The following is a 56,813-nucleotide window of genomic DNA, read 5'->3' as shown; positions in this document are numbered from 1 at the left end:
GCCCGGGACTTCCTCGACCAGCGGCCATTCGGCCGCTACCGGCTGACCGCCGACGCCCAGCGACGGCTCGTCTCGGCCGAATGGAAGGAGAACATCCGGGAGCTGGACAACACCCTGCGCCAGGCCGCCAACCTGGTGGCCCACGAGGCGGACGAACACGGCGTGTGCGTCATCGACACCCCGGCCCTGTTTCCGCACCTGGCCGGGAATCCGCGCCCGGCGCAGGACCGGCTCGGCCCGTCGTGCCCGCCCGGTGCGGACCGGGCGTCCCTGGCCGAGGGACTCTACGGGCGCATCCGGGCCGCCCGCGAAAGACAGCGGGAAACGCCGCACTACCGGGAGCTCGCCAAGCGGTACGGATTCGCGGTGGTGATCGAACTCGTCGGGCTGGCCATGCGCCGGACCCAGGGGCGCGCCAACGCCGCGGGCTCCCTCCTCGGGTTCTACGCCCCGGACGACAAGCGCGGGGCCATCGCCTTCACCCAGTGGCTGCGCGACAACGGCACTTCCGCCAGCGCCTTGCGGCGCACCCTGCCCCTGCCGCCGGACTACCGGGAATGACGGGCGGGCCATCCGGAGCGGAGAACCGACCTGCATGCGCATAGACAACAACTCGATCACCCGGCGCCCGGAATGGCCCGATCATCTCTTTTTCCGAAGGGGAGGCGGGGAATACCGAATCACGCCGTGGGAACAGGGCCTTGTCCTGGAACGGCGCGAACCCGTGGCCGTCGGCCCCGTCCAGCTCCGGCTGCCCGGCCTGCCCCCGGCCGGGGCGGCCGGGCCCGCAAACGCCGCCATGGCCTGGCGGCCGCCGGAGGCCGTCCCCGACCTCACGCTGGTGTCGCCGCGCCACTTCAGCGACTGCTACAAGTCGGACTATTTCCTGCGGGCCATACCCCGGCCGTACCGGGCCGCGGTGGAGCCGTTCACCTACATGCAGTATTCGGTGCTCCGGCTGCTCCGCCTCAGCCCCTACGGGTTGCAGGCGCTCCGGACGGCCCCGGTCCTCACCTGGCTGCTGGCGGTCCATATGGGGCGGGGAAACCTCGCGCCCGAAGCCGCTGCCGAGCTGCTGGGGCAAAGACAGAACCGGATCGTCGCGGCCGTTTTCGGCGAGGACTCGGGGGTGACGAAGAACCTGATCCGCAAGATCACGGGCTGCCGCTTCACGCCGCACGACCACGAGGTGCTCACCGTCTTCCTCGGCAGCGCCCGGCTCGCCAGGGCGCTGCGGCATTGCGCCGCCTGCCCCCTGCCCGGCCTCGGGCCGTTCCTCCGCCACCCCGAGGCCGTGGAGCTCAACGCCGTCCGCGCCCTGTTCGGCCGATCCCCCTTCCGCGTCGGCCTGGCGCAGAAAACGGCCGCAACCTACCGGGACGCCATGCGCTTCGGCGCGGCCCTCGGCCTTGCCGACCCGTACGCCAGGCTGAAGCGGGCCCCGGACCTCGAAACCCTGGGCGCACTGCACGACCGGTGGTCCCGCCGACTGGAGGAAAAACTGGAGAACGAACGCGTTCCCAACGTCCGCTTCCCGCCGCCGGTCATCCCCGGTGACGCCGCGATCCGGTACATCGACAATTACCGGGACCTGAAACGGGAGGGCGAGGAACTCAGCCACTGCGTGGTGCATTACGCCGAGGACGTCCTGGCCGGGACCAGCTGGATATACCGGGTCATGAAGCCGGAACGGGGCACGCTGGAACTGAAACGGACGGGCCGGACCGCCTACGTCAACCAGTTCTTCCTGGCCTGCAACGCCCTGCCCTCCCCGGAGTCGCAGCGCAAGATCGACGAATGGGTGCGAAAAGGAAACGGCCCGGCGAAGCGCGGATGAGACGCGACACCGTCCCGGACCGTGCCTTGTCGCCGTATCGTTTCAAAAATCACTGCCCATTTTCGCGCATCCGTAGTAAGGAATTGAGCATTGGGTGGAAATCCTCTAGAATCCCCCCGGTTTTATTGATCGAACGTGTACAACCCTGATTTCAAGGAGATCGATATGAGCATCATCACCGGCGTCTGGGCGCGAGAGATTCTGGACTCGCGCGGCAATCCCACCGTGGAGTGCGAAGTGGTTCTGGAATCCGGCGACATCGGCCGGGCGGCCGTGCCTTCGGGCGCATCCACGGGTTCGCGCGAGGCGTTGGAGCTGCGCGACAAGGAGGAGCGTTACGGCGGCAAGGGCGTGCTGCAGGCCGTGGAGAACGTGCGCGGCGAGATCGCGGGCGCGATCATCGGCATGGACGCGGTGCGCCAGGTGACGCTGGACAATACGCTGATCGACCTCGACGGCACCGAGAACAAGGACCGTCTGGGCGCCAACGCCATTCTGGGCGTGTCCATGGCGGCGGCCAGGGCGGCGGCCAGCTTCATGGGCATGCCGCTGTACCAGTATCTGGGCGGGATTAACGCCAAGCTGTTGCCGGTGCCCCTGATGAACATCATCAACGGCGGCCAGCACGCGCCGAACAACCTGGACATCCAGGAGTTCATGATCATGCCCGTGGGCGCGGACACCTTTGCCGAGGCGCTGCGCATGGGCGCGGAAATCTTCCATCACCTGAAGGCCATCCTGGCCAAGGACAAGCACGTCACCTCCGTGGGCGACGAGGGCGGCTTCGCGCCGAACCTGGCCTCCCATGCCGAGGCGTTCCAGTACATCATCCGCGCCTGCGAGGACGCGGGCTACGAGCCCGGCCGCGACGTGGGCCTGGCCATCGACGCGGCGGCGAGCGAGTTCTACAAGGACGGCAAGTACGTGCTGGCGGGCGAGGACAAGATCCTGACCGCCGCCGAGCTGATCGACTTCTACGACGACCTGGTCTCGCGCTTCCCGCTGATCTCCATCGAGGACGGCCTGGCCGAGAGCGACTGGGACGGCTGGGAGGTGCTGACGGACAAGCTCGGCGACCGCATCCAGCTGGTGGGCGACGACATCTTCGTGACCAACCCGGACATCCTGGCCGAGGGCATCGACCGGGGCATCTGCAACTCCATCCTGATCAAGCTGAACCAGATCGGCACGGTCACGGAGACCCTGGACACCATCGAGCTGGCCAAGACGGCCGGGTACACCAACGTGGTGTCCCACCGTTCGGGCGAGACCGGCGACACCTTCATCGCGGACTTGGCCGTGGCCGTGAACGCGGGGCAGATCAAGACCGGCTCCCTGTGCCGTTCCGACCGGCTGGAGAAGTACAACCAGCTCCTGCGCATCGAGGAGGAGCTGGACGAGGACGGCGTCTACTACGGCCCCATCCTGGCGGGCAGTTTCTTCGACGAATAGATACGTTTCAACGGGCCGTCCTCGGGGCGGCCCTTCTCTTTTCCAAGGAGGCCTTTCATGAAGAAAGCGACGTTCGGTCTGGCCCTGTTGTTCGTGCTCTGCGCCCTGCCCGCCCTGGCGGCGGGGGAGGTCCCGGACCTCAAGGGGTCCTGGGTGGCCAAGTCGGTCAACGTGGCCGGGGTCAAGGCCGGGCTGTACGAGAATCCGGACGCGGCCAGCACCCTGGTCATCGAGGACCAGCACGGCCGGGTCTTCACCGGGTACAAGAAGTGGACCCGCAAGGGCGAGACGTTCACGGAGAAGTTCGCGGGCGGCATCTCCTCCGACAACGAGATCTACATCGCCGAGGAGAAGGACGGCCAGCTCCACGGCGACTACGACGCCAAGGCCGGGGCGCTGCTGCTCTTCTACGTGGAGAGCGGCCCCGACGCCAAGGTGCTCGAAGGCGTCTACGTCCGGACCCCCTAGGGCCGAACTTGACGGGACGGGCCCCTTCGTGAGAAGGGGCCCTTTCTTCGGTGCTCAAAAACAGATACAGGAGAGGGCTTCATGATTCTTTTGGACGGCAAGGAGACGGCCGCGACCATTCGCGCCGAGATCAGGGAAGAGGTGGACAAGCTCGAGGCCCGCTACGGCCGCAGGCCCGGACTGGCCGTGGTGCTGGTGGGCGAGGACCCGGCCAGCCAGGTCTACGTGCGCAACAAGGAGCGCGCCTGCGAGGACTGCGGCATCCGCTCCATCCCCCACCGGCTCGAGACGGCCAGCCAGCTCGAACTGGAAGGGCTCATCCACGAACTCAACCGCGACGTGACCGTGGACGGCATCCTGGTCCAGCTGCCCCTGCCCAAGGGCCTCGACTCCCAGAAGATCCTCGACCTGATCGACCCGAACAAGGACGTGGACGGCTTCCACCCGGTCAACGTGGGCAAGATGTCGCTGGGCCTGCCCGGCTTCAAGCCGTGCACCCCGGCGGGCGTCATCAACCTGCTCAAGCGTTACGGCCTGGACCCGGCCTGCAAGAAGGCGGTGGTCATCGGCCGGTCCAACATCGTGGGCAAGCCCCTGGCCATGATGCTCTCCCAGAGCGGCCCCTGCGCCAACGCCACGGTGACCCTGTGCCACTCCCGCACCCCGGACCTCAAGGCCGAGTGCCTCGAGGCGGACTACATCTTCGCGGCCATCGGCAAGCCCAAGTTCGTCACCGCGGACATGGTCAAGGAAGGCGCGGTGGTGGTCGACGTGGGCATCAACCGCACGGACGAGGGGCTGGCAGGCGACTGCGACTTCGAGGGCCTCAAGGACAAGGTCCACGCCATCACCCCGGTTCCCGGCGGCGTCGGCCCCATGACCATCGCGCAGCTCATGGTCAACACGCTCCAAGCCTTCAAGATGCACGTGGGCGCGTAGCACGGCTTGCGATGGCGGCGCATCCGCACATTTTTCGGGCTTCGCGCAATCCGTCAACGTAGATCGGCTACGCCTCCGGTTGCGCTGCGCCCGAGAACATGCACGGCTGCACCACTCTCCCAAGCCTGACATTGGCGGGTAGCCTTATAAAGAAAAGGGTCGGAATATTCCGACCCTTTTTCATGTCCGGCGGACGGGCGTGGGGCGTGAAAAAGCCGACTCGTGGAGGGAGTCGGCTTGGGTAATGGTCCGGCCGGGTGGGGCCTAGACCGTTACGCTCGTCAGTTGGGGGGAGGAGTCGCCCGGCGCGGCCTGGTAGGCTTCGAGGGCCTGGCCCACGCTCGCCTTGGCCGGGTTGAACTGTTCCTCGAGCTGGCTGGTCAGGTCCTGGAGCTGGGCGATGTTGTCCAGCTCGTTCCGGAGCTGGTCAAGGATGTCGCCGAACTCGTCCAGGGGATCGGCGCCATCGGCATCGGCGGCCTGAGCCAGGAGCGCCGCGCTGTTGTCCTGGGTGGCCGAACTCTCGGCAGACCCGGCCACGTAGAAAATTTCGTTCTGGCCGTTGTCGAAGAAGGCGTTCAGGGCGGTGTTGATGCCCGCGTTGAACTCGGCGATGGCCGCGTCGCCCGCATTGGTGCCGAAGTTGCGGTCGATGAACTTGAGGACGTTGAGCAGCCCGTTGCCCAGGGTGTCCTCGTTCACGCCCGAGGAGGTGGCCTGGATGATCATGCCCGCGGCCGCGGCGGCCGTGTCGTTGCCGAACCGCTCGCGCAGCCAGTCCATGGTCGAGGCCAGCTCGTCGCGCAGCCCGTCGGTGTCCCTGGTCTCGCCGTTCTCGTCCGTGACCTCGCCCATGCGGCGGATGATCTCGTTGGCGAAGGTCTCGCCCAGGGACTGGTCGTCGGCCTGCTTCTTGACCTGGCCCGGCGCATTGGCCAGGGCCGTGACCGCCGGGGTCAGCCCGTCCTTGGCCGGGTTGATCACCGCCAGCTGCCCGAGCCGACGGCCCGGCATGTCGTCCAGCAGCGAGGACGCGGACCCTAGGTCGTCGCCCTGGTCCTGCCGCGTCTTGAGCTTGTGCATGAACCCGTAGTTCATCTGTGCGCCGGAGATAATCATGCCCTCTTTATCGGCACCCTTCTCTTTTTCTTTATACCTCTTAACAATCTCCCTCACCCCCGCTCAAAACACCCCTCATCCGCCCCCGCACGCCCCTGCCGAAGGCACCCAAAAAGTTTAGAAAGGGAGAGGGGATGGGGGGGCCGGACGCACCACACGAAAAACCCCGGTGCGGCGGGGCCGGACCGGGGTTTTCCTGTGTGTGCTGTCGCCTTTTAGTACAGGCGGTGTTCTTCGACGTAATCGAGAACGAAGTCTTCGGCCTCTTCGACGGTGGAGACGTCGTCGCGGACCTGGGCCTCAAGGAGCTGGTCGCGGATCTTGCCGATGGCCGGGCCGGGCTTGAGCTTGGCCAGCTCCATGATCCGGTTGCCGTCGAGCAGCGGTTCGAGCTCGAGGTCCGGGATGTCGGCCCGTTCGGCCATCTTGAGGTTGTGGTTGAACTCGCGCCAGGAGCCGTTGCGCGCCTTGATGTCGGCGCGGACCATCTCCATGATGCGCGGGTACTCGTCCAGGGAGCGCAGGCGGCGGATGCCCTTGTCCGTGAGCATGAAGTGCGGGCGCATGTGGTTCTGCACGAGATCGCAGATCAGGTCGATGTCCTGTTCCTCGAAACGCAGCCGTTTCAGGACCTTGCGGGTCACTTTCGCGCCCACGCGGTGGTGCTGGAGGAAGTTCCAGCGGCCGTCGTAGTACTCGGCGGTGTAGAGCTTGCCGATGTCGTGGAACAGGCAGGCCACGGCCCCGAACCAGTCGTAGGGCAGCTCCTCGGGGTAGGCCTTCATGACGTCCAGGGTGTGCGCCAGGACGGTCTCCTCCACGTTCTCCTCGGGGTTCCGGATCTGGGAGACGCGCGACAGGGCCGCGATCTCGGGGATCAGCCCGTGCAGGAGCATGGAGTCGAAGAGCAGGCTGAAAAACTTGTGCATGGCCTCGGCCTCGACCTTGCGCCACTCGTCCAGGAAGTCGGCCATGGGCACGTAGTCGAGCACGCGGCGGGAGCAGCGCACGATGGCTGCCCAGGAGTTGGCCTCGATCTCCTTGTCGAAGTTGGCGGCGAAGCGCATGGCCCGGTAGGCCAGGGAGTAGTCCTTTTTCAGGGCCTGGTCCGGGATGCCCTTGAAGCGGATCTGGCCCTCGGCGAAGTCCGCGAAGTCGGCGTAGGTCTCCTTGGCCCGGGGAATGAGCGGGCAGACGGCGGACAGCGGGATGTCGCCGCGCCGCTCCAGCCGCTTCATCAGGCGCGGGGTCATGGTCGAGACCACTTCGTCGGTGTAGGCGGCCTCGTCCGTGGCCGCGGGATAGAAGAAGTAGGTCACGCCCCCTTCGGCCAGGGTGCCGAGGGTGCCCTTGTCGCTGGACTCCTCCATGGTGGGGAAATATTTCTTCAACTCGTCGAACGGGGCCTCGGTGCAGATATCCAGTTCCTGCTCGCTGCCCGTCTCGTCCAGGGTGAGCGCCTGGAGCCGGACGTTGATGATGTAGGCGTCAAACCCGTTGCGCATGATGGTTTTGCAAAAGCCGACAGCATCTTTGAAAGGCTGGCTCATATCTCTCCTCTCTGGGCCGCCCGCACGGTTTCGGGACGGACGGCCTGGCATTGAATCGTTGCAAGGTCGCGCCGCGGGGACAGGCTGCGCCCCCGTCGCGGTTCCCGGACCATGGTCGGCCGGGAGGAATCCCTGCTATACAATCTTTTTCCCCGCAATGAAATGGGTTTTTACCCGCCCTTTCAGCGTGGAACCCATCAGCGGCGTGTTTTTTCCCTTGGAATGCAGGGTTTCGGGCGCGACCACCCATTCCTCGGCCTCGTCGAACAGGAAAAAGTCCGCCGGGTCGCCGGGCGCGAAGGTGTTCACCGGCAGGTGGAAGATGCCGCACGGGGCCGTGGTCCAGGCGCGCAGGAAGGTCTCGCGCGAGAGCACGCCGTCGCGCACCAGCCCCCAGGTCACGGACAGGGCCGTGTCCAGGCCGCTGATGCCGCACGGGGCCACGTCGAACTCGGTCTCCTTCTCGTGGCCCGCGTGGGGCGCGTGGTCCGTGGCCAGGCAGTCGATGGTCCCGTCGTTCAGGGCCTCGATCACGGCCAGCCGGTCGTCCTCGGGCCGCAGGGGCGGGTTGACCTTGGCCGCGGTGTCGTACTCCGTGCCCTCGGCCTCCAGCACGCCCTCGGTCATGGTCAGGTAGTGCGGCGCGGTCTCGGCCGTGATCTTGACCCCGCGCGCCTTGGCGAAGCGGATCAGGTCCACGGACTTGCGGCAGGAGATGTGCGCCAGGTGGATGGGCAGGTCCAGGTACTCGGACAGCAGGATGTCGCGGGCCACCTGCATGGCCTCGGCCACGTCCGGCTGGCCGGGCAGCCCGAGGCGGCTCGACACCTCGCCCTCGTTGATGCCCGCGCCCACGCCCAGGTACGGGTCCTCGCAGTGGTCGATGACCACGCGGTCCCAGTCCGAGGCGTACTCCACGGCCAGGCGGAAAATCTTGGTGGACTCCACGGGCACGCCGTCGTTGGAAAAGGCCGCGCAGCCCGCCTGGGCCAGCTCGGCCATGGGCGCCAGCTCCCGGCCCTCCAACCCCTTGGTCAGCGCGCCGATGGGGAACAGTCTCGGCCCCTTGGGCCAGGACCGGCGGGCCTTCTCCAGCATCAGCTCGGTGACCGGGCCGTTGTCGTTGACCGGCTTGGTGTTGGCCATGCACATGACGTTCGAGAACCCGCCCCAGGCCGCGGCCCGCAGCCCGGACTCCACGTCCTCCTTGTACTCGTACCCCGGCTCGCGCAGATGCACGTGCACGTCCGTCAGCGACGGCAGCAGCGTCAGCCCGTAGGCCTCCTCCACCTTGGCGTCGCCCGCGTCCAGCGACTTGGCCGAGGCAACCACCTCGGCAATTTTGCCGCGGGACACGAAGACGTCCACGTCCTTCCCGTCCAGCTTGGCGCGCCTGAGTATCAAATCGATCTTGGCCATGATATGCCTCCTGTATGCCTCCGGCACCCCTGCCGGGGGCCCCTCCGGGGGCTTAAGAACCTTTTGAAAAAGGTTCTTAAGAATCTCCAAAACTTTTTAGTGCCGCTTCGCGGGGGGTGTCGTCCGCGAGGGGGTGGCTTCCGAAAAAAACACTTCGCCGAAGGCGACAACGGGTTTGCAAAGGGCTCGCCCTTTGCCCGCCGGAGGCGAAGTCATCCGACATCGCCGCCGCAGGCGGCTTCCTTCCCGCCTTCCCTACTCCTCTCCCTTCCTGGTCATGTACAGGAACAGCAGGGCCATGCGCACGACCACGCCGCTGGCGACCTGGTCGAGGATGAGGGAGCCAGCCGAGTCGGCCAGTTCGGAGTTGATCTCCACGCCCCGGTTGAGCGGGCCGGGGTGGAGGATGCGCACGTCCGGGTTGGCCAGCTCCACCTGTTTCATGCCCATGCCGAAGGTCCGGGAGTATTCGCGCAGGTCGGGCAGCAGCCCGTCCTTCTGGCGTTCCAGCTGGAGGCGCAGGCACATGACCGCGTCCACGCCTTTGACCGCCTCGTTCAGGTCGGAGAAGACCGTGACCGGCCAGGTCTTGAGGGCCGGGGGCAGCAGGGTGCGCGGCCCGCACAGCCGGACCTTGGCCCCGAGCATGGTCAGCAGGATGACGTTGGACCGGGCCACGCGGCTGTGGGCGATGTCCCCGAGGATGAGGATGGTCTTGCCGGCCACGCCGCCCCACTCCTGGTACAGGGTGAAGGAGTCGAGCAACGCCTGGGTGGGGTGCGCGTGCCGCCCGTCGCCCGCGTTGATGACCGAGCAGTCCAGCCGGTCGGCCAGGAACCGGGCCGCGCCCGAGCACCAGTGCCGGATGACGATGGCGTCCGGGGCCATGGCCTGGAGGGTCAGGGCGGTGTCCTTGAGGGATTCGCCCTTGGTCAGGCTGCTTGAACTCTTGGCCAGGGAGAAGGTGTCGGCGGACAGCCGTTTCCCGGCCACGTCGAAGCTGGTCTTGGTGCGCGTGCTCGGCTCGGCGAAGAAGAGCACCACGCTGCGCCCTTTCAGGGTCGGCACCTTCTTGACCGGCCGTTCCTGCAACTCCTGGAACCGCCCCGCCGTCTCGAAGATCGCCATGACCTCCGGCTGGGAGAGCTGGGACACGTCCAGCAGGTCCTTGTGTAACCATTTCATAGTCGTTTCTGCCTCCGGCATCCTAGAATAGCGCGTGTAGGGACTCGGGGACCAGGGCGAAGGATGCGACCTTGCCCGGTTCCAGCGTGCCGAGGGTGTTGCCCGCGCCCAGGATGCGCGCCGGGTTGCGGGTCACCATGGCGAGCACGTCGTCAAGCGACAGCCCGCCGTTGAAATGTTCCTTGAGGTACCGGGCCTCGTTCCACAGGTCGAGGTCGGTGTTCGAGGCCAGGGAGTCCGTGCCCAGGCACAGCGGCGTGCCCGAGGCGAACCATTTCTCCCACGGGGCGCGGCCCACGCCGATGAACTCGTTGGAGCGCGGACACAGGCAGACCGTGGCCCCGAAGGCGCGCACCGTGGCGATGTCATCACTCGTGACCTTGACGCAGTGCACGGCCAGGGTGGTCTCGTCGAGCAGGCCGAGATCGGCGGCCTGCTGCACCGGGCGTTTTTTCGGGGGCTCGAAGTCGAGCAGCCGCCCGCGCGCCTGGAGCAGGTCCAGAAACGGGCTGGGCTCGCCCGCCATGATGGCCACCTCGTCGTCGTGCTCGGCCAGGTGCAGGGAGAAGGGCAGCCCCTTGGCGCGGGTCTCGGCCTTGGCGGCCCGGAGCACGTCCCGGTGGGTGGTGTACAGGGCATGCCCGGCCACGGAGATGAAGCCCGCGCCGAACTCGCCGGACGGGATGAAGGTCCGCTTGGGCACGGTCTCGCCGATGGCCTCGCAGAAGACCGCGAAAAAAAGGCCGGATGCTTCGAGCATTCCGGCCATCTCCTTGGCGAAACGGGTGGCGATGTCCCCGACCATGATGGTGCCGGTTCGCTTGAGCTCCTCCACGGCCCGGTCCAGGGCGTCCGGTTCGAGATCGAAGATGGGCTGCTTGAGCAGGGCCTCCACCCAGGTGACGAACCCCTGGTTCGCGGGGCATTTGCCGCGCAGGTGGGCCAGTTCCAGGTGGGAATGGGCGTTGATCAGGCCGGGGCAGAGGAACACGTCCCCGAGGTCGAGAACGTCGCCGGAATGGGTTCTGCCAAGGGTGGCGAAGGTGCCGACTTCCTTGATGATCCCCTGATCGACGAGGATGGCCGCGTCGTCGATGACGGGCGCGCCGGGTATCATGGTCGCGGCCTTGGCCGCGCGAACGAGTTCAACCATCCGGTTTTTCGAGCTCCCCTGCTTCGGTTTGGTGTTTCGGGTGAAGTGTCCGCGCACGGACTGAGAATATTTCGTAGTATGTTTTGCGGTGAAGGTCCACACATATCGGCCGGGTTCCGGCCCCGGGCGGGGCGTGCGGGCGGCCGGACCGCGCCGGGCGGGGGTTTGCGGCCCGGAAACCACGAAAAAATGTGTTTTGCTCTCGAAATCCATGGGTTATAGGGACAGGACCATGCACAGCGCAACGGGGCATCGATGAGGATACTGTCCGTCACCAACGACATAGACAGCGGCGGCGCGGCCAAGAGCCTGTTCTTCCTGGCGCAGGGCCTGGCCCGGCTGGGCCACGAGGTCCGCGTCATCAGCATTTCCGCGCCCGCGCGCACGGGCAGGCGCGTGGCCGAGCTGAACGAGACGGGCGTGGCCGTGGACTTCGTGCGCATCCCCTACTATCCCATGTCCCTGGCGGCCTGCCCCATCCCCTTCTGGAAGAACGTGGGCCGCGCCGTGTCCCGGCCCGGCGAGTTCCGGCGCATCCGGCGGCTGGTCCGCGAGTTCGCCCCGGACGTGATCCACTACAACAGCTACACCACCCTGCTGGCCGCCCTGCCCCTGGCGGGCCCGCCCGCCGTGCTGCACTGCCGCGAGATGCTCCTGGAAAACAACCCCCTGCTCCCCCTGACCCGGCCCCTGGTCCGCGCCAGGGTGCGCGAGCTGGTGGCCATCAGCCCGGCCGAGGCCGAACAGGCGCGCCGGGTCTTCGGCCTGGACGCGACCCTGGTCTTCAACCCGGCCCCGGTGCCGGACGCGCCCGCGCCCATGCCGGATGCGGGCGGCGAAGACGGCGGGCTGGTCTACGGCATGTTCTCCCACGTCTCGCCCACCAAGGGGCACCGCCTGTGCATCGAGGCCTGCGGCCTGGCCGCGCGCGAGCTGCGCCGGGCCGGTGTGCGCGTGCGCCTGTTCGGCGGACGCATCGGCATCCACGACGGGCTGTACCGCTCCCTGGAACGGATGATCGCGGACGCGGGACTGGAGGACGTGGTCAGTTTTCAGGGGTTCGCCGTGGACCCGGAGGCGGAGATGCGCGCCGTGCACCTGGTGCTCCGGCCGGACCTGACCGGCCACCCGTGGGGCAGGGACGTCATCGAGGCCATGAGCCAGGGGCGGCCCGTGCTGGCCGCCGGGACGAGCGAGGTCTTCATCCGGCCGGGCGAGACCGGGGAGCTGGTCCCGCCGGGCGACGCCGAGGCGCTGGCAACGGCCATGGTCGGCCTGGCCGACCGGGACCGGCTCGCGCGCATGGGCGCGAACGCCCACCGCTTCGCCGCCGCCCACTTCGACCCGGACGAGCACGCCCGGCGCGTCCTCGCGGTCCTCAAGCGGGCCGCTAACCGGGCGTCCTGACCGCGCCTTGGACCGCGCCTTGGACTGAGCCGACCGCGCGTCAGGCCAGCAGTTCCCGGTACAATCCTTCCAGCCTGCCGATCTGTTCGAGCATGTCCACCCGGCCGAAGTCGGTCAGGGGGGGCCGGGGCGTCTCGTGGAGGACGATGTCCACCACCTGGTCCGCGTCGGCCGCGTGGTAGCCCAGGCCGTGCTCCACGGCCCAGCGCCCGGAGGTCTCGCAGTTGACCACCACCGGGCAGACCCCGCCCAGGAGGTAGTCGAAGAGCTTGTTGGGCAGGGCGTTGTTCAGGAAAAGCAGAGTGTTCGGATCGGTGATGTCCATGAAGTTGAAGCCGGACAGCCCCCACTGGTAGCGGCTGATCTCGCGCAGCAGCTCCCCGTAGGGCAGCTTCGGGTGCAGATGGAAAAACGCGTTTTCCTTGTCCAGGGCCAGGTAGGTGGCCAGGTTCCTGGGGTTGAAGTCCGCCGGGTAGGCGTGGACGTGGACCCCGGCCGCAGTGAGCTTCTCGAAGAACGGCAGATAGTTGCGGTATTCGTAGTGGATCGAGCCCCGGTCGCGCAGCCCGCCCAGGTAGACCACGTGGTTGCCGTCGAGCTTGGGCAGGTGTTCGGCGGGCGCGGCCGTGAGCATGGGATAGCTCGGCAGGACCAGGACCCTGTTCGAGTCGTACCGTCCGGCGGCCACCTCGGCCATGCCCTGGCTGACGTGGACCACGGCGGCCGTGTCCTCGAAGCAGCGCCGCTCGGTCTCGGCCTCGGCCCCGGCCAGAGCCTGGCGCAGCCCCCGGAAGTCGTGGCAGTCGTAGACCACGGGCCGGTCCGTGTTGTCCAGGGCGGCCACGGTGGGCTCGTTGGGCTCGTTGTGGCAGTGGACCACGTCGAAGTCGTCCCGCGCCCGGATGCGCGCGCCCAGCTCGGCCAGGTCGGCGTAGTGCGTCACCGAGGCGCAGATGTCGCGCATGTTCGGCTGGAAGTTGAGGCCCTGGCAGAGCAGGTGCACGCGGTGGCCGCGATTGGCCAGGGCGAAGGCCTCCTTCTCGGCCCGGATGCACGGGTCGACGTGCACGAAGAGGATGTCGAGGGTGTCGGCGGTCATTGTCATGCCTCGGGCTGGTCGGGTTGGGGGACGTGCACGGTCACGCCCAGGGGGCGCATCTTGCCGGCCACGGTCTCCCAGTAGACCGGGCTGATGCCCAGGGCCAGATCGGTCACGCCCAGCTCCGCCATGCGCTCCGGCCCGACCACGGGCAGCCCGTCGATGTCGCGGCCCCAGGCGTTTTTGTTCTCGTCCACAAAGCAGGCCACCCGGTCGCGGCAGCCGAGCAGCAGGTGGGCCATGGAGCCGATGGGCGAGGTCCCGAAGACCGCCGCCCGGCCGCCCCGGCTCTCCGCCGCGTCCACGGCCGCGCGCACGGCCTCGATGGTCGCCCGGGCCACGGACTCGGCCCGGCGCGCGATGGCCAGGTTGTCGGCGAACCGGGAGGGAACGGGCCCCCCGGCCGGTTCCCCCTTGCGCAGGACCAGGTAGAACATGACCATGCCCGTGTCCGCCCCCGTCTCCTCGAACCCGGCGTACCGGGCGAGCATGCGGGTGTACGGCACGGTCATCTTGTTGATGTGGTCCGCGCAGACCAGGTCGCCGGGCAGCTTGTCGAAGTCGGGCAACTGCAAAAGAAGCAGCCCGCCCGGCCTGAGGCGCGCGTGCATCCAGCGCAGGGCGTGCAGCGGATTTTCGAGGTGTTCGAGCACGGACAGGGAGACCACGCAATCGAAGGTCCGGTCCAGGTCCAGGGTGTCGTAGGCCGCGTTGTGGGCCGAGGCCAGCGGCACGCGGCCGCACAGCTCGGCGAACCCGCCCCCTGGCTCGATGGCGTGCAGCTCCCAGCCGGGCCGGTCGCGGTGGACACATTCGAGGAAGGCCCCGGTGCCCCCGCCCACGTCCAGGACGGCCCCGGACTCCGGCAGATCGGCCAGGGACAGGAAGGTCTCCCACGCCTTCTGGTGCGACGTCTTCACTCCCTTGGAATAGTTCATGATCTGCGGCTTTGGTTTCCACACCTCGGTGTTGTAGACCGCCGCGCCCAGGCCTCGGGTCCCGGCCGCGTTGTACAGGAATCCGCAGTCCGTGCAGCAGCGGTTCTCCAGCCCCAGGCCGTCGATGAAGAACATCTGCGAGGTCACGCACCGGCCTTGGTAGTCCGGGAACAGGGTCTCGAAGCGGTCGGAGCCGCAGACCGGGCAGGCGGTGGTCGATCCGGTCATGGCTAGTCCTCGGTCCCGGTGGCCGGGAAGCTCTTCCAGCTGCCCTGCAGGTCCTCGATGTTGTTGTAGATGGACCAGCAGCGCATGCACCCGTAGTAGGCCCCGTACTGGCGCAGGAGCTTGCGCTGTTCGCGCATCTTCTCCCCGTTCCAGATGTCCAGGAAGGTGTTCTCGTGGACGTTGCCCACCGGGTCGAGGATGCACTGGGGCAGGGACTTGATCTCGCCGTCCGGATTGATGAACAGGGTGTGCCACTGGGTCTCGCACCGGCTGCCCGGGAACTCGCCCGCCGCGTCGGACACGCAGAAGCGCAGGTTGGACTCGGTGAAGTCCGGACGGAAGTGGATGCGCGTGCGGTGGGCGAAGCGCTCCTCGATCTCCCGGCGCTGCCTGAGCAGGCTGTCCACGTCGATCTTGGAGATGTCGATGTACTGGGCGCTGGTCTCCTCCACCGTGGCCCCGCAGACGGCCGCGTGGTGGGTGTTGTGGGCCTCGACCATGTTCTTGGAGATGTAGTTGAACATGAAGAAGCCGACGAACATCTCTTCGAGCAGCCCGGCCTCGTCCAGGGATTCGAGCATGGGCACCAGCTGGTCGCAGTTCTTGTCGTTGACCGTGAAGTAGCAGCCGATCTGGAGGTCGATTCCGCGCTTCTTGCGCTCCTCCACCAGGATCCCGAGCCCCTCGATGATCTTGGCGTAGGCCCCCTTGACCCCGCACAGCCCCTCGTGGACCGCCTCGGGCCCGTCCAGGGAGACGCGCAGGGCGTCGACGCCCGCGTCCACCAGTTGCCGGGCGTACTTGGGCAGGAGCAGCCCGTTGGTCAGCATGGAGAACTGCAGGTCCTTGCTCTTGGTGTACTCGATGAACGGGATCAGGTCCCGGTAGAGCAGCGGCTCCATCCACGGGATGCGGATGGTCGGCCGGAACCAGGCCACCTCGTCGATGATCCGCTTGCACAGGTCGAGCGGCAGCTCGTGGCGCACCTTGGGGTCGATGACGTTGTGCTTCATCTTGGTGTTCAGGTGGTCCCACTCCTGGCGGCCGTGGTTCAGGTCGCAGTAGGAGCACTTGAAGTTGCACACGTTGTTGACGCAGAAATTGATGGTGTGCGGCGGCAGGGCGAACCCGTCGGCCGAGGTGTCGTAGTAGTTGGACTGGAGCAGGTGCAGGACCCGGCTCACCCGGTAGGTGGACACCGGGAGGTCCATCAGCCCGTCCACGAATTTGGCGTAGGTCCGGCGGGCCTGCCTGCCCTGGTCGGTCAATCCGCCGTCGGTCAGCCATTCACCGGGTTGCGCATACTTGGGGATCATTGCCTCACTCCTTGGGTTGCGTTTGCCCCGGCGCTACCAGGCTCTCTTCCAGCCTGCGCATGATCACCCCGCTCTCGTAGGGGAAGCGCGGCTCGACGGCCTCGCCGAGGACGTGTTTCCGGATCAGGACGTCCGGTTCGTTGAATCCCGCCAGGGCCCGCAGGGACGTGGTCCCCGAGAACCTGGGGTTGATCTCGAAAAGATATATCTCGCCGTCCACCAGCCGGAGCTGGATGTTGCACGGCCCTCGGGAGCCCAGGGCGGCGGCGATCTTCTCGCACGGTCCGCAGACCTCGGGGAAGGGCCCGATGTCCCCCTGGGAGATGCCGCTGCTGATGACCAGGGTCTCGCCCAGCTCGGCCCGGCCCGTGCGGTTGGGCACGCGCATGCGGCAGCCGAGCGAGGTCCAGGTGTGGCGCCTCAGGGCGATGGAGTTGAGAAAATTGCCGTCCATGTCCGAGAGCACGCCCACGGTGTACTCCCGGTCGTACCGGCCCACGTACTCCTGGGCGATGAACTCCGGCCGGATGGCGCACAGGTATTCGGCGATGGTCCGCGCCTCCGCCGGGGTCTGGACGATGAAGGTGTCGGCCGAGCCGCCCGTGCCCGTGGAAGGCTTGAAGACCATGGGAAAGACCGGCAGGTCGCGCACGTCGTCCGGGCTGGTCACGCGCACGTAGCGCGGCCCCTTGACGCCCAGCTCGTCCAGGGCGCGGGACAGGGCCAGCTTGTCCATGCACCGCTCGATCACGGAGCTCGCGTTGACGGGCAGGAAGAGCCCGGCCGCCGCCACCTCCGCGCGCCGCGCGCTCAGGACCTTGAGCTCCGCCTCGGAGCCCGGCAGGACCACCTCGGCCCCGTGCCGGCGGCAGGCCGCGAGCAAGGCCTCCAGGTAGTCGTCCGCCCCGGCCGGGGGCAGGATGACGTGCTCGTCGCCGCGCGCCAGCCCCGTGCTCAGCGGGGTGATGTCGGCGGCCACGACGCGGTAGGGGGTCGCGGCCAGGCGCAACGCCTTGACCAGCTGTTCCCCCAGGCCGCCGCCGCCCGTGCCGGTGACCAGGACGCAGGGTCCCTTAGGGCTGCTGGGGCTGCTCATCGGGCCTCCATATCTTGCCGAAGACGTCCTCGGTGGTCCGCTCGAAGCACTGGGCCACTCGGGGGTGGACCCGCTCCAGCATGGCCGCGGGCGGGGTGAAGGGCAGCCGGTGAACCTGGGCGTCCATGGCCTCGGGGTCGAGGATGGCCAGGGAGAGCAGGTGCCCGTAGTCCCTGGGCACGCCGCAGGAGCCGGGGTTGATGATCAGCCGCCCCTGGTGGCGGACCACGTAGGGCCGGTGGGTGTGGCCCATGAGCATGACGTCCCCGTCGAAGTCGATATCCGAGGCCTGTTCCGCGTTCACGTAGCAAGTGAACGGTTTGCCGGGCACGCCGTGGGTGCAGAAGATTTTGCGCCCGCCGAGCTCCACGGTCTTGTCCAGGCCGTTGGCCCTGACCATGTCGCCCCACCCCTTGGGCAGGTCGCCCCAGCTTTTCGGCAGCCGGACGATGTCCACGGCCCACTCGGGCATGTGTTCCAGCCCCAGGAGCATGGCCTCGTGGTTGCCCATGAGGCAGTCCGCCCCGGACCGCTCCAGCTTCTCGCAGGTCTCCCGGTTGTAGGGGCCGTAGCCGATGGCGTCGCCCAGGAACAGGAGGCGGTCCACGCCCTGCCTCTTGAGAAAGGAAAGGGCCAGGGCCAGGCCCGGCTCGTTGCCGTGAGCGTCGCTGATGATTCCTATGCGCACCGCAATTCTCCCGCCGCGTCCCTAGCAGTGCACCCGGTTCGAGGCCGGGCCCGAGGGCCTGGCGCGAAAGGGCTCGTCCGAACGTTCGGGCTTGGGCGCGGCCAGCTTTTCGAGCAGGCGTTCCAGCCGGACCGCGTCCAGGGCCTGGTGCCTGCTCATTTGAAAGAGCGGCAGCCGCGCCAGCATGCCGTCCCCGGCTCCGGGGTCGGTCTGGCAGATGACGGCTTCCGTGGGAGTGGGGATTACCCCCTCGGCCGGGATCATGTCCATCCTGGCGGCGTAGAGCGCACCGTCGTCGTGATACAGGTTGTCCAGATACTGGGAGCCGTTGGCCGGACCCTTGGCCTGGGCCCTGGTCCACAGCTCCGGGCAGATCTGGGACAGGGGCGCCACGCGCACGGTGCCGCAGCGCGGCTGGCGGATGGCCCCCTCGCAGAGGAACCGCCGGTCCGCCACCTGGACGTTCCACAGGGGATGGGACAGGGAGGAAAAGCGGATGGCCGAGGCCACCAGGGGGGACGGCACGGGCGTCAGGCTCTCACGGAACCGGGTCAGCCGGTCCGCGAAGATCGCGCCCTGTCCGGGCCGGAGGACCAGGACCTCGTTGTCGCCGTCCGCCTCTGCCGGGACCCCGGCGATGGCCGTCAGCTCCGCGCGGGTGCGTTCCCCGCCGAGCATACGGAAATACGGCGCGCCCCGCGACGGCTCCACCGGCAGGGTGTGGGTGTGCACGACCCCGGCGAAGCGCACGTCGGGGCAGCGCCCAAGGCAGCGCAGGGTCTCGTCCAGGAGGTGGCGCAGGATCACGGGCGAGCCGACCAGCTGCTGCTCGCGGATGTCGTAATAGCCGAAGGAGATGAAGGCCCTCATGGAGTCACCCCGAAATCATAGAGGTTGTTGGCCACGATGTACTCGGCCAGGGCGAAGTCCTCGGGCGTGTCGATGTCCACCAGCTCCACGGGGTCGTCGATGAGCGCGTAGTGGAACCAGCGCTTGTCTTCGTTCAGGAGCCTGCGGCCGAGGAAGTTCGCCAGGAGCTTGAAATACACGTTGCCCCGCTCGCAGCGAATCTCCTCCTCCGAGAGCAGGACCCCGTTGCGGGTCCGCACGCGGGCCAGTTCCGTGTTCGGCAGAAAGGCCGTGGCGCAATACCCCGCGCGGGAAAGCGCGTCCACGTAGCGGGTCATCTTGGCGATGTTGCGGAAGGGCGAGGTCGGGTACATCTCGATGGTCGCGTCCAGGGGGTACCCCTCGTTCAGGAGGAACCGCTCGGCATAGAACAGGGCGAACCCCGGCGACACGTCGTCGGCGCTCAGTTCGGCGGGCCGCAGGAACGGGACCTCGGCCCCCAGCTTCTCGGCGATGTCCGCGATCTCGCGGCTGTCCGTGTTGACGATGACCCGGTCCACGGGCAGGGCGCGGGCCACGGCGATGGTGTAGGCGATGAGCGGCAGGCCGCAGAGGTCGCGGATGTTCTTGTTCTCGATGCGCGTGGACCCGGAGCGGGCCGGGATGTGCACCACGGTCCGGTCCCTGGGCCCCTCCACCCTGTCGGTGAAGTGCTCGATGTCGATGCCGGAATAGCCGAAATACGTCTGGGCGATCTCGCGCATCTGCCGATTGACCTGTTCGTTCATGATCGATTCCGCCTTTTCCCGCCGCGCATCAGCAGATGCACCAATGATCGGGGTGGATCAGCACCTGGAGGGTGTTCACGCCCCGGTCCGGCCGGGCGGCGGCGACCATCTCGCGGAAGGCGGCCAGGAACCGCTCTCCCGAAAGTTCGTTCAGTTCCGGATGCGGGGACGTGCGCGCCAGCTTGCCGCCCCACCGTCCGTTGGAATCGTTCAGCCCGATCCCGTAGGGCAGGGAATACGCCTCGTAGGCGAAGCCGAAATCCGCCTGCCTGAGGGCGTGCAGCCGCAATGCGTAGCCCTCGATGTGAATCGTCCGGCCGCGCTCCATGCCCGGCTTGACGCCCCCTTCGTCGAAGATCTCGAAGCTGACGAATTCGTTCCGGTGGAAGAACGACCCGCCGTGGGCCGAGGAACCGGCCAGCTCGACGCCGCCCTCCCGGAAAAAGGCCACCTGCTCGGCCAGGACCTCGGCCACATCGCGGCCGAAACAGACCGCCAGCTCCGCGATGTTGTTGTGCAGCCCGACCTCGTGCCCCCACTCCCGCAACTGCCGGGCGCGGTCCAGAAGGGCCGGGTCCGCGACCAGCCCGCCGTCCCTGATGACCCCGTAGTAATTGGCCGGACCGTCGGCCGGGCTCGGGGGCAGCAGGAAATAGCTCGCCCGGATGCCGTGCCCGTGTTCGAGCCGGGCCATCTCCATGGCCGCGTCCAGGTCCGCGTCCACGTCGTGGCGCAGGAAGAAGCACGGCCGGGTCTCCTCGGCCACCTCGCTCATGGTCACGCACGTGAGCTGCCTTTGCAGGGGCAGGACCAGGTCCGCCAGGTAACGGGTGCCGTCGTTGCGCTTCTTCATGTCGAAGCTGGGCGCTTCCGGGACGGAGGACACGGCGTACACGCGCCCGGACACGTCGTAGCCGAACCGTTCGAGCAGCGGCCTGTGGCGCTCCAGGGCGCGGGCCTGGAGCGGACCGGGCAGCTCCCGTTTCCAACGGCCCACGGAACTCGAAAAGATGTCCAGACCGAACTCCGGAGAGACGTGGAGAAAATCGGCGATGTCGGTCATGACCCTGTCCGGCTCCGTGACCAGGTCCTCGTAGCGCACGGTCAGGACCGAGCCTTCGGGCAGGGTGTCCAGGACCCGCACGGTCGCGGCCAGTTCGTCCGCCCACCAGTCCAGGGCCTTGGCCAGGTCCTTCTCGCCCCAGGACACCGTCTGCATGGACAGGGCCACGTCGCGCCCGTCGCGGACCACGTTGACCAGCTTCATGCCCGGCATGATCGAGTACAGGTAGTCGGCGAACCAGCTGTTCCGGGGGGTCTTCTCGACCCACAGCGGCTTGCCCCGGGCCAGGGCCCGGCGGTCGAACAGGGCCGCGTACAGCTCGCCCCAGACCGCCTCCGTCTCGCGCAGGGTCCGGGCCTGCGGCAGGGCGTCCAGGCGGCCGAGCTCGCGGTCCAGTTCCCGACGGTCCAGCCACAGGCAGAAGCCCCGCCTCCGGTCGTCCTTGAGGGAGGCCTTGACCGGATGGATGTAGCAGTAGAACCGCTCGCGCCACAGGGCCTTCAGGGTCTCGACCCCGGCGGTCCGGGCGCTCCCGGGCAATGCGTGGAACCAATGCGGCGCCAGGCGGAACCGTTCGTCCAGGATGCACTTGGTTTCGCCGGGGATCGAGGCCACGTCCGGGGTGGAGTCGAGCGCCCGCCGGAGCAGGCTGGTCCCGGACCGGCCCGTGCCGCCCACGAACACGCCGCGCGGCGCGCCCGCTGCCGGGGCCTCGGCGCACCGGGCGAGCAGCGCACGGGCGTCTTGGTCCGCCGGATCGGCCCGCAGCGCGTTGCGCAGGACCCAGGCCGCCTCGGACAGGTCGCCGCGGGCCAGGTACCGCCGGGCCGAGGCCGGGTCGGCATCGGTCAGGTAGGGCGCGTGGAACGGCAGGATGTCGCCGGTGCCGCTATTGGTCAGAGCTTCGTTATACATTTTGCCACCTTGCGGGCCGTATGCCCGCAAATAATCAAAGCAAGTTGCGTGCCACCCTTCCCGGCCCGGACCGGCCCGGCGGACGACTGTTCATGCACTGAATGATCGTCTGCAACTCCGGGGGGTTGCGCGTCCGGTCCAGGGCCATGTCCCCACGGCCCGCGCCGGACGATTTTTCCCGGTCCCCCGCCGTCCCGCCGTCGGAAATCCGGCGAAATCAGGCCCGTTCGAGTATCCAGCTCGACCCGTCCCGGTACGCGGTGGTGAAGCCGCGCTCCGCCGCCCGCGCTCTGAGGTCGGCCGGGATGCCGTCCGCGCCGGTGTGCCCGAGGAGCAGCCTGCCGCCCTCGGGGATGTGCGGGGCCAGCCGCTCGAACTCTCCGGCCACGAAGGGCTCGGTGCACGGGCGGTGCAGCAGGCAGGCGAAATGGATGTCGCCGATATCGTCCAGCCGCCGGTCCAGGAACTCCCCGCTGGTGCCGAGGAAATAGTCCACGTGCGGGTAGGCCCGGCACACGGACCGCGCGGCCCGAAGGGACCCCTCGTCCAGGTTGACCGTGGTGAAGGCGTCCTCGTCCGACAGGACCTCGGCCATGGCCAGGGTGGAGAAATTGCCGCCGCTCACCGTGAAGATGCTGCCGAACTCGACCACGGTCAGCGCGCCGAAGCGCTCTTTCAGCCCGAGCACGGTGTTGTGCAGCCGGGCCCGCAGCCCGGCGTTGCACAGGGGCACCCTGGCCAGCCGGGTGTCGTTGAAGAATTCCAGCACGTGCCCGTTACCGTATTCGGCCAGGTACGCGCCGTCGAAGTCCGCCGGGTCCAGGTCGGCGTGGTGGCGGATGCGCCCCTGATCGGCCAGGCCGCGCAGGTAGGGGTTCCACAGGGACAGGGTCCAGGCCGGGTCCAGGTGGGCCGCGGTGATCCGGGCCTCCCCGGCCAGGGGCAGGTTGAGGAAGTTCATCAGCGCGGCCTGGGACGCGCGGGTGGTGACCACGGCCAGACGGTCGCCTTTCAGCTCCCGCAGGTCCAGGGGCGGGGTCACGGGGTCGAAGCTCACGGTCCGGGGCAGGACCGCTTCGGGCAGGGCCGAGACGATCTTGTCCGCGTGGGCCGAGGCCACGACCAGCCGGTCGAGGTCGCCGCACAGCAATTCGGGCAGTTCCCCGGGCGCGTGGATGACGTGGCCCCCGAAGGACCCGCGCTTGAAGGTGTCGGCGTAGCCGAGCACGGTCACGTCGGGACGGCGCTCGCCCAGGGTGTATTCCAGCAGGCGGCCCCGGCCTCCGGCCCCGTAGATGACGATCCGCGCCCCCTGCGGCAGGCTGGCGACGAGCATGGCTTCCCCCTCCGGCCGGTTCCGGCCTAGCAGTCCGGGTTGGCCCGGTAGAAGTCGGCGGTCCGCCGGATGCCCTCCTCCAGGTCCACCTTGGCCTCGAAGCCGAGCAGCTCGCGGGCCTTGTCCACGCAGGGCACGCGCAGCTCGATGTCCGCGCTGCGCGCCTCGCCGTAGACCACCTCGGACTTGGAGCCCAGGACGCGGGTCACGGTGTTGGCCAGACCGTAGATGGTCTGCACGCTGCGGATGTTGCCGATGTTGAACGCCTCGCCCACGGCCTCCTTCTTCTCCAGGCAGAGCAGGGTGCCGTCGAGCATGTCGTCCACGAAGCACCAGGCCCGGATCTGGGTACCGTCGCCGAAGATGGTGATGGGCTCGTTTTTGAGCGCCTTGTTGATGAAGATCTTCATGGCCCCCTCGCCCACCTGGCCGGGGCCGTAGATGTTGAACGGCCGGACCACGGTGGCGGGCAGCCCCTGCTCGCGGTGGAAGGCCGAGGCCAGGTGCTCCTCGGCCAGCTTGCTGACCGCGTAGGTCCAGCGCGCCTGGCCCGCCGCGCCGATGACCGTGCGGTCGGTCTCGCGGGAGACGAAGGCCAGGGAGCCCATGACCTCGCTGGTGGAGAAGCAGACGATGCGCTTGCACCGGCCGCTCTCGGCCGCGGCGCGCAGGGTGTTGAGCGAACCGACCATGTTCACCTCAAGCGTCCTGACCGTGTTGCGGACCACGGTGAAGATGCCCGCGATGCCCGCGCAGTGGATGACGTAGTCCGCGGGCGCGATGGCCTTGGTCAATTCTTTGACGTCCAGTATGTCCCCCTGCACCAGGTTCAGGTTGGGGTGGTCCGCAAAGGCGCAGGACTTCAGCGAATTGCGCGACAGATTGTCGTAAATGGTGACCTTGTTGTCCGCCAGCAGCCGACCGGCCAGGCGGGAGCCGATGAAGCCCGCGCCGCCGGTGATGCAGATGTGTTGACCCTGGAGCATTGATTCACTTCCTTAATGAATGAACGTTGAAACGTGTCTGGACACCAAGCATGATCCATGCCAACAAACCGCAGGTCCGGCCCGAATCTTGCTTCGCTCCCGGGCGGGACAAGGGCGTGACGCACGCCCGCCCTGCCGGAGTCCGGCCCGTCGTGGACCCGCTCCCGCCCGAAAGGATCGAAAACCGGAGACACCGCCCGAACGCCATGCCAGAACAGGAACCCCTGATGCGGCTCATCCGCCCGTATATCGCCTTTGCCGACGTGGAGGCGGACATCCGCGCCGTGTTCGACTCCGGCATGTTCACCCGGGGCGCCAACGTGGCAGCTTTTGCCGGGGACCTGGCCCGCTACACCGGGGCCGGTCACGCCTTTCCCACCACATCGGCAACAACCGCCCTTTCCTTGACCCTGGCCGTGCTGAAAATCGGGCCGGGGGACGAGGTGGCGGTTTCGGACTATTCCTTCCCGGCCACGGCCAACGTGGTCGAGACCGCCGGGGCGCGGCCCGTGTTCTGCGACGTGGACCCGGACACCTGGAACATGGACCCGGATTGCCTGGTGAAGCGGCTGGGGCCGAAGACGCGGGCCGTCATCTTCGTGGACGGGCTGGGCAACCCCACCGGCCTGCACCGGGTGCGGGACCTCTGCCGGGAGCGCGGCCTGCCGCTCATCGAGGACGCGGCCTGCGCCCTGGGCAGCGCCGAACAGGGCGAGCGGTGCGGCCGGGTGGCCGACCTGACCTGCTTCAGCTTCCACCCGCGCAAGCTCCTGACCACGGGCGAGGGCGGGGCCGTGACCACGGACGATCCGGCCCTGGCCGAGCGGCTGGGGCTGCTCCTGAACCACGGCGGCGAGACCGTGGACGGCCGCCCGGACTTCACCGCGCCCGGCTTCAACTACCGCATGAGCGAGATCCAGGCCCTCATGGGCCGGGCCCAGCTGCCCCGGCTCGACGCCATCATAGGGCGGCGGCGGGCTCTGCTCGACCGCTGCGCCGAGGCCTTCGCGCCCCTGGGCCTGCGCGCCCAGGCCGTGGGGCCGGACGTGGTCCACAACGTCCAGTCCATGGCCTTCGCCGTGCCGCAGGGCATGGACCGGGACGGGCTCATCCGCCACCTGGCCGGGCGCGGCGTGGAGAGCACCATCGGCACCTACTGCCTGAGCGGGACCAAATTCTACCGGGAAAAATACCGGGACGTGCAGCCCAATGCCGAGAGGCTCCAGGCAACGACCATCACCCTGCCCTGCCACGACGAGGTGGACGCGGACCGGCTCATCGCCGCCGTGACCTCGTTCGCGGGCCGAGGCCGGGGAACCAAGGAAGAAAGATCATGATGATGGACACGGATATCGACGACGCCACCGCGCGCGGCGTGGCCCGCTGCCTGCGTGCGTTCGCGGACCAGCTCGGCCCGCGCGACAAGGCCCTGTTCGAGCGGGTCTACACCCCGCCCCTGTCCCGCTACGGCGACCGGCTTCAGGCCATCGGCTTCACCGGCATGGACCGGGTCCTGGACGCCTGCTGCGGCTTCGGCCAGTGGACCCTGCGCCTGGCCGGGCTGAACCGCCGGGTGGACGGCTGCGACATCGCCCAGGTCCGCGCGGACATCGTCAACGCCCTGGCCCGGGACCTGGGCGCGGACAACGTCGAGGCCGTGCGGTCGCGGCTCGAAACCCTGCCCTATGAGGACGACACCTTTGACGGCGTGTTCTGCTACGTGTCCCTGCCGTGCACCCCGTGGAAGGAGAGCCTGGCCGAGATATACCGGGTGCTCAAGCCCGGCGGGCGCGTCTACTTCACGGCCAACGGCCTGGGCTACTTCATCCAGCAGTGGATGGAGGAGCCGCACAAGACCGTGCACCGCTCGCCCCGCTTCTTCACCGCCCTGACCCTGCAGAACACCCTGGAATACGAAAAGAGCGGCAAGAGTCCGGACATGGGCCAGATCGTCATCGAGCGCGACGAGATGCGCGCCCACCTCGAGGCCCTGGGCTTCACGGTCGCGGCCATGGAGGACGAGGGGCGCATCGACCTGTCCGGGGGCGCGCACCCGCCGGTCAGCTTCTTTCCCGGCCAGTACCACGGCCTGACCTGCTGCTACGAGGTCGTGGCCGTCAAATAGGCCCGAACAGGAATCACAGATGAGCCAACGCATCCTCATCGGCACGGCGGAGATCGCCCGGTCCACCTACAACCTGACCCTGGGCTTCCGGGAGCTGGGCTACGAGGTGGACAGCCTGGTCTACCACAAGTCCCGCCTGTACGCGGACCTGGACTACACCCTGTCCGAGGTGGACTTCCTGGAGGAGACCACCTACCCGGTCAACGAGGCCGGCGAGGTGGAGGCCTGCCCGCCGCCCTCCTTTTACGAGTTCGTGGAACCCTACGACATCATCGTCTGCGTGTCCGGCACCTCCCTGCTCCCCCGAATGACCGACCTGCCCATCCTCAAGGGGCTGGGCAAGACCGTGCTCGCCCGGCACTGCGGCACCGAGGTGCGGGACTACGAGCTGGCCAAAATCTTCTGGACCGACTACGGGCGGTTCTATCCCTACTACCAGGGGGACGTGGACACCCCGAAGATCGAGTGCGCCACCGAGGCGGACCTGCTCTCCCTGAGCCGCTACCATCCGGCCCTGGCCAACAAGATGCACAACGTGCGCACCTCGGAGCGGTTCGCCGACGCGGTCTTCAGCGGCCCGCCCAGCCACACCCTGGGGCTGCGCCCCTATTTCCAGTCCGGCCCGCTCATCGACGTCTCGCACATCCGGTGCAGGATTCCCGGCCGCGAGGTCCCGGTCATCCTGCACGCCCCGTCCAGCGCCCTGTACAAGCAGACCGACGCCATCGTGGCCATGCTCGACGAGCTGGCCGGAGAGGGACTGCGCTTCGAACTGCGCATCCTCCAGGAGGTGCCCAACCATGAGGTCTGCCGGGCCATCACCGAGGCGGACATCGTCATCGACGAGCTGTCCTGCGGCTCGGGGCTGTTCGCCTTCGAGGGCATGGCCGGGGGGTGCGCCGTGCTCGGCGGCCACGACGGGGTGTCCTCGCCCCTGCCGCGCAACCGGCCGGTGCTGAACATCGACAAGGACAACTTCAAGAACGCGGTGCGCAAGGTGGTCCGGGACGTGCGCTTCCGCACGGACCTGGCCGAGATGGGCCGGGCCTACATCGACGCGGGCTACTCCGCGCCCCCGGCCATCGCCCAGTACATGCTCGACGCCGTGGACCGCGACCGGCAGGGGCGCTGCGACCTCTACCCCACCCTGTTCACGGACCGGGGGACCATCCCCGAGGGCGAGCCCATGCCCGGCTATCTGCGCAAGCGCAACCTGGAGATCCTGCTGCGCCACGGCGCGCACCCGGACACGGACCTGCGCCGCCTGCTGGCCGCCGGGCTTTTGCCCGCCGACGCCGGGGAGCGACTCGGCCAGGTGCCGCGCTGGGACGTGTCCCGTCTGAAGGAGGAGGGTCCGTGGGTGCTCATGCCCGAGGACGCCGACTTCGGTTCCCCGCGCAAGGTCCCGGTGGTGGACTGACGGCCCGCACGCGAAACGCCCGCCGACCGGCGCGGCGCGTCTTCCGGCCCGCAAAAATTCCGAAAAGCGGCTAGATGCCGAGCACTTCGCGCAGGGTGACGAAGCCGTCCTGGATCTCGGGAATGCTCGCCACGGCCCGTTCGAGCCAGGTGCCCACGCCCGGCCCCGGATGGCGCAGGGGCGCGACGTCCTCCTCGGTCAACTCCGGCAGGGGCGGCAGTCCGGCCATGGTCGCGCGGAACCAGGCCGGGTCCGGCGTGTTCAGGCAGACGTGGACCGGGTGGATGTCGAGAATCTTCAGGCCGGGTTCGGTCAGGCCGGGCGGATCGAAGACCGCCGGGTCGAGACCGTGGTGCAGGTGCAGGTTGTCGCTCCACCAGGTGGCCCCGCGCTTGAGCCCCAGGTGTTCGGCCAGCCCCAGGTGCGCCTGCCCCGGCATGATCTGGGAGCAGTCGTAGCGCAGGCCGTGGCGCAGGAGCACGGGCCGCAGGCCCACGTGCCAGAAATAGCGGTGGGAGCGCGTGCCCACGGCGTCCGGGTAGAGCGCCTTGAGCCCCGAGACCACGGCCTCGGGGTCCGCGCCCTGGGTGGAGCCGGGCAGGAAATTCGGGTGCAGGGCCGTCTCGATCCGGCCCGACCCCCTGAAATCATAGGGCCCGGTGCAGAAGAACGTGGCCTTGGCCCCGGCCCGGTCCAGGATGTCCAGGCAGCGATCGACCATGAACCGCGGGGCCCAGTCCGTGTCGAAGGTCAGGACCGCCAGGGGTCCGGCGGTCGCCCGCTCGGCGGGGGTGCTCATCGCCCCTCCCGCCACTGCCGGGCCTTGAGGCAGAGGGCCTTGGAGTGCTCCAGCAGGGCCTCGAACCGCGCGGAGCCGTGCAGCCCCACCTGGCGGTGGTCGTGGGTCCGGGCCGAGTACAGGGTCTTGGCCACGTGGCTGAAGCGCGCCCCGTTCATGGCGAAGCGCAGGTAGCACTCGTGGTCGTCGGCCATGGCCGTCTCGTCGTAGTACCCGAAGCGCTCGTGCAGGGAGCGGCGGTACAGGGTGGCCACCCCGCACAGGTACCAGTCGCAGAAGCATTTTTCGAAATCATAGTCCGGCAGCCGGAACTCGCGCAGGATGCGCATGGCGTCGTCCACGATGAACAGGTCCGCGTAGGTGAAGTCCGCCTCGTCGGCATCGAGCGGCCCGGCCAGGGTGGAGAACATCTGCGGATGGCAGATGTCGTCCGAGACCACGAAGGCGCAGTACTCGCCCGTGGCCGCCCGGAACCCCCGGTTGTAGGTCGCCGTGGAGCCCCTGTTCTCGGGGTTCTGCATGTACACGACCTTGCGGCCGCGCTCGTACCGCCTGTGCTCGCGGCGCAGGATCGCGTCGTTCGCCTCGTCGTAGCGCACGGCGTGGGAGGTCACGGCCCGGTCCAGGTTGTCCACCCAGTCGCGGATGATCGCGCCCGACCCGTCCGTGGAGCAGTCGTCCACGATGATCATCTCCAGGTCCGGGTAGTCCTGGAAATAGACCGAGTCCAGGCAGGCCTCGATGTACGGGGCATGGTTGTAGCTGGGGATGATAACCGAGATGCGCTTCATGAAATCCGCCTTTCCGCCCGTCTTCCTGTTCATCTTCCTGCGCCGGGATCAGCCCCGGCAAAAATGTTCGACCACGGCCTCGACCATGCGTTCGGCCGCCCGCCCGTCGCCGTAGGGGCGCGCGTCGCCGGGCAGGGTCCGCTCCCCCCGGAGCACGGCCGCGAGCCAGCCGGTCATGGCCGCGTTGTCCGTCCCGGCCAGGGTGTTGGCCCCGAGGTCCACGGTCTCGGTCCACTCGGTCTCCTCGCGCAGGGTCAGGCACGGCCTGCCCAGGAAGAAGGCCTCCTTCTGCATGCCGCCGCTGTCCGTGACCACGCCCAGGGCCTCGGCCTGAAGCCGGACCATGGCCAGGTACGGCAGGGGAGGCTCGGCGCGCACCCCCTCGGGCACGGCCAGCCCCAGGGACTCCATGGCCCGCCGGGTGCGCGGGTGCAGGACCAGGACCACGGGGGCGGTCCGGGCCATGGCCCCCAGGCCGGACAGGATGGCCTTGAGCCGCTCGCCGTCGTCGGTGTTGGCCGCGCGGTGCACCGTGGCCAGGAGATAGCCGCCCGGCGTCAGCCCGGCCAGGGGCGGCGCGGCGCGCAGGGCCTGCTCCCGGTGGTGCAGCAGGGAATCGTACATGACATCCCCGGCCAGGACCACGCCCCGGATCAGGGACTCGCGGCGCAGGTTGTCCACGGCGGCCCGCGTGGGGCAGAGGAGCAGGTTCGAGAGATGGTCGGTCAGGACGCGGTTCAGCTCCTCGGGCATGGCCTTGTCGAAGCTGCGCAGCCCGGCCTCCACGTGGACCACCGGCACGCCCAGCTTGGCCGCGGCCAGCCCCCCGGCCAGGGTGGAGTTGGTGTCGCCGTAGACCACCACCGCGTCCGGGCGGCGGGCGGCGAGGATGCGCTCCAGCCCCTCGAGCATGCGCGCGGTCTGGGTCCCGTGGGACCCGGAGCCCACGCCGAGGTTCACGTCGGGCTCGGCAATGCCCAGCTCGTCGAAAAAGGTCTGGCTCATGGCGTGGTCGTAGTGCTGACCCGTGTGCACCAGGTACTCGGCGATGGCCGGACCCCGGCCCGCCGCGTTGTGCGCGGCGAACGCCCTGGACAGGGCCGCCGCCTTGATGAACTGGGGCCGGGCCCCCACCACGGTCGTGAGTCGGATCGTCTCCATGAAGCCCGCCTACGCCCCCACGCCCCGGACCGCGTCCTTGAGGGCGTCGCAGATGACGTCCAGGGTCGGCGGCGTCACGTAGGGCGACATGGGCAGGGAGAAGACCTCGTTCGAGGCCGCCTCGGCCGCCGGGAAGTCGCCCGCCGAGTAGCCCAGGCCCGCGAAGGCGGTCTGGAGGTGCAGGGGACAGGGATAGTAGACCGCCGTGGGCACGCCCGCCTCCCTGAGCGCGGCCTGGATCGCCTCGCGCGCCGCGTGGCGAACGGTGTACTGGGCCCAGGCGCAGGTCCGGTCCGGGGGCACCGTGGGCAGGGTCAGGTCCGGCACGTCGCCGAGCCGCTCCGCGTAGCCGTCGGCCACGGCCCGGCGCTCGTCCAGTTCGTCCGGGAACACGGCCAGCTTGGCCAGGAGCACGGCGGCCTGGAGGGTGTCCAGCCGGGCGTTGAGCCCGGTGCGCACGTTGTCGTACTTGTGCCCGCCCTTGCCGTGCACGCGCAGGGAGCGGCAGGTCTCGGCCAGGGTCGCGTCGTCGGTGAAGACCGCCCCGCCGTCACCGAAGCAGCCCAGGGGCTTGGCCGGGAAAAAGCTGGTCGCCGCCGCCCTGGCGCAGGTCACGGCCCGCCTGCCGCCATACTCGGCCCCGAAGCTCTGGGCCGCGTCGGCCAGCACGGCCAGCCCGTGCTTGGCGGCCACGGCGTGGATCTCGTCGTAGTCGGCGGGCAGGCCGAACAGGTCCACCGGGATGACCATGGCCGGGCGCAGGGGCGCGCCGTCGAGCGCCGCCGAGGGCAGGGGGTGGGCCGAGGGGTCGCGCCCGACCAGGGCGGCCACGGCCTGGTCCAGCCGGTCCGGGTCCAGGTTGAAGGTCGCGGGGTCGATGTCCACGAAGATCGGGGTCGCCCCGAGCAGGGTGATGACCTCGGCCGTGGCGATGAAGGTGAACGGGGAGGTGAAGACCGCGTCGCCGGGTCCGATGCCCTGGGCCATGAGGGCCATGAGCAGGGCGTCGGTGCCGGACGAGCAGGTCACGCAGTGGCCGGACCCGGCGAACCGGGCCAGCCCCTCCTCCAGTTCGGCCACCTCCGGACCCATGATGAACCTGCCGTGGGCCAGGACCGCGTCCATGCGCGCCCGCACGTCGCCCTCGATGCGGGCGTACTGCGCCTTGAGATCGATGAAGGGTATCATGGCCGCCTCCGTTCCGGGTCACGCCTCGGGGGTTTCGGGAAAGTCGTACTGCCTGCCGCACTCGGGGCAGCGGTTGTCCTTGAGCTTCACGCCGCATTCGCAGACCCACCCGGCGAAGCGGGCCGGGTTGCCCCGGACCAGGGCGTGGGCCGGGACCGGCCTGGTGACCACCGAGCCCGCGCCCACCAGGGCGTAGGGACCGATGTCGTTGCCGCAGACGATGACGCAGTTGGCCCCCAGCGTGGCCCCCCTGCCCACGCGGGTGGGCCGGGCCTGGCTCATGCGGCTGATGTTGGCGCGCGGGTTGAAGACGTTGGTGAAGACCATGGACGGGCCGCAGAAGACGTTCTCCTCCAGGGTCACGCCCGAGTAGACCGAGACGTTGTTCTGGATCTTGCAGCCGTCGCCGATGGTCACCCTGGGCCCCACGCTGGCGTTCTGGCCGATGTTGACCTTCCGGCCGACGACCGAGCCGGGCATGATGTGCGAGAAGTGCCAGACACGGGTGCCCGCGCCCAGCGTCACGCCGTCGTCCACCACGGCGGTCTCGTGCACGAAGGGTTCGCCCTCCTCGGGCGCGTCGCCGCCGGTCTTCGGCCCCATGGAGACCATGCTGCCGTGGCGGTCCAGGGAGCGCTGGCTGGCGTTCAGGACCTTGAGCACGCGCAACCCCTCCTGGCCGTCGGTGTTCGGGGTCAGGCCGTGCTCCAGACACTCCAGGAAGTGCTCGCACTCGAGCTTGAGGGGCTCGGCGTCGGACAGCTTGACCGGGAAGCCGTTGGCCTTGTTCGGGATGGGTGTGTTGTTCTCCCAGCGCACCTCGTGGGGATAGAGGACCAGCTTCTCGGGCCACGGCTTGGTGTCGTCGAACACGGCCATCTTCTTCTCGCCGACCACGACCAGCTTCTGTTCCTTGAAGGGGTGCAGCCAGGAGACGAAGATGTGCGCCTTGAGCCCCGAGGGAAATTCCAGGTGGGTGGTGGTCACGTCCGCGATGTGCTCGTGCAGGTAGTTGGCCCCCACGGCCATGACCGACTCGGGCTCCTCGCCCGCTAAAGACAGGATCATGGAGATGTCGTGGGGCGCGAACGACCACAGGATGTTCTCCTCGCGGCGGATCTTGCCCAGGTTCAGGCGGTGGGAGCAGATGTAGTTGATCCGGCCCAGGTCGCCCGCCGCGGCCAGGACCTTGATGGCCAGGAAGGCCGGGTGGTATTGCAGCAGGTGGCCGACCATGAGCACCAGCCCCCGGCTCTCGGCCAGGAGGATCAGCTCCCGGGCGTGGTCCTCGTTCAGGACCAGCGGCTTCTCCACGTAGACGTGCTTGCCCGCCAGCAGCGCGGCCTTGGCCTGCTTGAAGTGCATCTCGGCCGGGGTGGCGATGACCACGCCGTCGATGTCGTCGCGGGCCAGGCCGTCGGCCAGGTCCGTGCAGGTGTCCACCCCCGGATACTGTTTGCGGAACGCGGCCAGGGTGGCCTCGTTGTTGTCGCAGATGCAGGCGAGCGCGCCCAGGGCATGGAAATTGCGGATGAGGTTCTTTCCCCAGTAACCGGCGCCGACGACCAGGACCTTCTGTGAATTTGACATCTGACTCCCCACTTCAGCGTGTGGCTGCATGCTTGCCCGACGGGCAAAATTTTCCTGTGTTCCCGATGGATTGGGCACTCCGTTTCGTCAGGAAACCGAGACGGCGGCAATCGATTGTTCACCGAGTAACCGATTCCCGGCGAAATCTGCAACACTCATGCCAGGGAAAAAACCGCCGTGTCGGCGAAGCGCACCCTTGTGCGGGGAAGGCCCAGGGCCGCATAGGCCGGGGCCAGCTCGTTGGCCTGGCCGAACAGCTCGCCCTGGTAGCGGCGCGGCGCGGTCAGGGAGACCGGTCCGCGGCCCAGTTCGGCCACTTTTCGGCGGATGATCGACAGAAGCGCCAGGGAGCGGGCCGTCTGACCCAGGGCCGGGTGCCACGGCCCGGCCAGGACCGCGTCCGTGAGGGTCCCCTCCGGGGCCAGCCCCAGGCGGATGACGCGCACGCCGTGCCCCCACAGGACCGGCAGGGCGCGGGCCAGCTCGTCCCTGGCCCGGTCCACGGCCCAGGGGACGTACTCCCCGCGCCGCCACGCCCGGGCCAGGTCCGTGCCCTCGATGACCAGGCAGGGATAGAGCCGGGCGGTCTCGGGATGGAGCGCGGCGGCTTCGCGCACGTCCGCCTGAAAGAGCCCCTCGCGGTCGCCGGGCAGGCCGGGCAGGAGCTGCACGCCCAGCGCCAGCCCGCTCTCGACCACCCGCGCGCACCCCCGCCGGGCGGCCCCCCCGCCGTAGCCGCGTCCGGAGGCGGCCAGGGCCGCGTCGTCAAAGGACTGGATGCCCAGCTCCACCAGGTCCAGGCCGAGCGCCCGGCAGCGGTCCAGGACGGCCGGTTCCGTGCGGTCGGGCCGGGTGGAGCAGCGCACGCGGGTGACCAGGCCGCGCTCTCGGAACCGGGCGGCCAGGGCCAGGAAGGCCTCGGGCCACGGCGCGGGCAGGGCCGTGAAGGTCCCGCCGTAGAAGGCCAGCTCGTAGGGGCCGCGCCCACCGGCCAGGGCCGCGTCCAGGTCGCGCTCGAGGTCGGCCAGGATCGGGGCCAGCACGGCGCGGTCCCGGCCGGTCTGGCGGTCCTGGGCGCAGAACAGGCAGCGGTGCGGACAACCCGCGAAGGGCAGGAACACGGGCCATATGCGGGTCGGCGCGGGCGCGGGTTCGGGGTGGGCGAAGACGAGGGGCTCGGGCATGGCCGCACGGTACACCACAACCGCCCGGCAGGCCACCGCTTCCCCGCGCGGCCCGCCGGGAAACGGTTGCCCGCGAACCCGCTTTGGCGTATCACGAGCCCATGAAAATCGGCCTCCTGCAACTCAATCCCATCGTCGGCGACCTGGACGGCAACGCGGCCAAGATTCTGGACGCGGCCCGCCGGGCGAGCGCATTGGGCGCGGACCTCTGCGTCACCTCGGAGATGGCCCTGACCGGCTACCCGCCGCGCGACCTGCTGCTCTACGGAAGCTTCGTGGACCGCGCCCGGCAGCGGGCCGAGGACCTGGCCCGCGAGCTTGCGGACGGCCCGCCCCTGCTGCTCGGCGCGGTGGAGCGCAACCTGTCGGGCCAGGGCAAGCCGGTCTTCAACTGCGCCCTGTTCTGCAAGGGCGGCGAGATCGTCCGCTCCGTGCGCAAGACCCTGCTGCCCACCTACGACGTGTTCGACGAGGCGCGCTATTTCGAGCCCGCCCCGCCCGGCGACCCCGAGGCCAACATCCTGCGCCTGGACGGCGCGACCGTGGCCGTGACCGTCTGCGAGGACGCCTGGAACGACAAGGACTACTGGGACGCCCGGACCTATGCGCGGGACCCGCTCGAAGAGGCCGCCGCCTTCCGCCCGGACGTCATCGTCAACCTCTCGGCCTCGCCGCTCTTCCTGGGCAAGCAGGTCCTGCGCGAGGACATGCTCGGGGCCGTGGCCCGCAAGTACGGGACGCCCATGGTCTACGCCAACCAGACGGGCGGCAACGACGACCTGGTCTTCGACGGCCGGTCCTGCGCCTTCGCTCCCGACGGCGCGCTCATGGCCAGGGCGCGGGGGTTCGAGGAGGACGTCCTCCTGGTGGACACGGACGCCCCCTCGGCCAACACCATCGCCGAGGACGACTTCTGCCGCGAGGCCGAGACCTGGCGCGCCCTGGTCACGGGCACCCGCGACTACGTGCGCAAGAGCGGCTTCGCCACGGCCCTGGTGGGCCTGTCCGGGGGCATCGACTCGGCCGTGACCGCCGCGGTGGCCGCCGAGGCGCTCGGCGCGGACAACGTCACCTGCGTGCTCATGCCCTCGCCCTACTCCAGCCGGGGGTCCATCGACGACTCCCTGGAGCTGGCCGAAAATCTCGGGGTCAAAACCCTGACCCTGCCCATCGAGCCGATCATGGCCGAGTTCGAGCGCACCCTGGCCGGGCCCTTCGCCGGGTACGGGCCGGACACCACCGAGGAGAACATCCAGTCGCGCATCCGGGGCAACCTGCTCATGGCCCTGTCCAACAAGTACGGCGCCCTGCTCCTGACCACGGGCAACAAGTCCGAGCTGGCCGTGGGCTACTGCACCATCTACGGGGACATGTCCGGCGGGTTCGCGGTCATCTCGGACGTGGACAAGACCGGGGTCTTCGCCCTGGCCAAATGGTACAACGCGCACGTCGGGCCGAACATCCCCGGGGCGATCATCACCAAGCCGCCGTCCGCCGAGCTCAGGCCGGATCAGAAGGACCAGGACTCCCTGCCCGAGTACGCGGTCCTGGACGCCATCCTGGCCCTGCACGTGGAGCACCAGCGCTCCCGGCGCGAGATCATCGAGGCGGGCTATGACGAGGCGGTGGTGAACAAGGTCCTCAACCTGGTGCGCGCGGCCGAGTTCAAGCGCCGCCAGGCCGCGCCCGGCATCAAGCTCACCCCGCGCTCCTTCGGCACGGGCTGGCGCATGCCCCTGGCCTGCCGCCGGGACCTCTAGACGGACTGCGCGGCCACGCGCAGCAGGGCGAGAAATTCCCCGGCCATGGCCAGGACCTCGCGGTAGTACAGGCGCAGCCCCTTGCGCCGGTCGTGCTCGTCCCCCTCGAAGACCAGCTTGACGAAATCCCAGTTGCTGAACCCCGGCCGCCGCTCCACCAGGTAGGTCACGTTGTTGCCGTCCAGCTGGTTCAGGACGGCCATGCCCTTGGCGGTCATGGCCGGGGTGTCGTCGGCCAGCAGGGTCCGGGCCGCCTCGCCCACGCTGGTCCACAGCTGTATCTCCCGGCGCAGCCAGCGGCCCGCCTCCCGACGGTCCACGCGCGGCGGCTCGGGCCGGAACAGGTCCTTCAGGTTCGGCACCCGGCCCGAAAGCGCCGGTTCCGCGTCGTACTCGATGCCCCGCCCGTACAGGATGCTCGCCTTGGACGTGTTCACGCAGGCCACGCCGGACACGCGGATCTCCTCGGCCAGCCACAGGGCCGCGTCCAGGAAGTTGAGTGTGGTGAAGAGCGGCTCGCCGAAGGGCGTGGCCACCGGGCAGAGCTGGGGGTGCTCGTTGATCAGGGGCCGGTCCGCGTTTCCGGGCGCGTCCTTGACCGTGCCCCGGGCGTAGCTCAGCCCCCACGGGTTGTCCGAGGCAAGCTGCGCCCCGACCAGCACGCAGCGCCCGCAGCCCAGGTGGCGGGCCAGGGAAAAGGCCGTGGAGATGACCGAGCCGTGGAGCCGGAGGTTGTCCCGCTCCCCGAAGATCTGCGGCAGGTACGAGCCGAACAGATACTTCTGCCGGAAGCGGTCCCCGCCCAGGTCGGACAGGCAGTGGGCCACCAGGATGGACTCGGGCAGCCTGGGGATGTGCCGGAAGACCAGCCCGGAGTCCACGGAGGTGTCGTTGATGACCACGAAGTGCGGCCGGATGCCCGCCTCGGCCAGGGGCTTGACCGCGTTGTTCACGCAGATGATCGCCGCGCGCTCGCGGTTGCGCCCGATCCAGTCGAGCTTGTCGGCCAGGTCCGGCCCGGCGGCCACCAGGATGGCGTCCGCCCCGCGCAGCCGATTGCGCAGCCCGTTGATGGACGGCGCGGTCAGGTACTCGGGCACGTTCTCGAAGGCGTGGACCTGCTGGTCGTAGAGCAGCCCCCGGTGGATGTTGCGCAGGGGCCGGGAACGGGTCAGGGCCTGGCCGGACAGCCCGTAGATGGCGTGGCGGTAGTGCAGGGTCTCCAGGTAGGAGACCACCTGGTCCGCCCAGCCGGGATACAGCCCGCGCACGCGGTCGGTGACGAAAAAGGCCGGGGTGCCCAGGCGGAACATGTCGCCGGGCAGCAGGTCCTGGAGGGGCGGGTTGAAGGAGCGCGGATCGCCGGTGAAGCAGAACAGGTTGGGCCGGTTCAGCCCGGCCAGCTTGAACCGTTCCAGGAAATGGACGAGCACCCGCTCGTCCGGCTCGAACAGGACCACCACCGTGGACCGTGAGGCCAGGGCCGCGCGCAGCTCCGGGGTGTCGGCCAGGCCGAGCAGGACCACCAGCCGGGTGCGGCGCAGCGCCGCGTCCATGGTCGTGTCCGGCGCGAAGGTGGCGTAGGCGGCCAGGGAGGCGTCCTCGAAGGGATGACGGAAGGCCGGGTTTTCGAAGCGGCACAGCTGGGTGTGCGCGGAAAAGCGGTGCGGGCCGGGGTCGGCCTCCCCGTCGCCCGCAGGGGGCACGGGCTCCCCGCGGCACAGGATGCCCAGCTCCACCAGGGCGGCTATCTTGCTGTTCTCCATACTTCCCCTCGGGCCGGTCATGGCTCCACCACTGTGCAACTTGGCCCCGGCACCCGTTTTTGTCAAGGTAACCGGGCCCCTCCGCACACCGTGCACAGCCAAGGCTTTTTTCTTGCCGGGTTTCATAGTATACGGTCCGGGCAAGGCGCGACATCCAGGGAGGACCCATGCAAGGACGGCAGAACAAATCGACGGAATGGACCAGGAACATCCTCCTGATCCTGGCGGCGGCGGCCGTCATCTACGTCTTCTTCAGCCTTGACCTGGTGCGCAAGGGCGAGTCCGTGTTCACCAACACCGCCTCCAAGAAGCTCAAGTTCTCCGGGGACCTCGGCCGGAAGGCCTACACCGAACGGGAGATCGAGCGCATCCTGAACTACCTCCGGGCGCGCAACGACCTCTTCGCGGAGGTCAAGGTGGACGCCTCGCCCCAGGACAGCTACGGCGCGGTCACGCCGGACACGGACATCGTCTACGAGCTCCACGTGGTCCTGGCCGACGGGTTCGCCTTCTCCACCCCGGCCCGGCGCATCCCCCGGCGCGACCTGGTGGTCTCCCTGCTGAACAAGCTGGACAAGGACCTGCGCGCCTACCAGCAACTGAAGAAGGAGGGGCGCAACCCCTCGTCCATGATCAACACCATGTGATCCGGGGGGGCGCGAACGACATGAACAAGACCTTCGACGCCATCGTCTGCGGCGGCTCCCTGGCGGGCAGCGCCGCGGCCGTGACCCTGGCCCGGCAGAACCGCTCCGTGCTCGTCCTGGACAAGGCCGAATTTCCGCGCTCCAAGCTCTGCGGCGGGCTGCTCACCTGGAAGTCCGTGCAGCTCCTGGGCCTGCTCTTCGGCGAGACGCCCGAGACCATGGCCGAGCACGGCATCATCCGCTACGTCTCGGACAGATACAGTATCCGCACCTTCACCTCGACCCTGGCCGAGGGCACGGTCTCCTACCCCTTCCACCTGACCGACCGGGCCGAGCTGGACAACCGGCTGCTCTACCACGTGCGCCGGGCCGGGGCCCTGGTCCGCGAGGGCGAGGAGGTGGCCGCTTGCGACCCGGCGTCCGGCGAGGTGGTCCTCAAGGACGGCCGGACCGCGCGGGGCCGGTACATCATCGGCGCGGACGGGGCCCACTCCACGGTGCGCGCCGGCTTCCCCGAGGTGAACCTGCGGGCCATGCGCCGCTTCACGGCCGCGACCATCGAGGTCAAGATTCCGGCGGCCGACATCCCCGAAACCGTGGACCGGCCCATCCTCTACGTGGGCTTCGTGGACGCGGGCTACGGCTGGGTCTTCCCCAACGGGGAAAACGTGCTCATCGGCATCTGCGGCCTGCGCCGCGAGGACACCCACTTCGCCAAGCTGTTCCGATCCTTCCTCGACGTGCTCGGCGTGGACCCGGCCGTGCTCACCTGCCAGCGCGGCCATCCCCTGCCCTACGGCAGCTTCCTGCACGACCCGGTGCACGCCAACGCCCTGCTCGCCGGGGACGCGGGCGGCTACGTGGAGCCGCTCTTCGGCGAGGGCATCTTCTACGCCCTGTGCACCGGCATGTACGCGGGCCGCGCCGTGGCCCACGCCCTGGAACACGACACCGAACCCGGGCCCGAGTACCTGCGCCTGCTGCACCGCACCATCCTGCCCGAGCTCAACGGCTCCAACACCCTGCGCTGGTTCCTGTTCCGGGCCATGAAGCTGTTCGGCCCCGGGGCCATCCGCCGGTTCGTCAGGTTCGGCGCGGGCCCGCTCGGCGACATGGTTCACGGCAAGCGCTCCTACCACTGGCTGCGGAAAAAGGACTGGCACTTCCCCGAGCCCGGCGCCTGAACCCGCCCCCCGGCTTGAATCATCGCGCCGGGTCATCTATAAGGGGAGTCGGCGCGACCGCGCCGGACGACCTTGCAAGGGAGCAGCCATGGCCGCAAAGATCCTGATCATCGACGACGAAGAGTCCATCCGCCTCTCCCTGCGCGGCATCCTCGAGGACGAGGGCTTGTCCGTGGTCGAGGCCGAGTCCGGCGAGGAGGGACTCGAGCTGCTCGGCACCGACATCCCGGACCTGATCTTCCTGGACATCTGGCTGCCCGGCATGGACGGCCTCGAGGCCCTCGAAATCCTGTCCCGCGACTACGAGGGGCTGCCCGTGATCATGATCTCGGGCCACGGGACCATCGAGACGGCGGTCAAGGCCCTCAAGAAGGGGGCCTTCGACTTCATCGAAAAGCCGCTGTCCCTGGAAAAAGTCGTGGTCTCGGCCCGCAACGGCCTGGAATTTTCCCGCCTGCGCCAGGAGAACCTGGCCCTCAAGACGCGCATCTCCTCGGAGCAGCCCGTGACCCTGACCGGCGTGTCCAAGGCCATCGGCGACCTGCGCGAGGTCATCGGCCGGGTCGCCCCCACCGAGTCCTGGGTGCTCATCACCGGCGAGAACGGCACGGGCAAGGAGATCGTGGCCCGGTCCATCCACAACCAGTCCACGCGCGCCGACCGCCCCCTGGTGGCCGTGAACTGCGCGGCCATCCCCGAGGAACTCATCGAATCCGAGCTGTTCGGCCACGAAAAGGGGGCCTTCACCGGCGCGGAAAAGGCCCAGGAGGGCAAATTCGAGCTGGCCGACGGCTCCACCCTGTTCCTGGACGAGATCGGGGACATGTCCCTCAAGACCCAGGCCAAGATCCTGCGCATCCTCCAGGAGCAGGCCTTCGAGCACGTGGGCGGGCGCAAGACCATCAAGGTGGACGTGCGCGTCATCGCCGCCACCAACAAGGACCTGGCCAGGGAGATCGAGGCGGGCAACTTCCGCGAGGACCTCTACTACCGGCTCAAGGTCTTCCCCCTGGAGCTGCCGCCCCTGCGCGACCGCGTTGAGGACATCCCCCTGCTGATCAACGACTTCATGGACACCCTGGTCCGCCAGCACGGGTTCAAGCCCATCGTCTTCTCGCCCGAGGCCCTCAGCGTGCTCACGCGCTACCCCTGGCCCGGCAACGTGCGCGAGCTCAAGAATTTCGTGGAGCGCATGTTCATCATGTTCGCCGGCGACACCGTCACCGCCGACCGCCTGCCGCCCGAGTTCAAGCCCGCGCCGCGCGCCGCCGAACCGGGTGCGGGCCACGCCGCCGAGGCCGCGCCCCTGGACGACCTCATCAACCAGGGCCCGGCCGACCTCAAGCAGGCCCGCGCCGACTTCGAGGCCCGCTTCCTCGAAGCCAAGCTGCGCGAATTCGACGGCAACATCTCCCAACTGGCCAAGGCCATCGGCCTGGAACGCAGCTCCCTGTACCGCAAACTCAAGGCCTACAACATCCAGACGGATTAGCGCCGCCTCCGGCGGCCAGGGGGGAAGGGGAGAGAGCGGGGACCCTTTGGAAAGGGTCCCCGCTCTCTCCCCTTCCCCCCTGGACCCCCCAACCCCTCTCTCACCCCCCGAAACTTTTTGATGCCGCTTCGCGAGGGGTGGGGGGTGGCCAACTACGTGCTTTTTTAGCGGTTATTTTGGGATGAATTGTGTTGAGCAAAGAAAAAGTAAATAGGAAGGTACCTTTTCATCTTGACAGCCGGGTTTGCGGTTGTATATTCCGGAAGAAAAGGAAGGTACCTTTGCAAATAGGTGCCGCAAGCATACAACCACAAGGAGTAACACTATGTTTGGTTGGAATAACGATTCATACGACGGCTGGGGATTCGGACGCGGCAACGGCGGCCGGGGTCGGCGCGGGTGCGCCGGGGCCGGATGCGGCAACGGCCGGGGGTTCGGCAACGGCTCCGGCAGAGGACGCGGACGGTCCGGCAAGGGACGCGGCCAGGGCAATGGGTTCGGCGGCGGCCAGGGTCAGGGCTATGGCTTCGGCAACGCTGCCGGACAGGGCTCTGGTCGAGGTTTCGGCCAGGGTCAGGGTTTCGGGCAGGGCCGGTTCGCCGACCAGGTCCCGGCCGGTGAACGGCTGGGGCGCGGGCCGTGCGGCCTGGGGCTGAACCGGTTCCGGCCGGGCCGGGGCGGCGCGTTCCAGGCGGCCGTGAGCGGTGCGCCCGCCGACAACTTCGGACCGGACGCCGGGGTCTGCCCGCTGTGCGAGCAGCACTGCCCCCTGAGCGCCCCCGCCTGCCCCAGGGGCCGGGCCTACGCCGCCAGGATGGGCCTGGCATGAGTCCGGCCCAACCCGCAACCAACGCCGAGCTGGCCGGGCTCTTCCGCCTGGCCTCCCGGCTCATGGCCCGCGCCGGGCACCGCCGCGACCTCGCGCACCACGCCCAGCACCAGGTCCTGTCCATCCTCCTCGAAAACGGCCCCATGCCCCAGGGCGAGCTGCTCGAAATCCTCGACGTGCGTTCCTCGTCCCTGAGCGAGCTGCTGCGCAAGCTCGAGGACCGGGGGCTCATCCTCCGGGAGCGCAACGAGGAGGACCGGCGCAGCTTCATCATCTCCCCCACGGACCAGGCCCGCGCCCTGGACACGGACGGCAACGGAACGGACGCGGACAACCAGTTCGACTGCCTGGACCAGGCCGAGCGCGACCAGCTGCGCACCATCCTGGGCAAGCTCGTCAACTCCCTGCGCGAGGACCCCGCCGCCTGTGGGCCCGGCAACGGACGCGGCTTCGGACCGGGCCGGGGCGGACGCGGCGGTCCCGGCGGACCCGGCAAGGGATTCGGTAAGGGCCGAGGCCGGGGCAACGGCTTCGGACGTGGCCGGGGAGGACGGTAGCCCATGCCCGAACACCGCTACCGCATCACCGTGGAACCCCTGTCCGACGAGGCCCCGCCACTGGCCTTCGAAACCGCCTGCCATGACGACCTTGCGGTCGTCATGGGCAGGATCGAAGCGCGCACCGGCCTGCCCCCGGACCGGGCCCGCGCCCTCGGCCTCGGTCTCAAGCTCTTCGGCGAAGCCCTGCTGCGCATGCGCGAGACGCCGCCCTTCGACGACCTGGCCCCCCACTTCGGCCGGTTCATGCAGGCCCTGAAAAAGCACCCCGCATAACCGCCTGTCCCGGCCTCCGCGTCCGGTTCCGTCCAACTTTTCCCGACCCCCTATTTACAGAGGGGGCCATGATGGTCATACTTTCTGGAGGAGACGCAACCGAGACGAGGACACCGACATGAGCTGGGACCCGGATATATACGAAGCATGGTTCGACACCCCCGAAGGGCGCTACGCCCTGGACAGGGAGGTGCTCCTGCTCCAGGAGGTCCTGGCGGGCTGGCCCCGGCGCAAGCGCAAGATCCTCGAAATCGGCTGCGGCACCGGCCTGTTTCTGGAGACCCTCTACCAGATGGGGTTGGACGTCACCGGCATGGACCGCTCGCCCGAGATGATCGCCGCCGCGCGCAAGCGGTTCGGCAACCGGGCCCAGCTGCACCTGGGCCACGGCGAGAACATGCCCTTCTCGGACAACGAGTTCGACTACGCCCTGCTCTGGTCCGTGCTCGAGTTCGCCGACAACCCCGAGGCCATGCTGGCCGAGGCCGCGCGCGTGGCCGAAAAGGGGCTGCTCGTCGGCTTCCTGAACAAGAACTCCCTCTACTATTACATGAATATACGCGGCACGGACTCCTCCATGGCCGGGGCGCACTGGTTCACCTGGTGCGAGATGCAGGACCTCGTCCGCAAGGCCACGGGCTTCGCGCCCACCCTGGCCCGCTCGGTCCTGGCCGGACCCATGAAGACCTGGAAGCCCACCGGCCTGGCCAACCAGCTCAACGCCCACCTCCTGCCCCCGGCCCTGGGCGCGTTCGTGGCCGTGCGCGTGGACTTCGCCAACATGAAGCCGCTGACCCCGCTCTTCGCCTGGAAACGCGAACCCGAAATGGGCTAGGCGACATGGCCGGGTCCCGCTTCAACCTGTCCATCGTCATCCCGGTCTGGAACGGCTGGAACCTGACCGAAGCCTGCCTGCGCTCCCTGGCCGCACACACCCCCGGCGATCGCTTCCAGGTGGTCCTGGCCGACAACGGCTCCACGGACCAGACCCCCACCGCAGCCCCGGCCCTGGGCCAAGCCCTGTTCCCCGGCCGGTTCGTCCACCACCGCCTGCCCGAAAACCTCGGCTTCGCCAAGGGGTGCAACGCGGGCGCGCACGCCTCCTCGGCCGCGCACCTCCTCTTCCTGAACAACGACACCACCGTGACCGAAAACTGGCTGCCGCCGCTCCTCGACGCCCTGCGCGCCGACCCGCGCCTGGCGGGCGTCACCCCCCTGCTCCTCTTCCCGGACGACCGCACCGTGCGCGCCGACCGCGTCCAGCACCTGGGCATCGCCTGCGCCGGAGACATGGATTTCCGCCACCTCTACGAATACTTCCCGCGCACCCACCCGGCCGTGGCCAGACGCCGCAGGCTCAACGTCGTCACCGCCGCCGCCCTGCTCCTGCCCGCTCCGCTCTTCCACGCCCACGGCGGCTTCTTCGAGGGCTTCGTCAACGGCATGGAGGACGTGGACCTGTGCCTGCGCATCGCCCGGCGCGGCGGCCACTTCTCCGTCATCCCCGAAAGCGTGGTCCGCCACCACACCCACGGCACCCAGGGCCGCTTCGACCACGAGTCCGCCAACCTCTCCCTCCTGCGCACCCGCTGCCGCGACGCCGCCGAAGACCTTCCCGACCTCGTCCTGGCCGACGGCTTCGAACCCGGCTTCACCCCCTGGCTCGACCTCATGGTCCGCCTCCCCCGACCCCGCACCGCCGAACTCGACGCCCGCCACCGCGACGCCGACGAGCCCGCCCTGCGCGACCTCATCGAGGCCGAACCCCTCTGGGACACCGGCTACCACGCCCTGGTCCGGCTCCTCGAAAACCAGAACCGCACGCAGGAAGCCGCGTCCGTGGCCTACCTCCGCTCCCTGCTCTGCCCCGGCCTCGACGCCTTCCGCGACTGCGAACGCATCCTGCGCCGAACCAACACCCTCCCCCTCGCCGACCACTACGCCCGGCTCCTGGAACACGCCCGCCGCCGCATGGCCGACCCCGCCGCCCTGGCCCGCAAGGCCCGCGCCCTGAGCCGGGACGCGCACCCCGCCGTGCGCCGAGCCCTGACGGCATTTCTGGACGGGACGGCGGAATAAGGGAAGACGGGGCTCCGCCCCGGCCCCCGCTGGGGCGCTGCCCCAGACCCCGCCAGAGAACCTTTTGAAAAAGGTCCTCTGGACTCTCCAAAACTTTTTGGGTGCCTTCGGCATGGGCGTGCGAATGCGGGATGTCGTGCGGGTGGGGAGGAGGCGAAAGGGCGGAGATTGTTGACGGAGGGCTTGGCTGTGCGCGGCAGGGCGGTGTCCCGAAGGGTTCGCACCGGGCGGCCACGGGCCCCGGAGGGCCGCCCGGCGCGAACCCTTCGGGACGGTTGCCCAACGCCGCAGGCAAGGTCGGGCGAAACCCGCCCAAACGCCACAGCGGCGTTTTCGAACCGAGGGAAAAAGGAGATGATTCGAGACTGCCCGCCCCGCGAAGCGGCAATAAAAAGTTTGGGAAAAGAGGGGGATGGGGGTCCGGGGGAAGGGGGAGAAAGAACCCTTTTCAAAGGGTTTTTCTCCCCCTTCCCCCGGCCGCCGGAGGCACTCTTCTTACAAAACCTGTTTGATCGCCAGATCGAGGCCGCTGTTTTCCATGGCGAGGGTATCGCCGAGGACGCAGATGTGGCCGTTTCGGGCATTGGTGCGCACGGCTTCGGCCATGGCGCGGAAGTCCGATTCCGAGGCGCCCAGGGCCTGTTCGCGCACGGTTTGCAGGTAGGCCTCGTCCTGGTTGGTCAGGTGCCGGGCCAGGGCGGTGAACCCCTTGGCGTCGGGCAGCTGGTAGGCGTCGATCTCGCCGATGGCCCCGATGATGGACTTTTCCAGCTCGTCGGCGTCGATGTGCACGGTGTCGAGGTAGGCGGCGAGGTCGTCGAAGGCCCGGATGGTCTCGGCCACGTTGGGGTCGCGGTAGGAGACGAAGGAGATGGCCCCGGCCAGCCGGTCGAGGATGCAGAACGCGCCGTAGGCTCCGCCCTGGACGCGGACCTTTTCCCAGAGATAGCCGGTGCGGATGAGCTTGTTGACCACCTGGGCCGCGCCGGTCAGGGTGATGCCGTGTTCGGCCAGGCCGCACCCCTTGCCCACGTAGTTGACCTGGGCCGGGATGGCGAGGCCTTCGCGGTCGGGCAGGTCCGGCAGGACGCGCGCGGCCGGGGCCGGGTCGCCCGTGGGCAGGGCGTCGATGACCGAGGCCATTGCGGGTTCGGTCCGGGCGAAGAGGTCGGCGTCCATGGTGGCGTTGAGGACCAGGGTGGACCGGTTGAGCAGGAGTTTGCGGAACTGTTCCAGGTCCTTGGCGACCTTGCGGAAGTCCTCTTCGACGCGCTTTTCCAGGTCGCGCAGGAAGAGCAGGTTGGTCAGGCCGGTCATGGCCTCGTCCATGGCGTGGGCCCGGTGGGTCCGGGCGCGCAGCCGGGTGGCCACGATCATGTGGCCCGAGGGCACGAGGCGCTGTTCGGCGCGGGCACGGGCCTCGGCCACGATGCGGCCGATGCGCTCCTTGTTGTCGAGCTTGGCCGAGGTCAGGATTTCGGTGACGATCTCCAGGGTGGGCGCGACCTTGTCGCCCGTGGCCTTGGTGCGCAGGAAGAGCCGGGCCGCGGCGTCCTGGGAGTCGCGCACGGGCGAGGCGAAGGGCTGGGCCCACATGCCGCCCGAGGTCCGGGCGATGCGCTGGGACAGGTCGATGTAGTCGCGCTTGGTGGTGCCGGACTCGGTCAGGGCGCGGCCGAAGACCCCGGCGTAGGGCAGCAGCTCGTCCGGGATGACCGACAGGTCGAAGCCGAAGTCCAGGTAGGCGATGCCGTTGGTGGGCAGGTCGTGGAAGAGCAGTTCCCGACCGGACAGGGTGCGCAGTTCCGTGGGAATGGGCCGGTTCTCGGCGGGCAGGTCGGCCACGGACAGGCGCGGGATGGTCTTGAGGGCCTCGGGCGCGTCGGGCGCGGCCTGGAGGCGCTTGAGCTCGGCCGCGTCGTCGATGACCGCCTGGATTTCGGCCGGGGTCATCCCCTCCTTGGCCGCCTTGAGCCGGTCGGACTCGGCCTTGGCCTGAGTCCGGGCCAGCTTGTGGTCCGGCTCCAGGAGCACGGTGGTCCGGTGCGGGTTGTGCAGGAAGAGCCGGGCCAGCAGCTCCTCGAAGATCTTGTCCCCGTTTTCGATCCACCCCTTGATGTTGGCCAGCGGCTGCTCGAAGGGCAGCAGGGCCAGGGGATCGCCCTCCGCGTCCTCGTCGTCGTAGAGCCAGGTGGACAGGGCCTGGAACATGAGCGACAGGCCGCGCGGGTAGGAGCCGGTGTTGTTCTCGCGCAGGGAGAACTCCACGGAGTTGACCGCGGCCTCGATGTCGCGGGCGTCGATGCCGTTCTCCACCAGGTCCTTGATGGTGTGGAAGATGATCGACTCCACCTTGATGGCGTTGGACGGGTGCATGCCCTTGAGGCCCACGGAGAAGAACATCTGGCGCATGTCGGCTTCGAGGCCCACGCCCGCCAGGTCGTCGCCCAGGCCGGAGTCGGTCAACGCCTTCTTCAGCGGCGAGCTGGGCAGGCCGATGAGGATGTGTTCCAGGATGTGCAGGGCCAGGTTCAGGTTGGCGTCGGCGGTCTCGGCCAGCAGCCAGTTGACCGTGAACATGCCCTTGGCCAGCCGGTCGGAGGCCGGGTAGCCCTTGCGCACGGTCCGGGCCTCGGCGAAGCGCGGCTGGAGCGGCACGCGGGTCCGGGCCACATCGATGGCCTCGTATTGCGAGAAGACCTTGTCCAGGATCTCCAAGCGCTTTTCCGGGTCGTCGTCGCCGTAGAAGAAGGCGTAGCCGTTGGACGGGTGGTAGTGGTCGCGGTGGAAGGCCATGAACCGGTCGAAGGTCAGGTCCGGGATGACCGCCGGGTCGCCGCCCGAATCCAGGCCGTAGGTGGTCTCCGGGAACAGGGAGTGCTGGGCGTGCTCGTAGAGCAGGGAGTCGGGCGAGGAGTACGCGCCCTTCATCTCGTTGAAGACCACGCCCTTGAAGGTCATGTCGTGGTCCGGGGACTCCAGCTCGTAGTGCCAGCCCTCCTGCTTAAGGGTGTTCTCGGTCAGCCGGGGATAAAAAACCGCGTCCAGGTAGACGTCGATGAGGTTGTAGAAGTCCTGCACATTGGCCGAGGCCACGGGATAGCAGGTCTTGTCCGGGAAGGTCAGGGCGTTGAGGAAGGTCTGCAGCGACCCCTTGAGCAGCTCCACGAACGGCTCCTTGACCGGGTACTTGTCCGAGCCGCAGAGCACCGAGTGCTCCAGGATGTGGGCCACGCCCGTGGAGTCCTCGGGCGGGGTGCGGAACGAGATGCCGAAGACCTTGTTCTCGTCGTCGTTGATCATGGACAGCAGGCGCGCCCCGGTCTTGTCGTGGCGGTAGACCACGGCCGTGGTGGCCAGCTCCGCGATTTCCATTTCCCGTATCTTGGTGAAGCCGAAAGTCATAAACGCTCTCTTTCTTGTTGGTATGGGTGCATCCGCCGGGCAAGCGCAATGGCCGCCCCTCGGGAAGCACCGGTATACACCACCACGCCCCGCTGGGCAAAGTGGAGAAAACCGCAAAAAACACTTGACGCCGGGCAGGGCCGCCCTTAGTGTCTTGAAAACGGTAATCATTCCTACAAAATTATCAACATCCGCAAAACAAAGGATAATAATATGAGCAACGAATTTGATAGCAACGATACCCTGCCCGATTTCGCCAAAGTGGGCCAGCCCGTACCCGAATTTACCCTGGACGCCTTCGATCCCACCGAGGGCGGGTTCGTCAATGTCGACCTGGGGGCGCTCCGCAAGGAGGGCAAGTGGGTCATCCTGTTCTTCTACCCGGCGGACTTCACCTTTGTCTGCCCCACCGAGCTGGCCGATTTGGCCACGCGGTACGAGGACCTGAAAAAGCTCGGGGCCGAGGTCGTCTCCGTGTCCACGGACACCCAGTATTCGCACATGGCCTGGAAGACCTCCGAACGGCTGCTGGAAAACGTCAGGTTCAAGATGGGCGCGGACCCGACCGGCGAGGTCTCCCGGTTCTTCGACGTCTGGGACTACGACACCGGCCTGGCCCTGCGCGGCACCTTCATCATCAACCCCGAGGGCGTGCTCGTCTCCTCCGAGATCAACTTCTACAACGTGGGCCGCAATGCCGACGAGCTGGTCCGCAAGGTGGAGGCCAACACCTACCTCATCCAGCATCCCGCCGAGGTCTGCCCCGCCAAGTGGACCCCCGGCCAGAAGACCCTGACCCCCACCGACCAGATGGTCGGCAAGGTCTACGAAGCCCTCATCGACGTCGATTAACGGCAGCGATCTCACACTCTCGCTGACCTGTTGCATAACCCCGCCCCCGCCGGATGGTCCGGCGGGGGCGCTGTTGTTGTTGCGGCCGCCACCCGGCCGGCTTATGTACGGCTCACCCGCAACCGCAACCACGGAGCCGACATGGACATCCTCCTGGCCACCGAAATCTGGGGGCGCACCCCCCATGTGGACGAACTGGCCGACCGGCTCCGGCCCCACGCCCGCCGCATCGCCGTGGCCGACCCCTACGACGGCCGCGACCCGCACTTCCCGGACGAGGACACGGCCTACGCCGCCTACCTCGACCGTGGCGGCCTCGAACCCTACGCCCGCCGGGTCCTCGACCTGGTGAACACGGCCGCCCGCCCGACCCTGCTGGTCGGCTTCAGCGCCGGGGCCGGGGCCGCCTGGGCCGCCGTCTGCACCCGGGGCACCCCCCTGCTCCACGCCTGCTGCTTCTACGGCTCGGCCATCCGGACCATGACCCACATGACCCCCCGCGCGCCCGTGGACCTGATCTTCCCGAACGCCGAACCCCACTTCGACGTCGCCGCCCTGGCCGCCACCCTGGCCGCCAACCCCCTGGTCACCTGCCACCGGGCCGAGGCGGGCCACGGCTTCATGAACCCCCTGTCCGCAAACCACGACCAACCCGCCCGCCGCCACTGGACCGACTGGCTCGTCCGCCTGGCCATCGACCTGCAAACCGACAGGGCCTGAGCCCCTGCCGCGCGGCGACAGGTGATGCCTCCGGCGGCCGGGGCGCTGCCCCGGACCCCGCCAAAGAACCCTTTGGAAAGGGTTCTCTGGACGCTCCCAAACTTTTTATGTGCCTTCGGCAGGGACGGGCGGGCGTGGGGAGACGTGCGGGGTGAGGGTGGCGGGACTCCTTTCAAAGAGCGGAATCCGCGCTGACAAGCACCGCTGCGCGGCATCCCGCCACGGTTCCGAAACGTCGCCATTCTGTCCGTCCTTTCAACCATTACAGGTTGTTGCGCCTTGGCGTCTCACGGCGGCCCTCAACGCCCTCCAGTCCGGGGAGTCACGGTTTTGCCCAAAGTGATGACTGTGTTGTCCGGAAAAACAAGCATGTATATGTATTCAATTTTAGGCAGGTTGCCGCAACGCCGGAGCGGCCCCGAACATCCATATTTGCCATTCAGGGGATGCGTACATCATGAATCCGGAATCCGAAGACAGAGAATTCTACACATACGACAAGCGTCATCGTTTCGCGGCGATGTATCCGCTGCTTGTCCGGCAGATGTTCGAAGACTACGGGGCAGGCCGGAAAAACGTACTGGATGTCGGCACCGGCAATGGCGCCCTGCTTATCGAGCTGAGCAAAATCACGGACATGGAATTGACGGGTCTGGACCTCAGGGAACAGGTGCTCGACCGCGTGCGGGAGAACATGCGGTCCCACGGCGTCGAGCCGCAACGCATCTCGCTCATTCAAGGCGATGTGGCCGACATGCCGCTGCCGGACGAATCCTTTGACCTGATCATCAGCCGGGGGTCGATCCCGTTTTGGGACGACATGGCGGCCGCCTTTTCCGAGATGTACCGGGTACTGGCTCCGGGCGGCTGCTTTTTCGTGGGCTGCGGTTTCAGCCGATACCAGCCGTTGGAAGAAGTCAGGGGCATGCGCCCGAAATGGGCGGGCAAGGGAAGCGACGACCCGCGAAACAACTGGAAAAAGGGGACCCGCATCCCTGACGCCCTGGAAAAGGCCGGTATCGGGAACTATCGCCTTGTCAGGGATGACTACGGCGTCTGGGTCGAGGTCTTCAAAAACGCGGCCTGAACCGGCGAAACACGACATGGAAGCCCTTGGCAAAGCCCTTCAGCCACCCCAGGACACCTCGCGGGGAATTGCGCCGAACGTGGTCCTGTTGCTGTTGTTCCTCCTGTTTTCCGGCGTCTTCCTCGCCTCTTTCTGCCTGGGGCAGTACGACATCTCCATTGGCCAGGTGGTCAAGATCTTCGCCTCCAAGCTGTTGCCCGTCCGCCAGGACTGGCCGCAAGCCATGGAGACCGTCGTTTTCAAGGTGCGCCTGCCCCGCATACTGGGCGCATCGCTGGTCGGGGCGGCCCTGGCGATGGCCGGGACGGCCTACCAGGGCATGTTCAAAAATCCGCTGGTTTCGCCCGATATCCTGGGGGCCTCCTCCGGAGCGGGACTGGGGGCGGCCCTGGCCATCTCCCTGTCGCTGAGCGTCTACGGGGTCCAGATCCTGTCTTTCGTCCTGGGACTGGTGGCGGTCTCGCTGGCCTATGCCGTCAGCCTGAAGGTCCCCAGGGACCGGACCCTGGCCCTGATCCTGACCGGCATCCTGGTCGGCACCCTCTTCTCTTCCGGGACGTCGCTCCTCAAATACCTGGCCGACCCCTACGACGAGCTGCCCACCATCACCTTCTGGCTGATGGGCAGCCTGGCCACGACCTCCACCCACGACGTGCTCGTGGCCGTGGTCCCCATCGTGGCCGGAGCGGCCATCCTGTACGTGTTCCGCTGGCGCATGAACGTCATGTCCCTGAGCGAGGACGAGGCGCTCTCCCTGGGCGTGGAGACCGGCAAGCTGCGGCTCGCGGCCATCATCGGTTCGACATTGATGACCTCGGCGTCGGTGTCCGTGGGCGGGCTGGTCGGCTGGGTCGGCCTGCTCATCCCCCACCTGGCCAGAATGCTGATCGGCCCGGACTTCCAGACCCTGCTCCCGGCTTCCGGCCTGCTCGGCGCGGCCTACCTCATCCTGGTGGACGACATGGCCCGCGGCTTCGCCTCCGTGGAAATACCGCTGGGGGTCCTGACCTCCATTCTCGGCGCCCCGTTTTTCCTGGTGTTGTTGAGTCGTCAAAAAGGAGGATCCGAATGATTTTCGAATTGTGCGACGTCCATGCCCGGTATGGAAAAAACACGACCCTGCACGGCGTGTCCCTGGCTCTGGAAAGCCGCGAGGTCGTCTGCCTCCTGGGCCCCAACGGCGCGGGCAAGTCAACGCTGTTCAAGGTCGCGTTGGGATTCCTCCCGACCACAAGCGGCCGGATATCGTGCGACGGAGAGGACATCTCCGGCTGGTCGCGCGCCAGGATCGCCCGGACCATCGGCTATATTCCGCAAAGCCACGCGCCCACCTTCCAGTACAGGTCCTTCGACATGGTGCTGATGGGACGCACGGCCCATCTCGGCCGGTACGCCACCCCTTCGGCAAAGGACAGGGACCTGGCCGAAGCGGCCATGGAACACATGAGCATCCTTCATCTGCGGAATGCCCTGTTCTCGGAACTGAGCGGAGGCGAGCGCCAGCTCATCCTGATCGCCAGGGCCCTGGCGCAGAACCCGCGATTCCTGATCATGGACGAGCCGACCAACAATCTGGATTTCGGCAATCAGGTGCTCGTCCTGCGGCACGTCCAGGCCCTGGCCCGGGACGGCCTGGGCATCATCATGGCCACGCATTACCCGGACCACGCGTTCCGGTATGCGGACAAGGCCGTTCTCATCAAGGGAGGCGTGATAGTCGGCTCCGGAACCCCGGAGACGACCGCGACGGAACAACGGTTGAACGATCTCTACGGCGTGGGGCTCAACATAGCCGACGCCTGCACCGAAAACGGCCACAACTCGATGAAGGTTTGCATCCCGGCGATATGCCCCTCCCCAGCACCCCAACAGCAGTACATGGAGTAATCTATGACCCTTTGCAAAAACACGCTCATCAAGCTCGTATGCGTCTGCGCGGTTATCGTCTTCTGTCACGCGCCCTGCCTTGCGGAACAGGCCACGGTGGTGGATGCGGCCAAGAGGACCGTCACCATCCCGCAACGCGTCGATAAAATACTGATCACCTGCTACGGCGGCGTGACCAACCAGATCGTCGTTTTGGGCGGCGAGGACAGGATCGTGGGCCAGCCCGCCATGGACCGGTTTCCGCAATTGCTGAAAATGCGCCCGAAACTCAAGGCCATTCCCTCCGCCGGTCAGTTCGACAACATCAACATCGAAAAGATCATTTCATTGAATCCCGACATGGTCTTCGCGGGCATCATCTCCAAAAAGGGCAACAAGAAGATCGAGGAGATCGGCCTGCCCCTGGTGACCATGTATATCGGCAAGGCGCGCATCGGCGTCATGAAGGACGAGTTCCTGCACACCGGCCTGATCCTGGGCAACGAGGACAAGGCCAAGGCCCTGGTCGCCTATTGGGACGAAAAACTCGACCTCATCCGGCAGCGGGTCAAGACCATCCCGCAGGACAAGCGGCTGCGGGTCTACTACACCAGCAACGACATCCTCCAGACCGAGGGCGATGCCTGGTGGACCCAGGACCTGCTGAACCTGGCCGGTGCGGTCAATGTGGCCGCCGACCTCGGGCAGGCCAGGGAAACGACGCTGGAAAAACTCGTGCAGTGGAATCCCGACGTCATCGTGGCCCAGCGGCTGAAGGGCAAGGACCGGGTCAAGGACATCCTGGCGGACACGAAGCTGGTGGATATCAAGGCCGTCAAGGACAAGCGGGTCTATGAATTCCCCATCGGCGCGTTCTGGTGGAACCGCCCCTCGCCGGAGGCCCCCCTGGGCTTTCTCTGGCTGACCAAGACCCTCTATCCGGAACTGATGGCCGACATCGATATGCGGCGGGAGACCGGATACTTCTTCAAGACCTTCTTCGGCTACGACCTGAGCGACGCCGAATACGAGGCCTTCATCCGCGGATACAAGGCCAACTAGCCGCATCTGTCCGCACAGCGACACGGAGGATTCGCCATGTCCATTCCCACTCGGAACCTGTCCGGCCTCGGCATGCCTGAAAACGCCGCCGGGCTGGAATCCATTCTCAACGGCTACCGGGCCTACCAGGTCTTCAACACGGCCCTGGAGCTGGGGCTCTTCGAACTGCTGCACGACGAACCGGGCCTCGACCGTGAGGTCATCGCCAAACGGCTCAAGGTGAACGGCATGTTCATCCGCAGCTTCCTGCTCTCGCTCAGGGAGTTGGGGCTGATCACCGAGGATACGGAGAAATTCGCCAACTCCCCGATGGCCGACGCCTTCCTCGTGCGGGAAAGTCCCCTGTTCCAGGGCGGCTGGATCAACGAGGACACCGGCGCCAACTCCCGTTGGAGCAACCTGACCGCGCAGCTGCAAAAGGACAAGCCCGAGGCCTACGCCTTTGACCAGGCCCCGCGGACCGATTTCATCCGCGCCCTGGGACAGCGCTCCCTGCGCGGAGAGTTGCAGGGCGTGGTCCGGGAAATCCTCGCCTGGGACCAGTTCCCCCGGGCGCGCACGGTCCTGGACCTGGGCGGCGGCCACGGCCTCTACGCCATCGCCCTGTGCCAGGCCAACGGCGGCCTGGGCGGCGTCGTCTTCGACAAGCCGCACGTCATGTCCGAAACCAGGGCCTTTCTCCGGGAATACGGCATGGCCGAACGGCTGACGGCCCAAGGCGGCGACATCGACACGGACGATATCGGCGAGGGGTTCGACATCGTCCTGATCTCGCACGTCCTGTACAAGTTCAGAAAAAACATGCCGGAATTCTTCAATAAAATCAGAAATGCCCTCCGGCCGGGCGGACTGCTGGTCTCCAACCACTGGTTCTGCGCGCCGGGGTGCGTTCCGCAAAACGGGCTGCTGGAAATGGACAAATCCTTCCTGAGCTTCGGCCACCCGCTGTGCCGCATCGAACAGTTCACCGGGCTGATCGAGGAGTGCGGCTTCAGCATCGTCGCCGCCAGGGAAATCCCCGGCCCCTTCGGCGCCGCGAACCTGCACCTCGCCGTGAAGACGGCGGCGGAAAGCGTGGCCCCGGAATGCGAAACGGCCGCCTGCTGCTCCTGCTGCTGACGGTCCAGTCGAATAATCCTCAACCTGTACAAGGGCATGTCATGCAACCTGAATCGAACAAGACCACCGGCATCCTGGCCGAAACCATAACGAGCATCAAGGCCGCACTCGGCCCGCGTTTGGACGACATCGCGGTGGAGCGGGTGGTAGTCGGCATCTTTTTCACGGGAGTGAAATTGACCAACGGCCAGGGCGGGCTCTGCTTCACGCCGATCAAGACCATACCCGAGGCCGTGTGCTGTCCCAGTTCGGCCCGGGCCATGCCCAACTCCGGCAACCTCGCCGGGACGCCCGCGGCCAAGATCATCGACCACATGTTCAGCGGCAACGCCATGAGACGGGCCATCGGCATCGCCGTCATGAACGCACTGTCCAACACCATCTGGGCGGACAGGGCTCCGGGCGACTACGTCATCCGGCACAATGCCGATCCCCTGGACAACTATGCGTACCCCGAGGGCGGCAAGGCCGTGGTGGTCGGCGCGCTGGTCCCCTATCTGAAGATGCTCAAACAAGGCAACCGGGACTTCTCCATTCTGGAAAAGGACATCCGGACCCTCAAGCCCGATGAGATGGACCACTTCGTCCCGGCGGAGCACGCAATGGAAAAGGTCGCCGAAGCGGACCTGCTCATCATCACCGGCACGACCCTGATCAACGACACGCTGGAGGACCTGCTGGCCACGGCCAAGCCCTCCGCCGACGTCATCGTGGTCGGACCGACCGCAAGCATGCTCCCCGAGGCATTCTTCTCCCGAGGGGTCAACGCCATCGGCGGCGTCATGGCCACCGATCCGGACCGGCTCCTGGAAGTCCTCGGGGAAGGCGGTTCCGGCTATCACTTTTTCGGCAAATCGGCGGACCGGGTGGTTATCAACAAACCCTAGGCGGTGCCTGGAGACCTTCCCCGGCGACAAGGCCGGGGAAGGGAACAGGGCGCTTCTGAGGGCCGTCCGGCGCGAACACTTCGGGATGGTGGGAAAAGTCCCACATCCTGGGGTGTTATTGCCTTTCTAAAAAGAAATCGCACACCGGCACGGCGGAAGGCGTCCCGAGCCAGCCTTCCGCCGCCGCACGCACCCCGAGCGCAGCGAGGCGATGGGATTCTCAAGGCCCTCGGCCTTGAGCGGGTGCAGGACAGCGCCCTGCCCGATCGCCGCTGTCCTCATCCGTAGGACTCGAAGACTCGCCAACGGCTGGGGGCTCGGAGACGCCGCCCGGCGAGGGCCCGCCGGAGGCATTCACCATGCGTCTTCCCGCTCCGCCTACCTTATTTGCTGATCCACAGGGCGGTCTCCTGGAGCTGGCGCAGGAGGTTGACGCAGACGGTGCTGGGGAAGAGGTTTTCCTTTCGGGTCTGGGCGCCTTCTCCGCGCCGGCCCACGGCCACGGCGGCGTAGTGCCCGGCGCGGGCCTCCTTGAGGATGGCCTTGAAGGCGTTGCGGCCGGTGACCATCTTGATCTCGATGCGTTCGTCGGGCACGCCGTGTTCGGCGAGGATGGCCAGGGCCTCGCCGAAGATGCGGTCCGAGGAGGAGGCGGCATACCCTTTCTGGGCCACGTGGAAGAGAATGAAGGAGTGGCGCGGTTCGTCGGCGAGCATGTAGCCGACGTGGTCGGCCATGCGCAGGGACGGTTCCGAGCCGTCGAGGCACAGGAGCACGTTCTGGCGCGGGGTGCGCGAGGGGCGTTTGCAGACCCAGATGGGGAAGTCGATGTCCTGCCACAGGAGTTCGTGGCACACGGAGTTTTCGAAGATCTCCTCGAACCAGGTGAACCCCTTGCGGCCGAGGATGAGGGCGTCGTAGAGGCCTTCGCGCGCCTCGCAGATGAGTTCCCGGGCGGTGCCCAGGCGGGATTGGACGACCTTGGTGCAGATGTTGCCGCCGTCGCACCCGGCGATGTCGGTGATCCAGCGCTTGGCGTCGTCCAGGGCCTTGCGGCCCTTGCCCTTCTTGTGGGCCACAAACTCGCTGACGGCGTCTTCCGAGGGCGGCAGTCCGGCGTCCTGGCGGTCCCACAG

Annotated in this window: 50 protein-coding genes (2 of these 50 cut by a window edge); 26 read left to right on the top strand and 24 right to left on the bottom strand. The window is 67.9% G+C overall.

Annotation, left to right across the window (positions count from 1 at the left end; translation table 11 throughout):
• The 5 genes from DND132_RS17750 to folD form a co-directional block, all read left to right on the top strand.
• Positions 1-561: the final stretch of a sigma-54-dependent transcriptional regulator gene (locus DND132_RS17750; protein ID WP_014323084.1), read on the top strand. The gene continues 1,017 nt to the left of window position 1, outside the view; 561 of the gene's 1,578 nt are visible here — the last part of the coding sequence; its start codon lies off the left edge, out of view; the stop codon is at positions 559-561.
• Positions 562-595: 34 nt separating this feature from the next.
• Positions 596-1,837, top strand: coding sequence for a PcfJ domain-containing protein (locus DND132_RS12350; protein WP_014323083.1), 1,242 nt, complete (start codon positions 596-598; stop codon positions 1,835-1,837).
• Positions 1,838-2,002: 165 nt separating this feature from the next.
• Positions 2,003-3,289, top strand: coding sequence for a phosphopyruvate hydratase (eno, locus tag DND132_RS12345; RefSeq protein ID WP_014323082.1), 1,287 nt, complete (start codon positions 2,003-2,005; stop codon positions 3,287-3,289).
• A gap of 57 nt (positions 3,290-3,346) precedes the next feature.
• Entirely contained in the window at positions 3,347-3,757 is a 411-nt protein-coding gene (locus DND132_RS12340; RefSeq protein WP_014323081.1) for a hypothetical protein, read from the top strand.
• Between the two features lie 81 nt (positions 3,758-3,838).
• Complete coding sequence (folD, locus tag DND132_RS12335) at positions 3,839-4,696, top strand: bifunctional methylenetetrahydrofolate dehydrogenase/methenyltetrahydrofolate cyclohydrolase FolD (protein ID WP_014323080.1); 858 nt, start codon at positions 3,839-3,841, stop codon at positions 4,694-4,696.
• A 264-nt stretch (positions 4,697-4,960) separates the two neighbouring features.
• Here the strand turns inward: folD and DND132_RS17745 are convergent, their stop codons facing one another.
• From DND132_RS17745 to DND132_RS12310, 5 genes are all read right to left on the bottom strand, one after another.
• Entirely contained in the window at positions 4,961-5,815 is an 855-nt protein-coding gene (locus tag DND132_RS17745) for a hypothetical protein (RefSeq protein WP_014323079.1), read from the bottom strand.
• A 215-nt stretch (positions 5,816-6,030) separates the two neighbouring features.
• Positions 6,031-7,365 (bottom strand): HD domain-containing protein, encoded by a 1,335-nt coding sequence (locus tag DND132_RS12325; RefSeq protein ID WP_014323078.1) that lies wholly within the window; start codon positions 7,363-7,365, stop codon positions 6,031-6,033.
• A 135-nt stretch (positions 7,366-7,500) separates the two neighbouring features.
• The gene (locus tag DND132_RS12320; protein WP_014323077.1) at positions 7,501-8,784 is read right to left on the bottom strand and encodes a dihydroorotase; all 1,284 of its coding nucleotides are present in this window, start codon (positions 8,782-8,784) and stop codon (positions 7,501-7,503) included.
• A 255-nt stretch (positions 8,785-9,039) separates the two neighbouring features.
• Positions 9,040-9,969, bottom strand: coding sequence for an aspartate carbamoyltransferase catalytic subunit (locus DND132_RS12315; protein ID WP_014323076.1), 930 nt, complete (start codon positions 9,967-9,969; stop codon positions 9,040-9,042).
• A gap of 22 nt (positions 9,970-9,991) precedes the next feature.
• On the bottom strand, positions 9,992-11,122 hold the full coding sequence (locus DND132_RS12310; protein ID WP_014323075.1) for an amidohydrolase family protein: 1,131 nt from the start codon (positions 11,120-11,122) through the stop codon (positions 9,992-9,994).
• A gap of 255 nt (positions 11,123-11,377) precedes the next feature.
• On the opposite strand from DND132_RS12310, the gene DND132_RS12305 reads away from it, so the two are divergent.
• Positions 11,378-12,529: a glycosyltransferase family 4 protein gene (locus DND132_RS12305; RefSeq protein WP_014323074.1), complete on the top strand. Its 1,152-nt coding sequence runs from the start codon at positions 11,378-11,380 to the stop codon at positions 12,527-12,529.
• Between the two features lie 40 nt (positions 12,530-12,569).
• Here DND132_RS12305 and DND132_RS12300 read toward each other — a convergent pair whose 3' ends face one another.
• The 10 genes from DND132_RS12300 to DND132_RS12255 all read right to left on the bottom strand — a co-directional run bounded on the left by DND132_RS12300 (position 12,570) and on the right by DND132_RS12255 (position 23,831).
• Positions 12,570-13,628 carry a glycosyltransferase gene (locus tag DND132_RS12300; protein WP_014323073.1) on the bottom strand — a complete coding sequence of 353 codons (1,059 nt, stop codon included), beginning with the start codon at positions 13,626-13,628 and terminating at the stop codon, positions 12,570-12,572.
• Positions 13,629-13,630: 2 nt separating this feature from the next.
• A complete protein-coding gene (locus tag DND132_RS17740) occupies positions 13,631-14,794 on the bottom strand; it encodes a methyltransferase domain-containing protein (RefSeq protein WP_014323072.1) in 1,164 nt (387 codons plus the stop codon).
• 2 nt (positions 14,795-14,796) lie between these two features.
• Positions 14,797-16,110, bottom strand: coding sequence for a radical SAM protein (locus tag DND132_RS12290; protein WP_014323071.1), 1,314 nt, complete (start codon positions 16,108-16,110; stop codon positions 14,797-14,799).
• 4 nt (positions 16,111-16,114) lie between these two features.
• The gene (locus DND132_RS12285; protein ID WP_014323070.1) at positions 16,115-17,206 is read right to left on the bottom strand and encodes an ATP-grasp domain-containing protein; all 1,092 of its coding nucleotides are present in this window, start codon (positions 17,204-17,206) and stop codon (positions 16,115-16,117) included.
• Entirely contained in the window at positions 17,184-17,894 is a 711-nt protein-coding gene (locus tag DND132_RS12280; RefSeq protein WP_014323069.1) for a metallophosphoesterase family protein, read from the bottom strand. Before DND132_RS12280 ends, DND132_RS12285 begins: the two co-directional genes overlap by 23 nt.
• Positions 17,895-17,915: 21 nt before the next feature.
• Positions 17,916-18,764: a hypothetical protein gene (locus DND132_RS18545; protein ID WP_014323068.1), complete on the bottom strand. Its 849-nt coding sequence runs from the start codon at positions 18,762-18,764 to the stop codon at positions 17,916-17,918.
• On the bottom strand, positions 18,761-19,531 hold the full coding sequence (locus DND132_RS17735) for an acylneuraminate cytidylyltransferase family protein (RefSeq protein ID WP_014323067.1): 771 nt from the start codon (positions 19,529-19,531) through the stop codon (positions 18,761-18,763). The genes DND132_RS18545 and DND132_RS17735 overlap by 4 nt, the downstream gene beginning before the upstream one ends.
• Before the next feature lie 28 nt (positions 19,532-19,559).
• Complete coding sequence (locus DND132_RS12265) at positions 19,560-21,509, bottom strand: sulfotransferase (RefSeq protein WP_014323066.1); 1,950 nt, start codon at positions 21,507-21,509, stop codon at positions 19,560-19,562.
• A gap of 217 nt (positions 21,510-21,726) precedes the next feature.
• Positions 21,727-22,845: an O-methyltransferase gene (locus DND132_RS12260; RefSeq protein ID WP_014323065.1), complete on the bottom strand. Its 1,119-nt coding sequence runs from the start codon at positions 22,843-22,845 to the stop codon at positions 21,727-21,729.
• Between the two features lie 26 nt (positions 22,846-22,871).
• Positions 22,872-23,831: an NAD-dependent epimerase/dehydratase family protein gene (locus DND132_RS12255; RefSeq protein WP_014323064.1), complete on the bottom strand. Its 960-nt coding sequence runs from the start codon at positions 23,829-23,831 to the stop codon at positions 22,872-22,874.
• A 227-nt stretch (positions 23,832-24,058) separates the two neighbouring features.
• On the opposite strand from DND132_RS12255, the gene DND132_RS12250 reads away from it, so the two are divergent.
• The 3 genes from DND132_RS12250 to DND132_RS12240 are packed head-to-tail and all read left to right on the top strand — an operon-like array spanning position 24,059 to position 27,376.
• Positions 24,059-25,168, top strand: coding sequence for a DegT/DnrJ/EryC1/StrS family aminotransferase (locus tag DND132_RS12250; RefSeq protein WP_202945499.1), 1,110 nt, complete (start codon positions 24,059-24,061; stop codon positions 25,166-25,168).
• Positions 25,165-25,956, top strand: a complete 792-nt coding sequence (locus tag DND132_RS12245) for a class I SAM-dependent methyltransferase (RefSeq protein ID WP_014323062.1) — start codon at positions 25,165-25,167, stop codon at positions 25,954-25,956. The genes DND132_RS12250 and DND132_RS12245 overlap by 4 nt, the downstream gene beginning before the upstream one ends.
• Positions 25,957-25,975: 19 nt before the next feature.
• Positions 25,976-27,376, top strand: coding sequence for a glycosyltransferase family protein (locus DND132_RS12240; protein ID WP_014323061.1), 1,401 nt, complete (start codon positions 25,976-25,978; stop codon positions 27,374-27,376).
• 70 nt (positions 27,377-27,446) lie between these two features.
• On the opposite strand, the gene DND132_RS12235 is transcribed toward DND132_RS12240, so the two are convergent.
• From DND132_RS12235 to DND132_RS12210, 6 genes are all read right to left on the bottom strand, one after another.
• Complete coding sequence (locus tag DND132_RS12235; protein WP_014323060.1) at positions 27,447-28,175, bottom strand: polysaccharide deacetylase WbmS family protein; 729 nt, start codon at positions 28,173-28,175, stop codon at positions 27,447-27,449.
• Positions 28,172-28,966: a glycosyltransferase gene (locus DND132_RS12230; protein WP_014323059.1), complete on the bottom strand. Its 795-nt coding sequence runs from the start codon at positions 28,964-28,966 to the stop codon at positions 28,172-28,174. The genes DND132_RS12235 and DND132_RS12230 overlap by 4 nt, the downstream gene beginning before the upstream one ends.
• 48 nt (positions 28,967-29,014) lie before the next feature.
• Positions 29,015-30,127 (bottom strand): non-hydrolyzing UDP-N-acetylglucosamine 2-epimerase, encoded by a 1,113-nt coding sequence (wecB, locus tag DND132_RS12225; RefSeq protein ID WP_014323058.1) that lies wholly within the window; start codon positions 30,125-30,127, stop codon positions 29,015-29,017.
• Positions 30,128-30,136: 9 nt separating this feature from the next.
• Positions 30,137-31,315 (bottom strand): DegT/DnrJ/EryC1/StrS family aminotransferase, encoded by a 1,179-nt coding sequence (locus DND132_RS12220; protein WP_014323057.1) that lies wholly within the window; start codon positions 31,313-31,315, stop codon positions 30,137-30,139.
• A gap of 18 nt (positions 31,316-31,333) precedes the next feature.
• A complete protein-coding gene (locus DND132_RS12215; protein WP_014323056.1) occupies positions 31,334-32,905 on the bottom strand; it encodes a Gfo/Idh/MocA family oxidoreductase in 1,572 nt (523 codons plus the stop codon).
• 155 nt (positions 32,906-33,060) lie between these two features.
• Positions 33,061-34,089, bottom strand: coding sequence for a radical SAM protein (locus DND132_RS12210; protein ID WP_014323055.1), 1,029 nt, complete (start codon positions 34,087-34,089; stop codon positions 33,061-33,063).
• A 101-nt stretch (positions 34,090-34,190) separates the two neighbouring features.
• Between DND132_RS12210 and DND132_RS12205 the strand changes: the two genes are divergently transcribed.
• Positions 34,191-35,849: an NAD+ synthase gene (locus tag DND132_RS12205; RefSeq protein ID WP_014323054.1), complete on the top strand. Its 1,659-nt coding sequence runs from the start codon at positions 34,191-34,193 to the stop codon at positions 35,847-35,849.
• On the opposite strand, the gene DND132_RS12200 is transcribed toward DND132_RS12205, so the two are convergent.
• A complete protein-coding gene (locus DND132_RS12200) occupies positions 35,846-37,615 on the bottom strand; it encodes a 6-hydroxymethylpterin diphosphokinase MptE-like protein (RefSeq protein WP_014323053.1) in 1,770 nt (589 codons plus the stop codon). The genes DND132_RS12205 and DND132_RS12200 overlap by 4 nt on opposite strands.
• A 167-nt stretch (positions 37,616-37,782) precedes the next feature.
• Here DND132_RS12200 and DND132_RS12195 point away from each other — a divergent pair, with 167 nt between their 5' ends.
• From DND132_RS12195 to DND132_RS12160, 8 genes are all read left to right on the top strand, one after another.
• Positions 37,783-38,262, top strand: a complete 480-nt coding sequence (locus DND132_RS12195; RefSeq protein WP_014323052.1) for a hypothetical protein — start codon at positions 37,783-37,785, stop codon at positions 38,260-38,262.
• A gap of 20 nt (positions 38,263-38,282) precedes the next feature.
• Positions 38,283-39,446: an NAD(P)/FAD-dependent oxidoreductase gene (locus tag DND132_RS12190; protein WP_014323051.1), complete on the top strand. Its 1,164-nt coding sequence runs from the start codon at positions 38,283-38,285 to the stop codon at positions 39,444-39,446.
• Positions 39,447-39,534: 88 nt separating this feature from the next.
• Positions 39,535-40,938, top strand: a complete 1,404-nt coding sequence (locus tag DND132_RS12185) for a sigma-54-dependent transcriptional regulator (RefSeq protein WP_014323050.1) — start codon at positions 39,535-39,537, stop codon at positions 40,936-40,938.
• 325 nt (positions 40,939-41,263) lie between these two features.
• The gene (locus DND132_RS17730; protein ID WP_014323049.1) at positions 41,264-41,767 is read left to right on the top strand and encodes a hypothetical protein; all 504 of its coding nucleotides are present in this window, start codon (positions 41,264-41,266) and stop codon (positions 41,765-41,767) included.
• The gene (locus tag DND132_RS12175; RefSeq protein ID WP_014323048.1) at positions 41,764-42,324 is read left to right on the top strand and encodes a MarR family winged helix-turn-helix transcriptional regulator; all 561 of its coding nucleotides are present in this window, start codon (positions 41,764-41,766) and stop codon (positions 42,322-42,324) included. The genes DND132_RS17730 and DND132_RS12175 overlap by 4 nt, the downstream gene beginning before the upstream one ends.
• A gap of 3 nt (positions 42,325-42,327) precedes the next feature.
• Positions 42,328-42,600 (top strand): DUF3861 domain-containing protein, encoded by a 273-nt coding sequence (locus DND132_RS12170; RefSeq protein WP_014323047.1) that lies wholly within the window; start codon positions 42,328-42,330, stop codon positions 42,598-42,600.
• Positions 42,601-42,718: 118 nt separating this feature from the next.
• Complete coding sequence (locus tag DND132_RS12165; RefSeq protein WP_014323046.1) at positions 42,719-43,435, top strand: class I SAM-dependent methyltransferase; 717 nt, start codon at positions 42,719-42,721, stop codon at positions 43,433-43,435.
• Between the two features lie 5 nt (positions 43,436-43,440).
• On the top strand, positions 43,441-44,679 hold the full coding sequence (locus DND132_RS12160; protein WP_014323045.1) for a glycosyltransferase: 1,239 nt from the start codon (positions 43,441-43,443) through the stop codon (positions 44,677-44,679).
• A 495-nt stretch (positions 44,680-45,174) separates the two neighbouring features.
• On the opposite strand, the gene DND132_RS12155 is transcribed toward DND132_RS12160, so the two are convergent.
• A complete protein-coding gene (locus DND132_RS12155) occupies positions 45,175-48,084 on the bottom strand; it encodes an insulinase family protein (RefSeq protein ID WP_014323044.1) in 2,910 nt (969 codons plus the stop codon).
• A gap of 213 nt (positions 48,085-48,297) precedes the next feature.
• Here DND132_RS12155 and DND132_RS12150 point away from each other — a divergent pair, with 213 nt between their 5' ends.
• The 8 genes from DND132_RS12150 (at position 48,298) to DND132_RS12115 (ending at position 55,677) form a co-directional block, all read left to right on the top strand.
• On the top strand, positions 48,298-48,936 hold the full coding sequence (locus DND132_RS12150; protein WP_014323043.1) for a peroxiredoxin: 639 nt from the start codon (positions 48,298-48,300) through the stop codon (positions 48,934-48,936).
• 141 nt (positions 48,937-49,077) lie between these two features.
• Positions 49,078-49,656 (top strand): dienelactone hydrolase family protein, encoded by a 579-nt coding sequence (locus DND132_RS12145; RefSeq protein WP_014323042.1) that lies wholly within the window; start codon positions 49,078-49,080, stop codon positions 49,654-49,656.
• Positions 49,657-50,113: 457 nt separating this feature from the next.
• Complete coding sequence (locus tag DND132_RS12140) at positions 50,114-50,743, top strand: class I SAM-dependent methyltransferase (protein WP_014323041.1); 630 nt, start codon at positions 50,114-50,116, stop codon at positions 50,741-50,743.
• Between the two features lie 79 nt (positions 50,744-50,822).
• Positions 50,823-51,815 carry a FecCD family ABC transporter permease gene (locus tag DND132_RS12135; RefSeq protein WP_420794994.1) on the top strand — a complete coding sequence of 331 codons (993 nt, stop codon included), beginning with the start codon at positions 50,823-50,825 and terminating at the stop codon, positions 51,813-51,815.
• Positions 51,812-52,630, top strand: coding sequence for an ABC transporter ATP-binding protein (locus DND132_RS12130; RefSeq protein ID WP_014323039.1), 819 nt, complete (start codon positions 51,812-51,814; stop codon positions 52,628-52,630). The genes DND132_RS12135 and DND132_RS12130 overlap by 4 nt, the downstream gene beginning before the upstream one ends.
• A 3-nt stretch (positions 52,631-52,633) precedes the next feature.
• Positions 52,634-53,671, top strand: coding sequence for an ABC transporter substrate-binding protein (locus DND132_RS12125; protein WP_014323038.1), 1,038 nt, complete (start codon positions 52,634-52,636; stop codon positions 53,669-53,671).
• Between the two features lie 36 nt (positions 53,672-53,707).
• Complete coding sequence (locus DND132_RS12120; protein ID WP_014323037.1) at positions 53,708-54,790, top strand: class I SAM-dependent methyltransferase; 1,083 nt, start codon at positions 53,708-53,710, stop codon at positions 54,788-54,790.
• Positions 54,791-54,831: 41 nt separating this feature from the next.
• The gene (locus DND132_RS12115; protein WP_014323036.1) at positions 54,832-55,677 is read left to right on the top strand and encodes a DUF364 domain-containing protein; all 846 of its coding nucleotides are present in this window, start codon (positions 54,832-54,834) and stop codon (positions 55,675-55,677) included.
• A gap of 383 nt (positions 55,678-56,060) precedes the next feature.
• Here DND132_RS12115 and DND132_RS12110 read toward each other — a convergent pair whose 3' ends face one another.
• Positions 56,061-56,813 carry the 3' portion of a universal stress protein gene (locus DND132_RS12110; protein WP_014323035.1) on the bottom strand. It continues 132 nt past the right edge of the window, so 753 of the gene's 885 nt are visible here — the last part of the coding sequence; its start codon lies beyond the right edge, outside the window — the gene reads right to left on this strand; its stop codon occupies positions 56,061-56,063.

The sequence above is a fragment of the Pseudodesulfovibrio mercurii genome (assembly GCF_000189295.2).
GTDB lineage: Bacteria > Desulfobacterota > Desulfovibrionia > Desulfovibrionales > Desulfovibrionaceae > Pseudodesulfovibrio > Pseudodesulfovibrio mercurii.
This window is presented reverse-complemented; position numbering and strand designations above follow the sequence as displayed.

Bases quoted from the DNA above. Each gene is read 5' to 3' on its own strand.
- DND132_RS12350 (WP_014323083.1), top strand. From the start codon at position 596: ATGCGCATAGACAACAACTCGATCACCCGGCGCCCGGAATGGCCCGAT.
- eno (WP_014323082.1), top strand. From the start codon at position 2,003: ATGAGCATCATCACCGGCGTCTGGGCGCGAGAGATTCTGGACTCGCGC.
- DND132_RS12340 (WP_014323081.1), top strand. From the start codon at position 3,347: ATGAAGAAAGCGACGTTCGGTCTGGCCCTGTTGTTCGTGCTCTGCGCC.
- folD (WP_014323080.1), top strand. From the start codon at position 3,839: ATGATTCTTTTGGACGGCAAGGAGACGGCCGCGACCATTCGCGCCGAG.
- DND132_RS17745 (WP_014323079.1), bottom strand. From the start codon at position 5,815: ATGATTATCTCCGGCGCACAGATGAACTACGGGTTCATGCACAAGCTC.
- DND132_RS12325 (WP_014323078.1), bottom strand. From the start codon at position 7,365: ATGAGCCAGCCTTTCAAAGATGCTGTCGGCTTTTGCAAAACCATCATG.
- DND132_RS12320 (WP_014323077.1), bottom strand. From the start codon at position 8,784: ATGGCCAAGATCGATTTGATACTCAGGCGCGCCAAGCTGGACGGGAAG.
- DND132_RS12315 (WP_014323076.1), bottom strand. From the start codon at position 9,969: ATGAAATGGTTACACAAGGACCTGCTGGACGTGTCCCAGCTCTCCCAG.
- DND132_RS12310 (WP_014323075.1), bottom strand. From the start codon at position 11,122: ATGGTTGAACTCGTTCGCGCGGCCAAGGCCGCGACCATGATACCCGGC.
- DND132_RS12305 (WP_014323074.1), top strand. From the start codon at position 11,378: ATGAGGATACTGTCCGTCACCAACGACATAGACAGCGGCGGCGCGGCC.
- DND132_RS12300 (WP_014323073.1), bottom strand. From the start codon at position 13,628: ATGACCGCCGACACCCTCGACATCCTCTTCGTGCACGTCGACCCGTGC.
- DND132_RS17740 (WP_014323072.1), bottom strand. From the start codon at position 14,794: ATGACCGGATCGACCACCGCCTGCCCGGTCTGCGGCTCCGACCGCTTC.
- DND132_RS12290 (WP_014323071.1), bottom strand. From the start codon at position 16,110: ATGATCCCCAAGTATGCGCAACCCGGTGAATGGCTGACCGACGGCGGA.
- DND132_RS12285 (WP_014323070.1), bottom strand. From the start codon at position 17,206: ATGAGCAGCCCCAGCAGCCCTAAGGGACCCTGCGTCCTGGTCACCGGC.
- DND132_RS18545 (WP_014323068.1), bottom strand. From the start codon at position 18,764: ATGAGGGCCTTCATCTCCTTCGGCTATTACGACATCCGCGAGCAGCAG.
- DND132_RS17735 (WP_014323067.1), bottom strand. From the start codon at position 19,531: ATGAACGAACAGGTCAATCGGCAGATGCGCGAGATCGCCCAGACGTAT.
- DND132_RS12265 (WP_014323066.1), bottom strand. From the start codon at position 21,509: ATGTATAACGAAGCTCTGACCAATAGCGGCACCGGCGACATCCTGCCG.
- DND132_RS12260 (WP_014323065.1), bottom strand. From the start codon at position 22,845: ATGCTCGTCGCCAGCCTGCCGCAGGGGGCGCGGATCGTCATCTACGGG.
- DND132_RS12255 (WP_014323064.1), bottom strand. From the start codon at position 23,831: ATGCTCCAGGGTCAACACATCTGCATCACCGGCGGCGCGGGCTTCATC.
- DND132_RS12250 (WP_202945499.1), top strand. From the start codon at position 24,059: ATGCGGCTCATCCGCCCGTATATCGCCTTTGCCGACGTGGAGGCGGAC.
- DND132_RS12245 (WP_014323062.1), top strand. From the start codon at position 25,165: ATGATGATGGACACGGATATCGACGACGCCACCGCGCGCGGCGTGGCC.
- DND132_RS12240 (WP_014323061.1), top strand. From the start codon at position 25,976: ATGAGCCAACGCATCCTCATCGGCACGGCGGAGATCGCCCGGTCCACC.
- DND132_RS12235 (WP_014323060.1), bottom strand. From the start codon at position 28,175: ATGAGCACCCCCGCCGAGCGGGCGACCGCCGGACCCCTGGCGGTCCTG.
- DND132_RS12230 (WP_014323059.1), bottom strand. From the start codon at position 28,966: ATGAAGCGCATCTCGGTTATCATCCCCAGCTACAACCATGCCCCGTAC.
- wecB (WP_014323058.1), bottom strand. From the start codon at position 30,127: ATGGAGACGATCCGACTCACGACCGTGGTGGGGGCCCGGCCCCAGTTC.
- DND132_RS12220 (WP_014323057.1), bottom strand. From the start codon at position 31,315: ATGATACCCTTCATCGATCTCAAGGCGCAGTACGCCCGCATCGAGGGC.
- DND132_RS12215 (WP_014323056.1), bottom strand. From the start codon at position 32,905: ATGTCAAATTCACAGAAGGTCCTGGTCGTCGGCGCCGGTTACTGGGGA.
- DND132_RS12210 (WP_014323055.1), bottom strand. From the start codon at position 34,089: ATGCCCGAGCCCCTCGTCTTCGCCCACCCCGAACCCGCGCCCGCGCCG.
- DND132_RS12205 (WP_014323054.1), top strand. From the start codon at position 34,191: ATGAAAATCGGCCTCCTGCAACTCAATCCCATCGTCGGCGACCTGGAC.
- DND132_RS12200 (WP_014323053.1), bottom strand. From the start codon at position 37,615: ATGGAGAACAGCAAGATAGCCGCCCTGGTGGAGCTGGGCATCCTGTGC.
- DND132_RS12195 (WP_014323052.1), top strand. From the start codon at position 37,783: ATGCAAGGACGGCAGAACAAATCGACGGAATGGACCAGGAACATCCTC.
- DND132_RS12190 (WP_014323051.1), top strand. From the start codon at position 38,283: ATGAACAAGACCTTCGACGCCATCGTCTGCGGCGGCTCCCTGGCGGGC.
- DND132_RS12185 (WP_014323050.1), top strand. From the start codon at position 39,535: ATGGCCGCAAAGATCCTGATCATCGACGACGAAGAGTCCATCCGCCTC.
- DND132_RS17730 (WP_014323049.1), top strand. From the start codon at position 41,264: ATGTTTGGTTGGAATAACGATTCATACGACGGCTGGGGATTCGGACGC.
- DND132_RS12175 (WP_014323048.1), top strand. From the start codon at position 41,764: ATGAGTCCGGCCCAACCCGCAACCAACGCCGAGCTGGCCGGGCTCTTC.
- DND132_RS12170 (WP_014323047.1), top strand. From the start codon at position 42,328: ATGCCCGAACACCGCTACCGCATCACCGTGGAACCCCTGTCCGACGAG.
- DND132_RS12165 (WP_014323046.1), top strand. From the start codon at position 42,719: ATGAGCTGGGACCCGGATATATACGAAGCATGGTTCGACACCCCCGAA.
- DND132_RS12160 (WP_014323045.1), top strand. From the start codon at position 43,441: ATGGCCGGGTCCCGCTTCAACCTGTCCATCGTCATCCCGGTCTGGAAC.
- DND132_RS12155 (WP_014323044.1), bottom strand. From the start codon at position 48,084: ATGACTTTCGGCTTCACCAAGATACGGGAAATGGAAATCGCGGAGCTG.
- DND132_RS12150 (WP_014323043.1), top strand. From the start codon at position 48,298: ATGAGCAACGAATTTGATAGCAACGATACCCTGCCCGATTTCGCCAAA.
- DND132_RS12145 (WP_014323042.1), top strand. From the start codon at position 49,078: ATGGACATCCTCCTGGCCACCGAAATCTGGGGGCGCACCCCCCATGTG.
- DND132_RS12140 (WP_014323041.1), top strand. From the start codon at position 50,114: ATGAATCCGGAATCCGAAGACAGAGAATTCTACACATACGACAAGCGT.
- DND132_RS12130 (WP_014323039.1), top strand. From the start codon at position 51,812: ATGATTTTCGAATTGTGCGACGTCCATGCCCGGTATGGAAAAAACACG.
- DND132_RS12125 (WP_014323038.1), top strand. From the start codon at position 52,634: ATGACCCTTTGCAAAAACACGCTCATCAAGCTCGTATGCGTCTGCGCG.
- DND132_RS12120 (WP_014323037.1), top strand. From the start codon at position 53,708: ATGTCCATTCCCACTCGGAACCTGTCCGGCCTCGGCATGCCTGAAAAC.
- DND132_RS12115 (WP_014323036.1), top strand. From the start codon at position 54,832: ATGCAACCTGAATCGAACAAGACCACCGGCATCCTGGCCGAAACCATA.